Annotated in this window: 22 protein-coding genes (2 of these 22 running past the window's edge); 4 read left to right on the top strand and 18 right to left on the bottom strand. The window is 68.0% G+C overall.

The genetic code is table 11. The annotated features are described in order from the left end of the window. On the bottom strand, positions 1 to 90 hold the 5' portion of the coding sequence (locus NX1_RS37860) for a DUF4254 domain-containing protein (protein WP_245668422.1). Its footprint begins 222 nt before the window's first position; 90 of the gene's 312 nt are visible here — the first part of the coding sequence; its start codon is at positions 88 to 90; its stop codon lies off the left edge, out of view. Positions 91 to 453: 363 nt separating this feature from the next. Between NX1_RS37860 and NX1_RS10175 the strand changes: the two genes are divergently transcribed. Both NX1_RS10175 and NX1_RS10170 read left to right on the top strand, forming a co-directional pair. Next, positions 454 to 1,263, top strand: a complete 810-nt coding sequence (locus NX1_RS10175; protein WP_068057002.1) for a GntR family transcriptional regulator — start codon at positions 454 to 456, stop codon at positions 1,261 to 1,263. Beyond that, the gene (locus NX1_RS10170) at positions 1,260 to 1,889 is read left to right on the top strand and encodes a GNAT family N-acetyltransferase (RefSeq protein ID WP_084501296.1); all 630 of its coding nucleotides are present in this window, start codon (positions 1,260 to 1,262) and stop codon (positions 1,887 to 1,889) included. Before NX1_RS10175 ends, NX1_RS10170 begins: the two co-directional genes overlap by 4 nt. Positions 1,890 to 2,034: 145 nt before the next feature. Here NX1_RS10170 and eccCa read toward each other — a convergent pair whose 3' ends face one another. The 3 genes from eccCa to eccD all read right to left on the bottom strand — a co-directional run bounded on the left by eccCa (position 2,035) and on the right by eccD (position 9,269). Continuing rightward, positions 2,035 to 6,153 carry a type VII secretion protein EccCa gene (eccCa, locus tag NX1_RS10165; RefSeq protein WP_068057001.1) on the bottom strand — a complete coding sequence of 1,373 codons (4,119 nt, stop codon included), beginning with the start codon at positions 6,151 to 6,153 and terminating at the stop codon, positions 2,035 to 2,037. Positions 6,154 to 6,337: 184 nt separating this feature from the next. After that, entirely contained in the window at positions 6,338 to 7,789 is a 1,452-nt protein-coding gene (mycP, locus tag NX1_RS10160; protein ID WP_068056999.1) for a type VII secretion-associated serine protease mycosin, read from the bottom strand. Position 7,790: 1 nt separating this feature from the next. After that, positions 7,791 to 9,269 carry a type VII secretion integral membrane protein EccD gene (gene eccD / locus NX1_RS10155; RefSeq protein WP_068056998.1) on the bottom strand — a complete coding sequence of 493 codons (1,479 nt, stop codon included), beginning with the start codon at positions 9,267 to 9,269 and terminating at the stop codon, positions 7,791 to 7,793. A 224-nt stretch (positions 9,270 to 9,493) separates the two neighbouring features. On the opposite strand from eccD, the gene eccA reads away from it, so the two are divergent. Then, a complete protein-coding gene (eccA, locus tag NX1_RS10150; RefSeq protein WP_068056996.1) occupies positions 9,494 to 11,311 on the top strand; it encodes a type VII secretion AAA-ATPase EccA in 1,818 nt (605 codons plus the stop codon). A gap of 58 nt (positions 11,312 to 11,369) precedes the next feature. Here the strand turns inward: eccA and eccB are convergent, their stop codons facing one another. Next, on the bottom strand, positions 11,370 to 12,815 hold the full coding sequence (gene eccB, locus NX1_RS10145) for a type VII secretion protein EccB (protein WP_068056995.1): 1,446 nt from the start codon (positions 12,813 to 12,815) through the stop codon (positions 11,370 to 11,372). Positions 12,816 to 13,067: 252 nt separating this feature from the next. On the opposite strand from eccB, the gene eccE reads away from it, so the two are divergent. Next, a complete protein-coding gene (gene eccE, locus NX1_RS10140; protein WP_084501295.1) occupies positions 13,068 to 14,843 on the top strand; it encodes a type VII secretion protein EccE in 1,776 nt (591 codons plus the stop codon). 65 nt (positions 14,844 to 14,908) lie between these two features. Here the strand turns inward: eccE and NX1_RS10135 are convergent, their stop codons facing one another. The 13 genes from NX1_RS10135 to NX1_RS10075 all read right to left on the bottom strand — a co-directional run. Further along, on the bottom strand, positions 14,909 to 15,190 hold the full coding sequence (locus NX1_RS10135) for a hypothetical protein (protein ID WP_068056994.1): 282 nt from the start codon (positions 15,188 to 15,190) through the stop codon (positions 14,909 to 14,911). A 24-nt stretch (positions 15,191 to 15,214) separates the two neighbouring features. After that, on the bottom strand, positions 15,215 to 15,514 hold the full coding sequence (locus NX1_RS10130; RefSeq protein WP_068056992.1) for a WXG100 family type VII secretion target: 300 nt from the start codon (positions 15,512 to 15,514) through the stop codon (positions 15,215 to 15,217). A gap of 89 nt (positions 15,515 to 15,603) precedes the next feature. Continuing rightward, a complete protein-coding gene (locus NX1_RS10125; RefSeq protein ID WP_307650387.1) occupies positions 15,604 to 16,383 on the bottom strand; it encodes an ESX secretion-associated protein EspG in 780 nt (259 codons plus the stop codon). A 5-nt stretch (positions 16,384 to 16,388) separates the two neighbouring features. Next, positions 16,389 to 17,363 carry a PPE domain-containing protein gene (locus NX1_RS10120; RefSeq protein WP_068056989.1) on the bottom strand — a complete coding sequence of 325 codons (975 nt, stop codon included), beginning with the start codon at positions 17,361 to 17,363 and terminating at the stop codon, positions 16,389 to 16,391. A 17-nt stretch (positions 17,364 to 17,380) separates the two neighbouring features. Further along, a complete protein-coding gene (locus NX1_RS10115; protein ID WP_068056987.1) occupies positions 17,381 to 17,677 on the bottom strand; it encodes a PE family protein in 297 nt (98 codons plus the stop codon). 12 nt (positions 17,678 to 17,689) lie between these two features. Beyond that, positions 17,690 to 19,048 carry a hypothetical protein gene (locus NX1_RS10110; protein WP_068056984.1) on the bottom strand — a complete coding sequence of 453 codons (1,359 nt, stop codon included), beginning with the start codon at positions 19,046 to 19,048 and terminating at the stop codon, positions 17,690 to 17,692. Then, positions 19,048 to 19,389, bottom strand: a complete 342-nt coding sequence (locus NX1_RS10105; RefSeq protein WP_068057151.1) for a type VII secretion target — start codon at positions 19,387 to 19,389, stop codon at positions 19,048 to 19,050. The genes NX1_RS10110 and NX1_RS10105 overlap by 1 nt, the downstream gene beginning before the upstream one ends. 124 nt (positions 19,390 to 19,513) lie before the next feature. After that, a complete protein-coding gene (locus NX1_RS10100) occupies positions 19,514 to 19,825 on the bottom strand; it encodes a YbaB/EbfC family nucleoid-associated protein (RefSeq protein ID WP_245668421.1) in 312 nt (103 codons plus the stop codon). A gap of 155 nt (positions 19,826 to 19,980) precedes the next feature. After that, positions 19,981 to 20,295: a hypothetical protein gene (locus tag NX1_RS10095; RefSeq protein WP_068056982.1), complete on the bottom strand. Its 315-nt coding sequence runs from the start codon at positions 20,293 to 20,295 to the stop codon at positions 19,981 to 19,983. A 103-nt stretch (positions 20,296 to 20,398) separates the two neighbouring features. Continuing rightward, entirely contained in the window at positions 20,399 to 21,217 is an 819-nt protein-coding gene (locus NX1_RS10090) for an ESX secretion-associated protein EspG (protein ID WP_068056980.1), read from the bottom strand. Then, complete coding sequence (locus tag NX1_RS37205) at positions 21,214 to 23,349, bottom strand: hypothetical protein (protein WP_068056978.1); 2,136 nt, start codon at positions 23,347 to 23,349, stop codon at positions 21,214 to 21,216. The genes NX1_RS10090 and NX1_RS37205 overlap by 4 nt, the downstream gene beginning before the upstream one ends. Positions 23,350 to 23,558: 209 nt before the next feature. Next, positions 23,559 to 24,221 (bottom strand): hypothetical protein, encoded by a 663-nt coding sequence (locus NX1_RS10080; protein WP_068056976.1) that lies wholly within the window; start codon positions 24,219 to 24,221, stop codon positions 23,559 to 23,561. Continuing rightward, positions 24,221 to 57,671, bottom strand: partial view of a sigma factor-like helix-turn-helix DNA-binding protein gene (locus NX1_RS10075; RefSeq protein ID WP_068056974.1) — the 3' portion only. Its footprint extends 10,166 nt past the window's final position; 33,451 of the gene's 43,617 nt are visible here — the last part of the coding sequence; its start codon lies off the right edge, out of view; its stop codon occupies positions 24,221 to 24,223. The genes NX1_RS10080 and NX1_RS10075 overlap by 1 nt, the downstream gene beginning before the upstream one ends.

Raw genomic sequence — 57,671 nt, 5'->3', positions numbered from 1 at the left:
GACGCTGCGCGTCACCCAGTCGTCGATGGCCATGACCAATTCGCTTCGGCGCCGTTCGTTTTCGAGAATATGAGTGGGATCGGTGTTCACCGAACCACCACGACCGACGAGTCGCCGCTCGTGCAATACCGCCAGATCACGAGCGAACCAGAGCAGGGGGCCACCTACGACCCGATGCCCGCGACACGCCCGAACAAGTAGATCCGAAGTGGGCAGTAGCCCGGTAGACACGGACTGCACTGCCGAATCGACACACCGGGATGTGTCGGGAACTGCCATCACAATCGTTGATGAATCCGAACCTGCCACGTTGCCTCGCCGTTCATCGCCGCACAACACCGGATCAGGACGTTCATTACAATAAACCTCTGAAGGCACCTGTCAAGCGTTACCGGGCCGTAGGGAGTCACGAAGAGTACACTTCGTTACCTGCACGACCAACCGAGGAGCAAGATGGCGGACGGTCCGACGTATCACCGGATCGCAGACCTCCTCCGCGAGGAGATCCGCGCAGGCAAATGGCATCCGGGCGATCGACTTCCGAGTCACACCGAACTGGCCGAGCAGATGCAGGTTTCGATCACAACGGCTCGCAACGCGATTCAGGTTCTCGTTGCCGAAAATCTCGTCTATACAGCTACTTCCCGCGGGACCATCGTCCGAAACCAGGAAGTGCTCGAGTCGGTGATGACCGATCACATCCGCCCCGACCGACCCAAGTCGCCGCACGACATCTTCGAGGAGACCGCCCGCGCCGCGAATCGCGCGCCCGCCAAGGAGTTCAGCGCGCGGATGGAACCCGCGACGGCCCAGGTGGCGCAGTGGCTCGGCGTGGCGGAGGACACCTGGGTGCTCGCCCGCACCGTCGTGCAGTACCTGGACAACGAACCGTGGTCGTGGGAGGTCAGTTTCTATCCGCGCGACCTGGCCGAGGCGACCGGCATCGATTCGCCGCACGACATCCCCGAGGGCACCACCCGCCGGATGGCCGACCGCGGCTATCCCGAGACCGCCCACCGCGACACGCTGGTCGCGCGACCCGCCAGCGCCGAGGAGGCGATCGTGCTCGGCGTCGCGACCGGAACGATCCTGCTCGACCATCTGCGAATCGGGGCGGACCACAGCCGGATCACCCGGGCCACGCGGCAGCGTTCCATCGCCACGCGCAACCGCCTGGCCTACGAACTCGGCGACGCCGAGGGCACCGCCGTGATCCGGCAGATATTGGGCGAGTCGCATAGGCCAGGTATTTCTTTGCTATGACTACCGTTTTCCGCGAGGCCACCCTCGGCGATCTCGGCTTGATCTGCCGCCTGCGCGTTCAGCGCACCGCATGGCTCACCGCCCGCGGCTCCGACCAGTGGACAGTCGCAGGCCGCGGCCTGCCCATCGAGATATTCGCCCGCGCCGTCGGCCGCTCACTCGACGCGGGCGAGACCTGGATCGCCGAGGTGGACGGCGAACCGGCGGGCACCATCACCGTCAACGACCGCGCCGACCCCGGACTGTGGTCGGAGTGGGAGCTCGCCGACGCGATGGTCGTGCACTTCATGATCGTCGACCTGCGTTTCGCCGGACAGCGTCTCGGCCATCGCCTGCTCGCGCAGGCCGGGCAGCTCGCCAAGGAGCGCGACCGCGACTGGGTCCGTCTCGACGCCTGGACCACCAACGCCGACTTGCACGACTACTACCGCAGGGCGGGCTTCCGTATGGCGCGTATCGCGGGGCCGGTCGCGCGCGGACCGTCCCGCGCGCTTTTCGAACGACGCACCGACAGCTGGGATTTCGAGCAGACGCTCGCCGTCCCCACCACGGGTCTTCCGTCGGCGGCGCCCCGGCTGGACCCGCCGACGGACACCATCCTCGCTCCCCCGGCGCTGCCGAACTGACCAGGCAGCGCCGGCGACGGAACCGGACGTACTCCGCCCTCAATCCGCGCACGGCCGGAGCGAAGGCGGAGTACGCACAAAGCCACAGAGCCGGACGGAGTCCGCCCTTACTCCGCGCATGGCCGGAGCGAAGGCGGAGGTGCGCCTACAGTGGCGGCAGGTACGCCACCTGGATCATCTCGTTGCCGCCGCGAGTAACCAGCGTGCCACGACCGGGCGGCAGCTTGGCCGCGCGAATATCACCGATGATCTTGCCCTCGTCCTTGGGTGCGCTCATCAGCAGCGCGTCCACACCCATTTCCTTGAGCGTGCCGAGCACCTTGTCGAACATGGCCCGGCTTGCGCCGCCCGCGCGGCGGCTGATCACCACGTGCAGACCGAGGTCGCGTGCCTGCGGCAGGAAATCGATCAGCGGCTCCAGCGGGTTGCGCCCACCGGAGACCACCATCTCGTAATCGTCGACGACGACGTAGATCTCGGGCCCGGTCCACCAGCTGCGTTCGCGCAACTGCTGTGGCGTGATGTCATTGCCCGGGATCCGCTTCTGGAGGTAGTTCGCGACTTCCTTGATCATCCCGAAGGACGTCTGCGAGGAGGTCGAGTAGCCGGCCAGCTGCGCCCCTTCCAGCACTCCGAGCATGGTGCGCCGGTAGTCGATCAGGATGACGCGGGCTTCCTCGGAGGTGGAGTTCTCGGTGATGCCTGCGACGATATTGCGCAACAGCGTGGTCTTACCGCACTCCACATCGCAGAAGCTGTAGAAGTGCGGCTGCACCGCGAAATCCATGGCGATCGGTTGCAGGTCGGTCTCGCCGATGCCGATAACGGCCAGCGTCTTGCTCTGCTGGATGCCCCGCCGCGCCGCCTCCGCGACCACGGCCTCGCGCGAGAGCTCCATCGGAAGCATCCGGACCTCGGGCGCGTTCCGGCCGGGGTAGAGCTCGTTGAGCTGCTGCTTGGCGATGCCGATTCCCTCGGACAGAGTGCGCGGATCGGAGTCGGAGTCCAAGCGCGGCAACGCGACCAGCAGGTGCAGCTTCTGCGCGGTGAGACCACGGCCAGGGCGCCCGGTGGGCACGAGCACCGCGGTACGCCGGTCCATCTCGGAGTCGGACGGGTCACCGAGGCGGAGCTCGATGCGGGTACCGATGAGGTCCTTGATCTGCGGGCGGATCTCCGGCCACCGGGTGGTGGAGACGATCAGGTGGACACCATAGGAAAGACCCTGTGCGGCGATGGCATTGAGCTGCGGTTCCAGCGTGTCGTAATCGGCGCGGATGGTGGGCCAGCCGTCGATGACGAGAAAGACGTCGCCGTGCAGATCCTGAGCGAGCGGGTCGGCCTGCCGGTCGGCCTGCGGCTGCTCCGCCAGCAGCGCTTTGCGCCTGCGGAATTCGACGATGGAGTCGATGCCCAGCTCGCGGAACAGCTCCTCACGGTGGCGCAGGATGCCGGTCACCTCCGCGATGGTGCGGCGGATCCGATCGACTTCCATGCGACCCGCGACGGAACCGACATGCGGTATCCCCGCCAAACCGGAGAGTGTGCCGCCACCGAAGTCGAGACAGTAGAACTGCACCTGCTCGGGTGTGTGAGTGGCGGCCGCGGCCATGATGATGGTGCGCAGGGTGGTCGACTTACCCGACTGCGGACCACCGACGACCGCGACATTGCCCTGCGCCGCGGACAGATCCACGATCAGCACGTCGCGGCGCTGCTCGTAGGGCTTGTCGATGACACCCAACGGCAACCACAGCTGACCGTGCCGGTTGAGCGGCGAGCGCCAGTCCGGGTCGGGCAGCAACATGTCGACCGACGGCGACTCGTCCAGCGGCGGCAGCCATACCTCGTGCGCCGGGCGGCCGTGGCCGCGCAGGCGATCGACGACGGTGGTCAGCAGCGTCGCGGGAACGGCCTCGGCGACCGGCACCGTGGTCTGCTCGTCGTCGGCTCCCTCCGCCGCGAGTCGCCCTGGCGGCGGCGGCAATTCGGGCAGACCCATCCGTCCGGGCGGCGGCGGCAGCTCGGGCCTGCCACTCGGCACGGCCTTCCGCTCGGGCTCGACGATCTCCGGCAGCGCGACCGGCGCAGCGGTGAACACCGCAGGCGACTGCCCGCCGACGGTCTTGCCGTCCACCTTCCGTGTACTGCGCGGCGAAACATACGGCCCGGAGACGTAACTGGCGTTGAAGCGCAGCGGATCGTCGGCGTCGCTCTTGAGGTAGCCGGAGCCCGGCACGCTGGGCAGGTGGTAGGCGTCGGTGATGCCGAGCACCGCCCTGGACTCGTTGGCGGAGAAGGTACGCAGGCCGATCCGATAGGACAGATGCGAGTCCAGACCGCGCAGCTTGTTCTCCTCCAGGCGCTGCGAAGCCAGCAGCAGATGCACGCGCAGCGAGCGGCCGAGGCGGCCGATCATCACGAACAGGTCGGCGAAATCCGGCTTCTGCGAGAGCAGTTCGGAGAACTCGTCGACCACCACGAACAGTGCGGGCAGCGGATCCAGGTCGGCGCCCGCGGCGCGAGCCTTCTCGTATTCGGTGACATTGGCGAAGTTGCCCGCCGCGCGCAGCAGCTCCTGGCGCCGGGTCATCTCACCGGAGAGGGCGTCCTTCATGCGGTCGACGAGGGCGAGTTCCTCCTCGAGGTTGGTGATGACCGCGGAGACGTGCGGCAGCGAGTCGAGACCGAGGAAGGTCGCACCACCCTTGAAGTCGACCAGGACCAGGTTCAGCAGATCGGGCGAGTGCGTGGTCACCATGGAAAGCACCAGCGTGCGCAGGAACTCCGACTTACCCGAACCCGTCGCGCCGATGCACAATCCGTGCGGGCCCATGCCGTTCTCGGCGGACTCCTTGATGTCGATCTCGACCGGCGTACCGTCGGGGGTGACGCCGATCGGCACCCGCAGCCGTTCCCGGTCGCTGCGCGGGCGCCACACCACCGCGGGATCGATCTGGGCGGCGTCGGGAATCTTCAACAGGGCCATCAGGCCGGGATCGGCCCGGGTCTCAGCGCCCAGGCTCACCATCTGGGCGGCGGTCGCGATGCGGAAGCGCGCCAGATCCCGGGCCAGCGCGGTCGCCTCGGCGCTGGTCACTTGGTCGGCGGTGGCGAACTTCTCCACGCCCGCCGCGGATTTCGCGGCGACCATGCCGTCGTCGGTGACGACCAGTTGCAGGCCGCGGCGCACCGCAAGACCGCTCTGCGGTGCGGTCAGGTCGAGTACGGTCACCGAGTCCAGGCCCGCGTCGCTGACGACGCGTTCGGAACCGCTGACGTAGCCGTCGTCGATGATCACCAGCAGATGGATCCGGCCCGCTGTCGGCTGCGCGTTACGCATGAACCGACCGCGCTCGACCAGCTCGGCGGACATGGATGTCTCCAGTTCGGCCAGCGAGCGGTACATCATCCTGGCCGAGCCCATGCCGTCGCGGTCCACCGGATGTTGCAGGTGCGGTAGCCATTTCGCCCAGGACCAAGCCGGGCCGTCGGGGTCGGCGCAGATGATGGCGACCGCGGCGTGGTCGGGGCCGTGGAAGGTGGTGAACTCCATCAGCATCGAGCGCACCAGCGTGAGCGTGGCCTCACGATCGCCTTCGATATTGATGGCGGGGAACGCGCGCAGCGAGATCGCGGTGGGAAGGCCGTGCACCACCGAGTGGGTGCGCACGAACCGGCGCAAGGCGACGGTGGACACCGGTTCCAGGTCTTCCAGTGGGCCGGTCTCGGGACGGGCCAGCTTGGTGGCCAGGCGGTGGCTGCCGACGCCGACCCGCACGTGCCCGAAATCCGGGTCGTTGGGCCTGCGTTCCCACATCCGGCGGCTGCCGATCACCGATTGCAGGTCGCTGGGTTCGGGATGACTCCACCGCAGCGCCGCCAGCTGCTGGTTGCCGGTCTTGCGCACATCCTTGCGGACCTGATCGAGGTAGCGGAAGTAGTCCTTGCGTTCCTCGTTGAGCTCGGCGGCCTTCTTCGGCCCGCCGCCGCCGCGCATGCCCGCCATCATGCCGAACATCGACATCAGCATCATCATCGGGAACATCATCATGAACGGGTTGGCCAGCAGGTTGCGGCCCATCATGACCATCATCGCGATCATGCCGACCACGGCGACCACCATCACCACCGGCATCAGCTTCATCAACAGGTTGCCGACGACGGGACGATCGAGTTCCGGCGGCGCGGACAACGCGACCTCGCCGCCCGGCGGGCGCGGCGGCGCGATCCGCGGGCGGCGAACGAAACCTTCGGTTGCCATGTCCTACAACCCTTCCGGTGTTTGATCGGCGCCGCTCACGACTGCGCCTCGCTGACGCTCGGCTCCGTCGTGCGCGGAGGCGCGCTGTGTCCATGGTTCACTCGCTGACGCTCGCTCACGACTGCGCCTCGCTGACGCTCGGCTCCGTCGTGCGCGGAGGCGCACTGTGTCACGCCCTTTGTGGTCACGCTGCGCTACCTCCTCCGGGCGTTGATCTCGCGTCGCGAATTTCTTGCTCCGCGCCAGGATCCACACTCACCTGCTTACCCCGCCGAAACGGGATCGAGGCGGCGTAGCCGAGCCCGAGCAGGGCGAGCAGCGTGATCGAGCCGATCGTGGCGACCAGGCGCGGGGCCGGGTCGACGTACGGCGCCGGGGACGGCCCGGCGATCTTGCGCGGTATATCGGAGCCGACGGTGATCGGATGCTGCGGCAGTTGCGCGGTGAGCGCGGCCAGTGGATCGATCAGGCCGTGCCCGACCTTGTCGTTGCGTCCGTTGTCCGGTGCCTGCGCGGTCAGCTTGATCCGATCGATCACCTCGGCGGCGGTCAGTTCCGGGAAGCGCGACCGGACGAGCGCGGCTAATCCGGAGACGTAGGCGCTGGAGAAGCTGGTGCCGTCGATGGTGGAGTAGCCCTCGTTGGTCTGGGTGGCGTTGACCAGGCCCGCGCCGCCCGGCTTGCTGTCCAGGGAGACGATTTCGCGCCCCGGCGCGGCGACGCCGACCCACGGGCCGTGCAGCGAGAACGGTGAGACCGCGCCCTCGGGATCCACCGAGGCGACCGACAGCACGTAGGGCGTGAACCAGGCCGGGGTGACCACGGTGCCCACCGCCGACCAGCCCGAGCGGTCGTTCTGCTTCTCACAAGCAGTGCCCTGCATGATGTTTCCGGCCGCGGCGACTACGACCACATTGCGGTCGTAGGCGTATTTCACGGCGGCGCCCAAGGCGCCGTCGGCAGCGCCCGCACTCGCGGCCATGCACGCCACCTCGGAAATGTTGATCACCGTGGCGCCCATGTCGACCGCGCGGACGACACCGGCGGCCAAGGTGTTGACCGTGCCGTAGCCTTCGCGCGTGATGACACCCGGCTCCTCCCGGCGATTGCGGTCCTTGGCCTCGTAGGCCGAGCTGAGCTGGCGGATGGCCAGGATCTCGGCTTCCGGTGCGACACCGGCGAATCCGTCCTCCAGGCTGGGCTGAGCGGCGATGATCCCGGCCACGAAGGTGCCGTGGCCGTCGCAGTCGACGGTGCCGTCGGTGGTGGAGACGAAGTCGCCGCCTGCCTGGAGCGCGGGCAGGCGCCAGTGCCGGTTCACGCCGGTATCGATGACGGCGACCTTCTGACCCGCGCCGCGACTGAACTGCCACGCCTCGGGCAAATCGAGGATCCGCTGCGCCAGTGGCGGATCGCGGGGCACCCCGCCCTGGAGGGTGGGTTCGGCGCAGACCTTGGCCTGTTCGGTCTCGTCCGGCGGTCTAGCGCTCGCGGCCAGGCCGAGCACGGCGCCGAGTGCGCCGTCATCGATCTTCGGCGGCCCGACCGCCAGTGCGGGCGTGGGTGTTCCGGTGGCGAGCGCGAGCACCGCCGCCACCGTCACCGCCCGCAGCAGCCGCCGTAGGAGCGGTGCCATGTCAGATGTTCCGGGCGGCCGAGTAGATGTCCATGATCCACAGCACCAGCGGAATGATGGTGCAGATCAAGAGGTATTCGAAGATCTCACCGGCGCGGCGCATCGGCGGCGACATCTCGGTGTGCGGCCCGATCACACCGAAGGCCACCGCGGCCGTGGCCACGACGAGCAGCATGCCTGCGACTGGCAGCAGCCAGTTCTCCTCGCCGAGCGCGGCGCCGGTGCCGAGCGCGATCAACGCGATCGCGCCACCGGCGAGCAACGTGCACGCCTGCACCAGGTCGGCGAAGGCGCGCCCGCGCAGGCACAGGATGATCGAGACAACCACGCCCAGGGTGATGCCCTGCCATCGGGCCGCGCCGAGCGGATCCGCGGCCAGCACCACGCCGATCGCGGCGGCGACGGTGCAGCCGATGATCATGCCGGACTGGTATTCGTTGGCCGCGCGGGCTCGATGCTCGAGACCGGCGGCCGAGGGTAGCGCGGTGGCGCCGATGGCGCCGATGTCCTTGACGGTGGGACGGGGTTCGTGGTCGGCGGGGTCGATGGCGGCGCCTGCGGTCGGCACCGGCGGCACCGGCAGCCGCGCCGCCGCCACGGCCAGGCGCGGCACCATGGTGATCACGATGAGCGCACCGACCAGCACGCCTGCGGCGATCTTGGACAGCGCGGGATCCCAGATCATCCGAACCATCGCGGCTACGCCGCCGAACAGCGCGAGGGTGATGACCGTGGTGAACATGGTCGCCCCGACCCGGACCAGGCTGTAGAGGACCGCGGCGGCGGTCAGCGTTGCGACACAGGCGAACATCGCGTGCGGACTGCCGAAGTCGTTGGGCACGAACAGCGCGGTGCCCGCGAAGATCAGCAGCAGCGCGTACAGCGAAAGCATGATCACCGGCAAGGACGCTTCGGCCTGATACCGGCGGGCGACGAGTACGGCCGCGCCACCGGCGATCAGTCCGGCGCCGAGACCGATGAAACCCACTGCGGCACCGGCACCGTCGAGCTTGGCCACCGCGAGCAGGTAGCTCCCGGCCAGCACCGCGAGTAGGCCCATGGACAGACCGAGCCAGCGCGCCGACAGCGGCGACCAGTGCCGGAACGAGGTCGCGGTCAGCTTGGAGACGGCGTCGATCACGTCGTCGAACAGCGCCGGTGGCTCCTTGGCGGTCACCGAGCGCAATACCAGCAACTCGCCGTCGAAAACCTCTGCCTCGGTGAGCGATTGGTTTGCCGGGATGGGGTCGCGGCCGATCCGGGCCAGCGTCCAATGCTGCGTTTGCAGTGGCGCCCCGTCCTCGTGCTCGGTGAGATCGGGGTTGCGCGATTCGATCAGCTCGACCACGTCGGTGATGAACGCAGCGATCGGAACTGTGGCAGGCAAACCCAAGTCCAGCTGGGTATTGCCGCCGATCACCGAGACTCGGCACAACTCCGGATCAACGGCAGCCACAGCGCTGCTAGACGGATCGGTCACAGCTCGGATGACTCCCTACCTAGAACACACTTCAACGCCATGCAACGTACTCAACTTAACGGAGAAGTCCCCACCTCGCAGTGATCTTCCCACCCCGCCGACTCCGTCGGCTTTCCATCCCCCAAGTGCTCTTCCCACCCCGCCGACTCCGTCGGCTTTCCATCCCCCAGTAGCTATGCTTGACGAGGAACAGCACATCCGTTCGTTTTTAGGGGCAAACCCACATGACCGGCAATCGCCAGGCACAACGCGCGTTCGACGCTGGTGTCTTGTCCTTGGGCATTGTGATCGACGGACAGGAATCTGCCCGCGATCTGGAATACGCTCAGCTAGCCTTCCAGCGCGCCACCGAATGGGATCCCGGTATGTGCGACGCTTGGCTCGGACGCGCGGCCGCAGGCGAGCACACCCGTGAGGTGATCTTCAATCTCTTCAAGACCAGCACCTCGACGCTCTTCCGTGAGCAGCGCAGGCTCGGCCTGCAACCGCGGGTGCTGGCGGGCCGCTTCACCGTCGGGCAGTACATCGACTACCCGCTGGCCAGCTATGCCGAGATCTGGCTCGCGCAGGCCGCGCAGCTGATCACCGACGGCGACTACGACGAAGCCGAGAAGGTCCTCGACGAACTGGCCAAACACCGGTCCGCACAGGTCTCCTCGTCGGATCGCGAGATCGACGACCGGATCTGCGCCTACGTCCGTGGCGTGCTGCACTTCACCACGCAGCGCTGGCCCGATGTGATGACCGTGTTGGCCGGTTCGGCGGACTGGGAGGATCCTTACCTGGCCGCGGGCGCCCACGTCATGGTCGGCACCGCATGTGCCCAGCTGGGTTTGTTCGGCGAGGCCATCCGTCGCATGGAAGCCGCTGAGAAGGGCCCGATTCCGGCCGCGGCGACCACTGCCCGCTTCTGCCGCGGACTCGCCCTGCGCGAGACCGGCGAGGAAGAGAAGGCGCAGGCGCTGTTCGAGAAGGTGTTCTCCGAGGCGCCGGGTTTCGAGGCCAACACCATGGCCATGCGCGACCGCAAATACCGGATCACGGTGACCACCAAGGAACTCATCGACGCGCGCACCAACAAGTGGGATCCGGCCTCGGCGCCGACGCTGGAACAGATGGGCCAGGAGGAGCGCGACGACAAGGCCAAGCTGATCCTCGAGAAGGCGCGCGGCGAACTCGACGAGCAGATCGGTCTCGCCGGTGTGAAAATGCAGGTTGCGAAGTTGCAGGCAACCGCTCAGCTAGCGCGGATCCGGGCCGAAAAAGGAATGGCGAGCGGATCCCGCGGCCAACATCTGGCATTCACCGGCCCGCCGGGTACCGGTAAGACCACCGTTGCCCGCGTGGTGGCAAAAATTTACTGTGGCTTAGGAATTCTCAAGACCGATAAGCTGATCGAAGCCAAACGTTCCGATTTCGTCGGTCAGCATTTGGGCAGTACCGCGATCAAGACGAACAAGTTGATCGATAGCGCTATGGACGGCGTGCTGTTCATCGACGAGGCCTACACGCTGATTCAAACCGGCCTGTCCGGCGGTGACGCGTTCGGTCGCGAAGCCGTCGATACGCTGCTCGCGCGAATGGAGAACGACCGCGATCGCCTGGTGGTGATCATCGCCGGATACGACGGCGAGATCGACCGATTCCTGGCCTCCAACGACGGTCTGGCGTCCCGCTTCGCCAAGCGGGTGAAGTTCGATTCCTACTCGCCGGAGGAGCTCGGCGAAATCGGCCGTTTCATTGCGCGGAAACGGGATTCGGAACTGGCCGACGACGCGCAGGCGCTGCTGGTCGCCGCCTGCGGTGAGCTCTACCGCAAGGAGGCAACGGATCAGAGCGGTGAGATCCGGCGCGGCATCGACATGGCAGGCAACGGCCGGTTCATCCGCAACGTGATCGAGGCGGCCGAGGAGGAGCGCGAGTTCCGGCTGGCCAATGACATCAACCTGGATCTGAGCGCCGTGGACGAATCGGTGTTGATGCGGATCGAGGCGGAAGATATGCAGAACGCGCTGGACAACGTGCTGTCCACGCTGCGCTGATATCCGGACACAGCAGTACGGCCGTGAGTTCTCGGAGCGTACTGCTGTGCGGAGCAGGTCAATTGGTGGTCGGCAGGATGTCGTAGCTGACGAGCGCTTCCTCGCGCGAGAGCGTCGGCCCCGGCACCAGCTGGCTGATGATCGGCCACGGTGCGGGCCGCGGTTTGTCGGCCAGGCCGAGCAGGGTGGCCGTGTCCTGATCCGGGATGCCGTAGCGAATCCCGTTGTCGGAGATGTAGAACAGGCTGCCCATGCGGACGCTGTCCGGTGACATGCCGGTCGTCTGGAGGTACTCCCCCGAGTTCGGCGGGATGTAGGCATGGTCGATGCGGTCGCCGGTGCCGTCGCCGCTGGCCAGATCCACCACCTTGGCCGACTTCGGCAGCGGCAGTTCACGTCCGGCGAGCAGCGTGATCGTGGCGGCCGGATCGGAGGCCTTCTTGGCCCACTGTATGCAGCTGACCTTGTTCTCCTCGGGAGTGAGGATGGTCGGCACCGGGCCAGGGAACTGGTCCACCGGTAGCGGGCTCACCACGGGCACGCCCACCACCCGGTCCGGCGGCACCGAGATGATCTCGTTCATCTCCTGGGAGTTCGCGTTGCGGATCACCTCGGCGGCGAACGGCGTCAGCCGCTGCACGCCGTCGGCGAGCACCACGTACAGCTCTTCGGAGTCGACCCGCTGCACGCGGATCACGCCGCCGATCGGCACGCCCTGCAAGCGACCGGGGCCGGGTTCGCCGAGCCGATCGATCTTCGGCGGGACGATCGCGGGGACCTGGGTGGCGGAATTGAGCATGCCCGCGCTGACCGGACGCGGGTTGTACTGCCGCATGCCAAGCGAGCGCGAGATCACCGAATCGTTCGGATCCACTTCGGCGCGTTTGCCGTCCCACATCAGGAAGGTTTTGCCGCCGCGAGTCACCAGCAGCGCCTCGTTGTCGCGCAGCGGGCGGCCGGTGTTCGGCTCGCTCGAGTCGAGCGCGCCCGCGATGACCGTGGACTTGGCGCCGGCGGAGCGGGCGGCGCTGCCTGCCGCGGACAGTTCCACCGCATCGCACAGGCTCCAGACGGAGTCCGGCGAGGCCGCGCCGGGCAGGGTGGCCGGAACGCCGGGAATGCCCACCATCGGGCCGCGCGGCATCGTCAGCTTGGATTCCTTGACGGAGGTGGGTTTTTCGTTGCTGGCGACGATCAGACGGGCGGAAGCCAGGTTCAGCGCCGGATGCAGCGTGCCGTCGACGATCACGTAGAGCGCGCCGGTCTCCTTGCCCATCACGATGGTCGCGTCGCCGATCGCGCCGACCGGGCGCAGGAACGCCAGAATCGCCGCACCGGCGACCACCAGGATGCCGAGCACCGCGCCGACCACCAGCGAGCGGAACTGCGAGCGCATCGGATCGTGCAGCATCCGGACATCGCGCCGGATCAGCGCGTGCTCGTACCGTTTCAGCAGAAACCGGTAACCGTTGACTTGCGCCTTCGTAGTCAACTGTGCGGGCACGAAACGCCTCCGAACTGACGCGGGTACAACGGACCGAGTATTTCACCCGGCACGAGCTTTACAGTACCTACCCGCCCCGCCGGCTACGCAAGCTTCGCCGGCTGCCATCCCCCAGTACCTACCCGCCCCGCCCGCTACGCAAGCTTCGCCGGCTGCCATCCCCCAGTACCTACCCACCCCGCCCGCTACGCAAGCTTCGCCGGCTGCCATCCCCGGTAGCGAAGCCGAACGAGTTCGGTCCATTATGTCCGCATGGGTTCCACCACAGCCGGCGGCGAAAATCGCGACGCCGCGCCGCAGAGTTCACCTGCCCCGTCGGCCGAACCTGCGCCCACTCCCCTGCGCTCACCGTACTTCTGGCTGTTCCGAATTCTGCCGCTGCGCTGGGTGATTCCGGTGGCCCTCGTCGCGGTCGCGGCCTCGCTGGTGGCGGTGATCTTCGATGCCTCGGTGTGGATCGCGGCCGGAGTATGCGTCGGTGTGCTCCTGCTCGGCCTGACGCCACTGCCGCGCCGCAAGTCGCTGGCAGGCTGGCTGGACGAGGAAATCACCTTCCGTTGGCGAGCGTTCCGCAATCGTTCCGCAACCGTCAATCAGGCGCCGTTCGACGTACCGCTGCCCGAGGGCGGCACCTATGGAATGCGCTGGGACGGCTCCCGATTGCTCATCATGCTGCGCGTGGAGGCGCATCCGCGCACGGTGACGTTGCTGAGCCCGCGGTCGCTGATCTCCGACGACATGATGCCGCTGCCAGAGATCGCGCACTGCCTCGACCAGTTCGACATCGAACTGGCCTCCATCGATGTCATCAGCACCGGCGCGCGCACCGCAGGGCCCGGCCGGATCTCGCACCTCTACGAACAGATCCTCGGCCCGCTGCCCGCGGTGGCGCACCGCACGGTGTGGGTGGTGCTGCGACTGGACCCGCTGGCCAACGCGGCCGCGGTGGCGCGGCGCGGCGGCGGCGCGACCGGCACACTGCGCTCGGCCATCGTCGCGACCCGCCGCGTGGCGAATCGGCTTGCCGCCCAGGGTATCTCCACGGCGGTACTGTCGGCCGCCGAGATCACCGCGGCGGTCAACCAGCTCACCCGGCACACGCCGCTGGAGGAGTTCACCGAGACCGCGCACAGCGTGGAACGCGATGGCATCCACTACACCACCTACGGGATGGCGCCGGAGGCGCTGGGGCCGCGCGGCTTCGCGGCGGTGTGGTCGACGCCGACGCTGGCGACCACCGTCACCATGCGTCTTCAACGCGCCGCGGCACAGGCACCGCGCGACCAGGCCGCCACACCCGGTGCCGCGGGCATCGAAGTGACCGCGGTAGTGCGCTTCGACACCCCGGACAAGCCCGCCGTGGTAAAGGCGGAGGGCCTGGTTCCCTTGCCTGGCAAGCAGTTCCGCGCCCTGCTGTACACGCTGCCGATCGCCCAGCGCGGCCGCCCATTCTCCCCGGAAACCTATCTGGGCAAGCCGGATTCGCTGCTCACACTGCCGATGCCGATCGCAGGCTGCGGGCAGCTGATCGGCGCCGACACCTCCGGACAGGGCGTGGCCCTGCCACTGGTCGGGCACCAGGTGCGGCGCGTGGAGGTGATCGGATCGCTGCTGGTCGCCCAGCAGATGATCCTGCGCTCCATCGCGCTCGGCGCCTCGGTCGTGGTGCACACCAACCGTCACGACGCGTGGCGGCAGATGGCGGCCGACGTGGGTGTGCCCCAGTCCCTGACCATCGCGGCCTGGTCCGCGGCCGGGCAGCAGGCGAGCGCGCACCGCTCCGCCAATGTGATCGTCTACGACGGCATTCAGCCGACGGGGCACCACTCCGACGCCACCACCGTGCTGCTCCGCAATGCCCCGGCGACCATGGAGGACCACTTCGACCCCGACGTCACCCTCGCCGAGGACCCGGAGACCGCCAACCTCGTCACCGTGCGCACGGCAGGTGTGACCACCCGCGTGCACATGGTGGCGACACCGGACGAGATGCAGTACCTGCACACGGCTTTGGCCGCCGCCCGCTAGCCGGAGTACCGGAAAGCCCCGGCCACCCGCGAGGGTGACCGGGGCTTTCTCGTTGCCAACCCGGATCAGAAGGAGTTGTAGACCTTCTTGTCAGCGGCGAACGCGTTGTTGAACGCGCCGTCGATGGCGTTGCGCAGGGCCTGCATCTTGGTGTGGGTGTCGTTGAGCTCCTCGAGCAGGGAGTTGGCCTTCACGGTGAAGGACTCCAGCGCCTCGCTCTCTTCCCAACCCTTGGTGACCAGCTTGTCCTTGGCGGCGACGAAGGCGTCCTTGTAGCCGTCGAGATCCTTGTAGTACTGGTCCATTTCGCTGATCAGCTGGTCGTGGACCTGTTTGGTGTACTTCATGGCAGTCTCCTTTCGAGTGGTGTGTCAGATCAGGTTGGTCAGGGCGTCCACGTTTTCCGGATCGACGTTGCCGAGGGTCGTATTGCCCTCGGAGATGGTCTGATTCATCTCGTCGATCTTGGTGTTGATACGGGTGGTCTCCTCCTGCCAAGCGGTGGAAGCCTTCTGTCCCGCAACGGCGGCGTCACCCTCCCAGCCCGAGCGGGCCGCGTCGAAGGTTTCCTGCACGGCCGAGATGGTCTTCTTGATGCCCTCGACGGCCTGCATGTATTCGTCGACGACCGCAGCAGCTTCGGCCTCTGTATAACTGGTCTGTCCGGACATTGTTCACCTCATCATGTCGGTGGGTACTTGGTTTTCCGCTGCGCAGGGGCCGCGGTGGTTCGGTCGGTTCGTGAGTTCCGATGCGTTAACTAGGGCATCCACCTTCCTCCGGGCAAGGTTTCGATCAGCGCCGAGATCGCCTGGGCGATCCGGTGATCGGTTCCCGGGGTGAAGGTCGACCAGACCCGCAGGTCCGGCGCAGCGCCGGGGCTGGCGGCGATCCGACCACGCGAGGTGTCGTAAACCGCTACCGCTCCGGACGTTCTGGTGGTGACGCCGTCGTCGTAGGCATAGGCGACGATCTCGGCGTGCGCGTGACAGCTGGACATGGCCAGCCCGAACTCGATGGCATCGCGTTCGGCCACGCCGCGGGCGTAGAAGATATCGGAGTAATCGCTGGATCGCGTTGCCTCGTCGAGCCTTTCGCGCAGTTCGTCGACGGGGGCGCTGATGCTCGGGATTTCGGCGGCGGGTGCGCGGCCCAGCGCTTCGAGTACCGGCCGGGCCAGCGCTTGACCGCCGCCGTCGCACCAGATGGTGCCCACGTCGAAGGTGTCGCCGGTGCGGGTGGCCAGCGCGTGCTGAGCTCCCTTGCGCGCCAGACAGACCTGGCGGATCCCCGACTCCGTGTAGATCCGGGCCGCGAGCTCACGCTCCGGGTTGGCCAGAACGAACAGCGCGTCGGTCAGGTCGGCGTCGACATCGTCGTAGGTGTTGACCAGCCCGGCCGCGCGCAGGTCGGCGATCGCCTGGTCGCGTGCGGCCTGCCAGGCGTCGACCGAATCCTGCTGCGGTCCGACCCCCAGCACCAGCGGCAGGGTCTGCACGCCGATCAGGTCGGACACCGCCAGGAGCCCATCGTTGGTCATCGTCGTCATGCCGCCCCCGGTGCCGTGGCTTTCGGTGCGGGTTCGGCTGCGCCGAGTACCGCTGGGCTAGCGGCGAAACCGGCTTCGACCTCGAACGGCTTGTCCGGCTGCGCGGAGGCGGCGCCGGCCCGCACGGTGCGGTCGTCGTCCTGCATCGCCGCTGCGGGCGCCATCGCGGCCGGGGTGCCCATGCGGCTCGCCGACAACGAATCTCCGGCCACCGGAGCCGTTTCCACGGGCAACGGGGTCGGTTCGGCGGTCGCGGAGGCGGCCACGGCCTGCGTGGTGAACGCCGTCTTCGCTCGCGGCGGTGGTGTGGCCCGGGCGAACGCCGCGGCGAACGAGGTCGGCAAGGCGGTCGTGGGCATGGCCGTGGGACGCACCTCGGACGCGGCCCGCTCGGCTTCCAGAGCGGCACTATTGGCGATGACCGGTGGCCCGGTCTGCGTCCACGGCGCCTCCAGCGGCTTGGTCGCCTCTTCGTAGACGCGCATGACCCGGGCCGCGTTGACCTTGGCCAGATCCTGTTCGGCGTCGATATCGGCGGCCGCGCCAACCAGGGGCGCACCCAACCCGGCGCCGATCGCCTCCACCGCCTTCTTCGCCTCTTCCAAGGCGGCGATCTCGGCGACGTGCGGCATGGCCAGCCTGGCCACCTCGTAGGCCAGCGCCTGCGAGCCGGTCTTGGTGGCGTTCTGGGCCGCGGAACCGGCCGCCTCCAGCAGCCACTCCCGCAGTTTGGTGATCCGGTCCAGGATCTCCGGGCTCGTCTCCGAACGCCACGATTCGCCGATGGCCTTGACGATCTGGTCGTACTCGGGCACGGCCGCGCCGAAACTCACGCCGAGCCGAGTCCATGCCTGGGCCGCTTCGGCCATCGGCGCCGCGCCGCGACCGGTGGTCAGATCCTGGGCGAGTTTCTCCGTTGGCCTGGCTTCCCAGACCACGCCGGTGAAACCAGGAATCGGCGGTTCGACCATATGTCCCCCGCTTCGCGCTAGGCCGACGCCCCGAGACCAGCGGCGTTCTCGGCATCCATACCCACCAGCGACTGCGACTGCGAGCGCAGCGCGGCGGCCAGTTTGCGTAGTTCGAGAACGCCGGCGGTCGCGGCTTCGTCGTAGGAGGCGGCCACACCGCGCAGGGTCTGCGCGGCACGCTGGGAAACTTCGTCCAGCCCAGCGGCTTCCACGGCCAGGGCGGGCGTGTTGGCCTTCAGATCGGCTTCCAGCCGGTCCGCGAGGGCGTCCAGTGCGGTGGCGGACTTGATTGCCCCGGCGCGATCGAATTCCATGACGTCCTCCTATCAGAGGGTGAGTGCCTGGTCCGGCGGTTCGTTGAGTCCATCGGCGTTGGCCGCGCCGACCACCGGCAGCGAGGCGCCTTCGATGTCGCCCACCACCTCGTTACCGTGCGAGGCGGACACCAGCTCGCCGCGCAAGCCGTTCGCGGCGTCCTCCGCGCCGCGGCCCATGCCCGCGGCCATCGGTGACATCGGCATCATGCCGCCCGGTGAGCTGGCCGCCGTGGTGCTGCTGCTGCGGGCCGCCGAACTGGCGCCGGCCTGCATCGCCGAGGCCGGGTTGCCAACGCCGTTCACGCCGGCCGCGCCCAGATTGCCGACCGTGCGGCCACCGGCCCAGGGGCTGAGCTGGCGCGCCGCGGCGGCCACGGCACCGCCGCCACCACCGACACCCCCGCCACCACCACCGGACTTCGCCGCGCTCTTGCCCAGCTCCGCGTGCTCGGCCTTGTCCTTTTCCAGCGCCGGATTGGCGGAGGCCACCGGATTCAATGTCTTGTGCAGCGAGACAGCCGAGTCCATGCCGGACTTCACCGCGCTGGTCAGCGTGGGGATCATCTGCATCAGCATGCTCAGCATCTGCATCTGGTCCATGCCCTTGGGGGCATCGGTGACGGGCACCTTCTGACCCGTGGCCGTCATCTCGGCGCTGTGCACAGTCATTTCGGCGCGCGTCTTCGCCACCGTCGCCGTGGCCTCGGCCATCGTCTCGATGGTGGAGGCGACCAGGAAGGCCTGGCCGCCGGGGGTCGAGAGGAACGGCGCGGAGGCCGCGACCTGTGCCATGTACTTGGCGATGATGGCCGCCATCGTCGCGCCGCCGATGGCGACCGAGGTCGCGGCGGAGGCGACGCCGACCGACTCCTGCGCTGCCTGGGCGGCGATCTTGCCGCCGTCCTTCTGCGCCTCTTTGCCTTTTTCCTCGGCGGCGGCCGCGGCCTGACTCTGCCACAGCTGCATCGCCATCGTGAGCGCCGTGCTGCCCAGCTGCACCACCGTCGAGACGACGCTGGAGACCTGGCTCAGTACCTGGGTCGGGTCGATGACAGGAGCGGCGGCCGGGTCGGCGCCGACTGGTTGCGCAGCCGGATCGCCGGTGGCCGCGGGCGCGGCGGCCGGTGCGGGCGCGGGGAACTGGCCGGTGCCGAAGGTGGCGGCCAGATCGGTAAGCGGCTTGGCCAACAGGGACAGGTCGATCACCGGTAGCGGCGGCAGGCCGGGAATCGGTGGCATCAGCGGAATTTCGGGCAGCTGCGGCAGGCCCATGTCCGCGAGGACACTGTTCACCGGCCGGTCCAACATCGGACCCACCGCGCTCTGGCGCAGCATGTCCAATACCGACTGATCGACCAGCTCCGACATCAGGCTCGACCGACCGTATCGATATCGGAGCCCGAGAGCCCGTCCGTCACTTGGTATTCGGCGGCGGCCTGCTGGCAGGTCAGCGCCGTCATGCCGTGCACGTAGGCCAGCTCGGCGACCGAGGTGAGGTGATTGGCCTGCGCCACCGCGAAGGAGGCGAGGAAATCCTGACCGATCAAACCGAACACCGGGATGGCCGCCGCCATGGTGGCCGCCTGGTTCACCGAGCCGGCGCTCGCCACGCTGGCGGCACACGCCGCAGCGGTGTCCGCGTAGGCCCGAATCGCGTCAGGTTCGGCGACCACATGGGGCCAGGGATTGATGTCAAAACCGTGAGGCATCGGAAACACCCTCTGCGCGAATATGATTGGAACGACCAGTCCGAATATACCGGATCACAGGATGAGTCACGCAGTAAACATTCGGGTGGAAAATCTTAAGGGAGAGTAAATCTTTGGTGCCGCATCATGCCTGAGCTGCGGACTCTTCATTGAACTCGGTGATGAGTTCACCCATCCTGGCCATGGCTTTGGCCGCCGCGCGATGGGCCGTGGAAACCACCGCCTGCTCGAATTCACCGGGTGACATTCGCGACACCGCACTGGTGAATCGCAAGTCCCGCAAGGCTCCGCTGCCGTCGACCTCGACAGTGACCGCACCGTACTCCGACGACTCCTGCTCGCGCACCTTCGCCATCTCGTCGCCGAGATCGCGCAACCGATTGAGCGCCCGCTGCGCCCGCGCCTCGATCTCGTCCATCACCGGGTTGGTACTCATGCCTCCGCCTCGCTGACGCTCGGCTCCGGCATGCGTACCGCACACTGGCACATGATTCGCTCTCTGCGTTCGCTCATGCCTCCGCCTCGCTGACGCTCGGCTCCGGCATGCGTACCGCACACTGGCACACGATTCGCTCTCTGCGTTCGCTCATGTCAAGCTTCCCTCAACCAGCTCTGCGGCTCTTCGTCGTACTCTTCTTCCTCGACCCACTCCTGCGCCGCGACATCCTCCGGCTTCGGCAACCCGGTCAGCGCGAGCTGCTGGTTGGTCAACCCCGCCGCCTGCAACTCCTCCCGCCGCGCCAGCCCGGCCCGGTTCGCCGCCTGACGGCACAACCGCATGATCTGATTCGCCAGCTCGGCCGGATTCCGCCGCAGCTCATCCGTTTCAACCGAAATAGCCAGCGGCAAGCCCTGTTCGGTGGTGCGCACCGAAATCGTGCCGCTGATATTCGCCGCTGTGGACATCGCATCAACCCCTCATCGCCTGTTGCTCAGTGTATGTCCCAATCTCAGAGGTTCATCCGCTCGTCCTCGACCGCCCGGATCACCTCGGCGACCGCGACATCGATCACGCCGGTAAGTCGTATGCGCCCTGCGACATTCGCTCGTCTTTGATGGCTCGGACGACCGTCGCGATCTCGGTATTGATCATGGTGACGAACCGAGCCGCGTCGGCCGCTTGAGCGATCGGTGGCGAGGACGGTGCGATCACGTACCGTCCGTCGTCGGGCAGGTCACGCCATTCGAGCACACGCTGGATCTGTCCGCGAGGGCCGAAGATCGACCTGCCTTGGAAAACCTCGATCGTGCCCTGCATCGTCGCGACCGTGCTCTCGAACTTCGCGGCAGCGGTCGATGCCGAGCTGGACCCGCCGTAGGGGTCGTCCCACAGGCCGGAAGTCCCGGCACTGTGGTCCATCTCCTGGTCATTGGGCATCGGCAGTTTGATACTGCCGTTCTTCCCGGCGTCGACCTTCGGCAGTTCCTCGACCACCAAGCGCGCCAACGCGAGCGGATCACATTCGGTCACCGTGTAACCGCCCGCGTGCTCGAAGGTCCGGCCGGGCAACTGCTTCACCACGTATCCGCGTTCCTCCCGGCGCACCGCGAGCAGCCGGATGCGGCCGTCGATGCGCCGGTGGTCACTCGGGTCGAAGGCACGAACAATCAAGCCGAGATCCGGACTCAGCACATCTTCGGCCATCCGATCGCGGACCAGATCCTCTGTGCCACGCCAACTCTCGCGGACCCGGCGCAATTCCCGGACATAGGCTTCATGGCTGGGCAGGTCGCTGATGAAGGTAAAAGGTTGCGGCAGGTTGGCGCCCTTGATCCGCGACCACAAAGCCATGAACTCGTGATCGGTGAATTTCCAAGTGCGGCTCACTGTTCGACCACCGGCCTGACCACCTTCGGCGCCTCACCGAGCAGTTCGTCCAGGTGCTGGTCGGATTCGAGGTAGGCAGGACGCTTGTAGTTCTGCTGGCCCTGGCCCGCGCCCTGACCCGCGGCACCGGCGGGGCCGGGAGAACCGGGCGTCGCCTGCGCGGCTGCCCCGGCCCGGCCGATCCCGCCGAGACCGGTTCCGGCGGATGTCACCGTCGTGGCGGCGCCCGCGCGGGGGAACAGCTTCGCGGCTTCGGTCAGACCCAATCCCTTTGCCAGGGAGCCGGGGCCAGGCCCGGGGCCACCGAGTTTCGACGCCAAGTCGCCCACCTTCGGCATGCCGTTGGTCAACGCGTTCTGCGCGGCTTGCTGCGCGGCCGCCAGCGCCTCGCTCGCACCCTTCTGGCCGCCCTGGAGGGCTTCCTGCACAGCCTGCTGCGCGGCCTGTAGACCTTGCTGGGCGGCCTGCTGTGCCGCCGACGCGCCTTCCCTCGCAGCGGCTTGCGCCCGCTGCTGCTGCTGGTCGGCCTCTTGCCGCGCGGCCGCGTCCTTGGCGCGCTGCTCGGCCTCGGCCTGCCGACGATCGTTCTCGGCCCGCTGCGTCTTCTCGTAGGCCTCTTGTTCCTTCGCGCGCCGGGCCGCGTCCCTGCGCTGTTGCTCAGCGAACTCGGCGGCCTTCTTCTGCTCCTCCTCGGCGCGCTCCGTCGCTTTCGCCTGCGCCTTCTTCTGTTCCGCTGTCAGGCCGGGACCGGGACCAGGGCCTGCCTTGAGTTTCGCCGGACCAGGGCCAGGACCGATACCGGGACCGGGACCGGGACCACCGAGCTTCTGCTCGTTCTCGTCGACCTTGCCGTCGCGGTTGAGATCCTTGGGATCGAAGTCCTTTTCGTCGACCTTGCCGTCCTGGTTCTTGTCCCTGGGGTCGAAATCGCCTTTGTCGACCTTGCCGTCTCTATTGGTGTCCTTCGGATCGAACTGGACCGGCTCCACCCCATTGAAAGCTGTCGTCGGCGGGCTGAGCGTAGGGATCTTGTCGGCGGTGAAGTCGACACCGCGGATATAGGTCTCTTGGAAAAGACTCTGCCGGTCCGACAACCAATAGGAATCGTCCAGTTCTTCCTTCGGTTGATCAGGCGCCCAGTATTCGGTATCCACCAGGAAGCCCGCGACATATCCGAGAATCGACTGGGTTTGCTTCGCACTCTGCGCCAGCGGCTCGATGGACCGGCCGTAGGCCGAGAGCGCGGCCTGCATCGCCGTGGCGCCGGCCCCCTCCCATTTCGACTGGCCGTTGACCGCGCTCTCCACCTTGTTGCCGAAAGCGGTCTTCTGCGTGTTGAGAGTGTCGCCGATGGCGCCCCAATTCGCGGCGGCATCGACCACATCCGTCCAAGGCTTGTACCGTTCCAGGTACTTCCCGTTCTGGTAGAGCGCGTCCCAGCCCGGCGCCGGCTCGGCGTTTATCGCGGTCTTCTCGTATCCGGCAGCCTTGAGATCCGGTTGTTCTCGATCGCCTTTGACCTTGTAGGGGTTGTCTTTGGCGGGGGGTACCCAGTCGTCGTATCTCTTATTGCCGTGCTCGTCTTTTCCGTTTCTAGTCTTTTCGAACTTGCCATCCCCCCACAGGTCGGTATCCAATTGATCCGTTGGTTTCGGGATGTTGCGCTTCGAGTAGTCCCCCATCGGCGTGCTCTTGGTCGTGGAGCTGATCGTGTCCAACTGCCGACGCAGCTCTTCCTCGTTGGTGCTCTCGGCGTTAACCATGTTCTTGCCCGCAGCGACTACTGTGTCGAGCATGTCGTCGAGAACTCTGGTGTGCGCGTCCAGAATCCGATACATCTCGACACCCTGCTGAGCGAACTTGCTGGCGAGGGCATTGCCGGAATGCAGTCCGACGGCTACTTCGGCGAAGTTCGGCAGCCATTGGATGAGTTCCGTGGTACGGCGCAACGCCCGGAATTCCTCGCGCAGGTCCGAGATCGCCTGACCCAGTTGGACCGCGGATTGCGGGTCGAACTTGAGCCACTCCTTGTCACCGGACACACGGTTCTTCAGATCACCCCAGTGACCGGGCACCTTCAGCTCAGGGATCGGGGGCTTCGTGGTGCCGCCATCGTCGTCTCTGGGTGGCATACTCGTACTCCTCGACTATCTCCGAAACTCCGGGACTGTCACGTGCGCCCGTGTGCCGTCTTACGTCCATCTTGTCACGGAATCACTGTCCGAACATCTACGGACGACCCGTAAGCCTCAGCAGCGCAAGAGGTCCGAACGTTCGGACATTATCGCTCGTTCGTTGCTATCCGAACATGGTGGCCGCCAAGGAAAGTCCTAAGAAACGGTTAGGAAATATGCGGGTAGTGGATGCGGTCGTCGTCGGACAACTCGGTGATGCGGAGTTCGCCCGCTCCCCCGCAGATCGGGCACACCCGTGACCCCTGACAGGTGCGGCAACGGTGGCGGCCGGTGGCTGTGGGCGCCTTGGTCCAGCCGGTGCCGTGGCAGGTGGGGCACAGGCCCTGGCCGTCGCATTCGTAGCAGAGGACGGCGCCCTCGCTGACGGTGTCCGGGGTGACGGCCGGGGCGGGGCGGGCGGCAGGCGGATCCGGTTGGTGGAGCTGAATGTCGGGTGTTTCGCCGAGCAGGACGATGCCGCCGTAGCCGTCCTCGATGCGGGCTTGCAGACAGTAGCCCTCGCGATCGCCGCGGACGACGACAACCGTCGGCGCCTGCGGATCACGATGCACCTGGACGGCCCAGCCTGCGGTGTGCAGCACCTGAGCCGCGCGGTCGGCGCGGGACGGATCCGGCGGGCCGGACAGGTTGGCGAGGGCCTCGAATCGGTGGCGGGGCGGATCGGCCCAGTCCACCTGGCTGGGATGCTTCGGGATGACCACGTACGGCGCCGACCCGGGCACGAGCTGGGCGGCGAACCAGCGCATCTGGTCGCGGAGGAACTCGGCGGAGCGGTTCAGCCACTCGCGCACGCCCTCGATCTCCGCCATTACCGCGCACCACCTTCGAGATCAGCCGTTGCCGGACGGTAACCGGCGGGCTTATACACGATCACCATACGGTCGGTGGGCTGCGGCGGCGAGTATCTGGCCATGGCGTCCTGGTTGAGCACATTGCTGGCGCCGGTGTCGATGGTGAACAGGTATTCGTCGCTGCCGTCCCCCTCGAACTCGGTGTGCTCGATCACCTCGAAGGCGGCCGCGAGCGAGGGCGGCAGCACACGGCTGATGGCGAGCATGAGCTTGTCGCCCTGGATATGCCCGCGGTCGCCGGGTTCGCCACCCTCCACCAGTTCCGACTTCATATCCCACTGGATCTCGATGTGCGCGCCGGGCACCAGAGTGTGCGGCAATTGCCGGGCCAGGGTGTCGTAGTCGGTGTCGCCGTAGTGGGCGCTGACATTGTTGATGTAGTAGCGCGCCACGCCACCGTTGCCGCCGACATTGAGCACCGCGCCGTGCAGCAGGAAGTCGGCCCACACCATGAGCGAACCGGGGCGGGTCAGCGGACCGGCGTCGAGGATGCCGAGGTTGCGGCGGCGCTGGCCGGCGTCGGCGTAATCCATGGGCAGTTCGGTTTGCAGGATGAGGCCGCGACCGGCGGTGTCCTGCGCCGGCGTCAATTCGACCGCGAACCCTCCGCGACCGACACCCACGTCCACGGTGTGGCCGCCCTCGACCGCCGCGGGCACCGACGGACGCGGCACGAACCGCACGGGATGGCTCTGCTGAGCGGGCAGTCGATACTGCGCGCGCGGACGCGAGAGCACGTCGGCCGAGGAGCGGCCGTTGGCCTCGTCATGGATCACCACGACGTATTCGACGTCGAGGCCGGCCATTTCGGCGCCGCGGTTGGCCCGGTCCATCGCGTGGAAGAACTCGAGCATGGTCATGGTCTGCCCGCCCGGCTGGGTAGCGGTGGTTGGGAAGTACACCTGACCGGTGGACCGATCGAGCAGGCCGCCGACCCGGTCGGGCATCTGGGTATAGGCGCGGGCCGCCTGCCGCATCCGTTCGAAATCGATGAACTGGTTGATCTGCTGCATGTGGCCCGGGGTGTTCTGCACCTCGGTGATCGCGGCCTCCAGCGCGGACCGCCGCCACTCCGGGGGCATCGGATCGTTGAAGGCGCGTTTGATCGGAGCCAGGGCGGCGACCAGGTCGTCGGCGCTGAACAGTTCCGCCGCCTCGAGCTGTTTGCGGATGGCGCTGACGTCACGGTTGGCGAAGATCGGTTCGAACAGGCGGCGGCACTGCTCCTCGCGCATCCGGGCATTGAGCGAAAGACCTTCTGCCATCAGTACTTCGGACGCGTGCTCGCCGGTCAGGAAGCGGGACAGCTGGCCGAGGTGGGTGAGCGCGGCCTGCTGGAACGCCGGGTCGGTCAGTGTCTTCCCGAAGACGGGCCGATGGGCGACGGCGCCCCCGTATTCCAGCCCGATCCGGCGCGAGAGCTCCGGATCGTGGGCGGCCAGCGCTTCCGCCGCCGGACCGACCGGGTCCACGTCCATGCCCAGGTGCGCGATCAGGTCGTCGAAGTCCGCCCGGATCTCGGGGGTCAGCTTGCTACGGGCGGGGTCGAAGATCGACTGATCGAGCTGTGTGGCGAGCACTTTCAATTCCGCGAAGCGCGGACCGGGGTGCTGGAATTCGGGGTCTGTCAGCTGCCGGATCCGGGTGAGCATGTGCGCGACGGCACGGGGCACGTCCCGGGTGCGCAATCGGTCGGACAGGATGATGTCGAACGCGGCACCGTCGGGACGCAGCTGGAAGCTTCCGACCTCGTCGCCGATGGCGGTGTCGACCTGCACGTGAACGGTGCGGCCGTCGGGCAGCATGAAGTGGCCGTCGCGATGCCAGTCGGTCTCGGGGGGCGTGATCGCGCGGAGCATGTTCTGCACCGCTTGCCTGGCCACCTTGGTGGTCAGCACGCCGTCGTCGGCGGTGCGACCGTTGCCGTCGAAGCTGCCTACGCCGTCGATGATTTCGCCGAAGCCGTCTGGTAGGACGGCCGTCTGCGGTTGCGACGGCTCCAGGTACTCCGGCCTTTCGGTGTCCGGTTCGGGCTCGAGATACTCCGGTCCCTCGAGCTCCCCGCTCGGCACGACCGCTGCCGGCAACGACGGGTCCGCACCGAGGTACTCCGGTCCCTCGACCCCCCGGCCCGGCACGACCGCTGCGGGCAACGACGGGTCCGCACCGAGATATTCCGGGCCCTCGGTACTCGGCGCGTTGGGCAGGATCTGAGTCGGCGGCGCCGGATTCGAGCCGCCGAGACTCGATTCGCTCGACTCGGTGGACGGGCCGGATGCCTGCTGAGTAGAGGTTCCGGGCTCGACGGTGCCCGGCAGCCCGACACCGGGCATGGTTTGCGCCTGGTCGAACTGCTCGGCGGGGGCGACGCTGGTGTCGATCATGGTTGGCGCGTGCGGCGCCGGGGGCGTGGCCGGGGTGGGAATCGCGGTGATCGTCTCGGCGCTCGCCACCAGCTCCGCGGCCGGGTCGATGCCGAGCTTGTGTGCGATCCTGGCCACATAGGTGGCCACGGTGTGCTCGGAAATCCCCAGCTCCGCCGCGATTTCGGCGTTCGACCGACCGGCGAGGCGCCGGGTGCGCACCTCGGTTTCGCGGGGACTCAAACCGCCGTGCCCTGCACCGGACGACGGCCGGAGGGCGACATCGGCATCCATCGGCAGGATGTCCGCCCGCAACGCCGTCGCCACCATGCCCGCCCGGCTGTTGATACCCAGAATGCGGCCGATCCGGACCAGGTGGTTCTTCACCACGGACTCAGTGGCGTCCAGAGCCAGCCCGATCTCTTTGTTCGACCAGCCGTCGGCGGCCAGCGCCAGCACCTCGAGCTGGATGGCATCCAGCGCGTCCGGCCCCAGCCCGCCTTCGATCTTCGCGGCGACATCCGGCTCGGAGAACGGCACCAGGCCTCGGCGCACGCCGATGGCCGCCAGCGCGGCCCGATCGCCGGTGCCGAGCTTGTTGGCTATGCCGGTCAGGTGGGTGTGCACGGTGGCGTCGGCCATCGACAGCCGCTGCGCGATCTGCTTGTTGGTCAGGCCCTCGGCCACCAGCTCCAGCACTTCGGTTTCCCTGGCGGTGAGGTCGGTGTGGGTGATCAGCTGATCCGGGTGGGCCGCCTGGTCGGCGGCGTGCTCGGCGCTCGGCAGCAGCGCTTTTCCACCGGCGCCGTATGCGATTGCGGAGAGCTTGCGAGAGCCGGGTGTCACGGTGCCTGGCACGTACTCGTGCCACGCGCCGTTGTCGACATTGGGATCGCTGACCATGACCTTGCCGTGGTCCAGCCGCATCATGGACAGGTGCGCGACCTCCATGTCGCCGATCGAGTACTCCTCGACCAGCAGCATCGCGGTCGCCGGATCGTCGGAGTCGGTCAGCCGGGCGGCGGCCGCGTCCCTGGAATCGATCTGCCGCATCCGGCCGTGCGCGTAGTTCTCCTCCACCTCGAGCGGTGTCCGGCCGGACAGCTTCGACTCGGCGGGGACGGTGACATCGAGCCCGGCCTCGTCGGCGGTGCGCATGGTCTGGCGGACGCAATCCTCGGCCACGGCTTCCGGCCCCGGTTGTGGCGCAACCGGTTGCGGACTGGTGAACGCCGAGCCGCCGTCGACGCTGTCCGAGGCCGTACGGGGCCCGCTATCCAATGGCTGCGCCGACGGCGGCCGGCTGCCTGGGCCGCTCGACTCCCGCCCGAGAACACGATCGGTGAAACGCCGCAGCAGGCCCTTCTTCGGCGCCGCGTCCTCGGATTGCGTTGCGCGGCTGTCGGTCTGGGACCGCGGCTCTACGGCTGCCCCGGACTCGACCGTGTTGTCCACGGCCGACGCAGGCGAAGGAGTGCGCGCGGCGATCAGCGACGGCGGGACCAGCGGCGCGATCCGGGCCGACCCATCCTGGAGCAACTGGGCGAGGTACTCGGTGAGCTGTAGCGGGCTGGTCCCGGGCAAGCCCTGGAACCACAGGGACAGCACATCCGCCGGATGACCGGAATGGGTCGGCGGCGCGACCCGCCAGCCGCCCGCGCCATCGGCTTGCAGCCGGACCTCGAAGTGCGCGGCCGGGATCGGCAGCACCTTCTCGACAACCTTGCCCGCGGGACGGGCGGATTCGCTGTGATCGCGGATCGGGAGCGGAATCTGTCGAGTGACCAGCTGGTGGGCGACCGCGGCCGGATGCGGTTCGGTGATCGACGGATCCGCTTGCACCATACGGAAACCCACGTGCTCGTAGCCGTGTGCCAGCGTGCCGGTTCCGTCGTCACGGGCGACGACGTAGGCCTCGGGCCCGAGCAGCTCGAGCCACTGCTGGATGGAGAGATCGAAGGTGAACGACGGATCCAGCTCGGCCCGCAGCCGGTAACGCAGATAGCGATTCAACATCTGCGGCGCGACCTCGTCGTACCCCGGCGCGCGGAACATGCCTTCGGCCTCGTTCGGCAGCATCTCCGCCACCACGACCTCGCCGTCGGGTCCGAGGCTGACCGACAGGTATTCGAGCTCGTGCGAGCCCCGCCATAGCACGCCATCCCAGTCCGGGTGCTCCAGCTCCAGGTCGCGCAGCAGGTCGACGTGCTCCCCTGGTTCAGCGAGGACCAGCAGGCGCGCCTTGTCACTGCCCGGATGCGGCGGGAGCAGCGCGAGCCGGTCCGCGAGCGGGCCCGCGTCCACTGCCCTTTGCGCGCCGGGGTTTTCGGCCAGCACGCGAGCCATTTCCCGGCCGAAGACCGCGGCGTCGATCCCCTGCGCGGCCGTCTCCAGCTCGACGGCGATGGCCGCTTCGATCGCGGCATCCAGTGCGTCGAGCGTGAGGTGTGTGCCCGGAGTCTCCTCGGTATCCCACGGCAGCCGTCGGTTCAGGTCCTCGCTGGCGAAGCGGGCCAGGTCCAACGCGATCTGCGCATCCGCCAGACCGGTTTCGACCAAATACGCCTTCATCGCCGCGAGTCGCCGCGCGGTGGTGTCCTCGGCGGCCAGATACACCTGCTCGGCAGGACCGCGCGGTACGAACACGCCCTCGGCGCGCTGCCGCATCAGCTCTTCGACAGCCTCGACGAAGCGGGCGGCCTGCTTGTCCAGCTGGGCGTCCGTGAGCTCCGCGGCAGCTTCGCGCTCCGCGACAGCCTCGGAGGCAGCCGCGACGGACGGAATGCCGTGTGCGCGGTCCCATTCCGAGCCGAAGTATTCCGTCAGATCGATGCCGTCGATCATCGGGCCGTTCGCGGCCAGCTGCTCACGGATCGTGCGGGCCGCGAACCGGTAGGCCACCGCGCGCGTCGCCGCTCTCGGCACCTGGCTGTCGTCGCGGAGATTCGAGTAGTCCGACTCCACCGTGTAGACGTTGCGCAGCACATTCTCGGCTCGGTCGTAGGCGGCGTTGAAGGCTTGCGCCAGTGGACTACTGGTGTAGCGCCCGTACCCGCTCAACTCGCGCCGGTGCTGGAAACGGCGGGCTTCGGCTTCGGCGCGCAGATCTTGCATCGCCGCCACATAGTCGTCGCGGCTCTCGGTCAGCAGAACCAGTGGGTCACCGCCGGCCGAACGCGCCGCATCCGCCAGGTAGGCGGCGATTACCAACTGGTCACCGTTGGATATCGCCCCGCGGCCGAAGGGCAGCACGAGAGTATTGGTGGTGGCGTCATAGCCCGCTTCGCGCGCCAAGTTCTCGCGATTCATGGACGATCCGGTCGATCCGGTCGACTCGAAACCGAACCGGATCCGGACATTCAGGCGCTCCAGCGTCCGCATTGCCCACCGGCCGGTCTCCGTTGCCTGCAATTCGGCCCGGACGATGCTCATTTCGCTGTTCGCCGTCTGATCCAGCGACGGCAGCATCGACCGATGGGCGATATCCAGGTCGTCCGCCGGAACCTCGACCCGGTTGTCCGGGCGTCCGTTGATGGCGGCTATCCCGTTCTCGATCCCCGCGTAACGCGCCCGCGCCCGCTGCCACAGCTCGGTGAGTTCGACCAGAGCACCAACCTGCTGCCGGGAATGCGCGGCCCACATGTAGATCTCGGCGCCCCGGAAGTGGTCGTACATGGCGTCGAGCACGGAGCGCAGCCGCGCCACCCGGTCGGTGGTGTCGGGCATCGCGTCGACGCGGGCGGGCGTCATCGCGCTCATCTGGCTCTGGACCCGATCCAAGGCGGTCTCGAGAGCCTCGATCTCCCGCTGCACCGCCGCACCTTCGCGCATCAGACGCTGCCGGGCCCGCACCTGCTCCACCGACAGGTCGAGGCCGCGGCTCATGCCCTGCCTGCTCTGCCACTGCCCCTCGAGGGTTTCGCGCAGATCCGTTGCCCTGAACTCCGCGCTCTCCAGCAGGGCGTCGACTCCGGCCACCCGCCGCACCCGGCTCGCCAGCGCGTCGTCGGTGCCCGGGGCAACCGGAGCCTCCGCGTAGGCGGCGAGGTAACGGGCGAACAGGCCACGCCGGAACGCCAGATCGGCCGGGTCGGCGCCGGACAGATCGGTCCGGGCGAAACCGGCTTCCTGGATCTGCAAATCGAACTCGGCCTGCCAGGCGATCGCCGTGGCTTCCGCGCGCAGCCACGGCCGCACGAACGCGTCCCGATCCATATCGCGGATCAGCATCGGCTCGGTCTCCACCGCGTCGGCGGCGACAGCTTGCATCCGCGCCGCGTGCGCGAGCACCTCCTCGGCCACTGCGATCAAACCGCGTCCGGTGGTGCCGATCGTGATCGCGCGGACCCGGCCGTGGAAATGATCCCGGTCGCCGAACTGCACGTGGGCCTCGGCGTTGTGCAGGACCGCCATGGCTTCCTGGCCGATGGCGGTGCGGAACAACAACTCCCACACCGGGTGGGTGGTGCCGTCGGGTTGACCGGCGACCGGCGGTCCCAGCAACGGGTCCGGCGGTTGCGACCGGAGCTGCACCCGCGTGGTCCGCGGCTCATCCGCGAACGGGTCGTCCGGATCCGGTTGCGCAGGCCCCTGATCCGATGGGCTCTTGCCGATTCGCAGATCGCCGTCCGGCAGCGGGGCGGTGCGGTCGCCGACATTCTGGACGACCTGGCCGTCGCGCCACACGACGGCCTGCGTGCCGGCGGTCTCCGCGCGGGAGCTACCGGTCAGCTCGGCCAGCGAAACAAGGTCGCCCGCGGCGGTCCGGAACCAGGCCAGGCCATCGGCGTCCGGGCTTCCCTCGTAGGTGACGCGCTGTCCGTCGACCTCGAAAACGTTGTCGCCCAGATATTTCACCGTGTAGGCGTGCGCACCGATTCCGGTCTGCTGGTCGGCGGTGTGGCGCTGGTCGAGCACCAAGGCCATCGCCCCCGGCCCCGCCTGGTGGATCAGGCCCTCGACCAGGTTCGCGTGCGCTTCGTGCGCCCCGGCGGTATCGAACCCTTCCGGCCGAGCGCCACGAAGCAGCCCCTGCACGTCCAGCCAGCGCCGCCCGAACGGACTCCGGGTTTCCGGATCCGGCAGCCCCGCGACATCACCCTGATCCGCGACAACTCGGCCGAGCGACCGGTCGACGCAGTCGGCGACCGGCAGCGTCGCGGTGTCCACTTCGGAGGGAACCGGCTGCGTTGCAACGACATCCGGTTCACTGAACCCGTGCGCACTATCGCCGATCTGCCCGGCGGCCGCAGCCGCCGGGTTCCGGACCGGCAGCCCGGACAGACGCGGATCGTGCGCGGCGCCGTCCCAGCCGCGAAGCCCCTTGGCGGCCTGCGTGATGTCCGCACCCGCGAGATTCGGCGCGGCAGTAGCACCGATCGCACCACCAACACCGGCACTATGCGTGGCATCCCAATCAACAGCCGCAGTCGTCGCCGAACCCGCGAGCTTCGACGCAGCAGTGGCACCGATCGCACCACCGATCCCGGCCGTGTGCGCGGCATCCCAATCCACAGCGCTGTCGCCCGTGCGGTGCGGTGCGGTCGTGGCGCCGGACAGGTCCAGGCTGATCGGAGCCACCTTGCCGGTGCCCGTGGCGAGTTTCTCGTCGTAGTGGACGGTGTGGTCGGCTACCGGGGCGAGGGTGGTGGGTGCGTCGGCCGCGGCGGGGTGGTTGGTGAGCACCTCGGCGACAGCGTGCAGGACGCGGGCCGACTCGGGGTTCGGCATCAGGGCGGCGAGGGCTCGCAGGCGTTGCGGGGCAACGATTTCGGCGAGTCGGTCGGCATCGGCCGCCTGGTCGAACGGTGCGCCGTGCGCGTCCCACAGCAGGTGTTCGTGCAGGGTCAGCTCCAGGACACCCGCGTGGTCGCCCTGGTTCGGTACCCGGACGGGCATCAGGATCTGCGCGTGCTCGCCCTGGGGCAACATCAGCTGGAAGGCCCGCCACAGGGTGCGCAGTTCCGCGTCCGCCGCGAGGGCCTGAGGATGGGTCTGTCCCCAGTCGGTCAGCGTCGTGGCGACGATCTGGTTGGCGCCCAGCGGCGGCGCGAGCTCGACAATGCCGTGCGCGTTGTAACCGCGTGCCATGAGCAGCCACTTGAGTGCGTAGGCGGCCTCGGCATAGGCGGCGCGGGCGCGGCTCGGATCGACCGCGGGCTCGGCGGTCACGGGTTCGAGCGTGGCTTCGGCGGTGTTGGGCACCAGCGCCGCGGTGAGAATCGCGTTGCCGCGCACCACGAATCGACCGTGCATCTCGGTCAGCGGCAGGCCGTCTCTACCGGTGGCCTCCACCATCAGCTGCACGTGGAACGTACCGGCCTCGATGTCGAAAGTGACCAGTGAGCCCTGGAAGACGTGGTTCAGGCGCAGACTCCGGTCACCGGTCGCGGTGTACCAGGCCTTGAAGATGCTCTCCTTGACCGAGAACAGCACCTTGTCCCAGGCCACACCGCTGTCCGGCAGACAGTCCAATTGCTCCTGCACCCAGAGCAATTCCTCGACCCGGCCCGTGCCGTACATCATGTGCCGGACGGACCGGTTGTCTTCGGCGTCGATGCCGACTGCCCGGAACTGTTCGGCGTCGGCCACCACCGCGGCGTAGTAGTTGAGCTGGGTGGCCCGGTCGATCATCTTGTTGGTGAGGCTGCCCACGAGCCCCTCCGGGAACACCGGTTCGCCCAACGGGCCCCGCGGAATCTCGACCTCCCCGTGGCCGCGCTCCGCCAGCGCACGCCGGGCGGCGGTGCGCGTATTCGCCTTCTCCCGCACCCAGGACGGCCGCGACGTCTCCTTCAGGAGGACGGCGGCTTCCCCCGGCAGCAGGGTCGCGGTCGGATCGTCGCCGACGATCTCGTAGGTGGACAGCTCGGGCAGCAGCTGACCGACGAGCGAGCCCACGGATTCCCCGTCGACGAGCACACCCGCGACGGGTGCCGGATCCACCGGGCCGGTCTCGTAGGCGTCGGTGACCGCGTCCCGCCCGACCCGCTCGTACAGCGCCTCGGCCACCGCCTCCGGCGAGGAGAGGTCCGTCTCGCGGACCTTCTGTTCGAATTCGTCGCGGTGCATGCCGTCCGGGGTCGCCGAGCCGGAGCCGCCGCCAGTGCCAGGTTCGGGAGTGGCATCGCCCGTTTCCGGTGGCGCGGACGTATCACCCCGCGGCGCAGTGGGATCGGTCGGTCCGGCCGGGTCGGTTCCGGGATCGGGGTCGGTGCCGGGATCCGGGTCGCTGTCGGCCATCGAGCGGATGAACCAGATCGACTTGCCGCGGCCGTTCGCGAGCGGCGCGTAGTCCCAGGCGTCGGTCTGCGTGTGCAGGATCTGGATTCCGCGACCGCGCTCGTCGTATGCCGCGGCGTCCTGCTTCTCGGCTTCGGTCCGCTCGGGCGCCGCCGGTGCTTCGTTGTCGCCGGCTTCGGCGGCGGCCAGCGCGTCCAGATCCAGATTCGCGATGGCGTCCTCATCGAAACCATCCAAGAACGCGTCGAGATCATCACCCTGCAACAGCTCCGGCTTCACATCGCCATCGGCATCCGGGGCCGCCAGCGCCGCCAAATCCAGATTCGCAATGGCGTCCTCGTCCACACCATCCAAGAACGCGTCAAGGTCATCACCCTGCAACAGCTCCGGCTTCACATCGCCATCGGCATCCGCGGCCGCCAGCGCCGCCAAATCCAGATTCGCAATGGCGTCCTCGTCCACACCATCCAAGAACGCGTCAAGGTCATCACCCTGCAACAGCTCCGGTTCGGCGGCCTGCTTCGCGGCGGCCTCCTCCGCCAGGCGGCGCTCCTCCGCCGCCGCCACCCGCTCCTCCATCAGGTTGGCGTTCTCGCGGATCGGGCCGCTCGGCGGGTGGCTCGCGACATTGTCGATGCTGTGCACCACGAGCTGACCGGTACCGGGCAGCACGCGCAGTGTGACCTGGACCGGGCCGGTGCTGTGCTCCAGGGAGTTCGCGACCGCCTCGCTGGTCGCCAGCCATACCATTTGGAGGTGCACGGGTGCGTCAGCGCTCCAGCCGATGGACGCGAGCTGATCCCGCAGCCAGCGACGCGCGATTCCGGCAGGACGGACGCGCTCGCTCTTGGCGTGGTCGTGCTCGTAGAGGTCATCGGGGCGTTCGGTATCCGTAACCTCTTCGCCCACGGTCGTTTCCGCATAGTGACCGGGATGCCCCTCGAACACCGCACCGGACTGGGCGAGCCACGGCAGGATCACCGATTCGTGCATTTCGACGAACGCGTCGGCGAGCCGGATCGGGTCCGAACCCGGCTGGAAGGCCGGATCCTTGGTGTCGACGCCTGCGTAACCCAGATCGAGGTCCCGGTACCGCATCGTGGTGCCGTTCGCGTCACGGGTGAATTCCAGCGTGACCCGGCCCGAGCCACCGCGTGCGAGGTCGAGCGCCATCGTCACCGACAGCGTGTCGACCGGCCCATCGGCGGTCTCCAAGTGCTGCATGTCCACGCTCTCGACCCGCACCGCGAAATGGGTTCCGGCGCCGGCCAACTGGAATGGCTGCGCGCCGTTGCTGTCGAGCAGATCGCCGACCGAGATGGTCGGGGTGCCGTCGACCCTTAGGCTGGGGGCAGTGAGGTCCCCGGCGAACGGGGCGGCGCCGAGATTCACATTGTGGCGAGCCAATTCGAACTTCAGGTTCGCGGCGAACCTCGGATCCGCGCTCGCCTGCTGGAAGGTCGTGCTGAACGACTGGACGTGGACGACCCTGCCCTCCACGATCTTCCAGCTGCCGAACGCGGCCGGTCCCTCGTCGATATCGCTGTAGGTGCTGTACAGCGCGGCGTGGTCGGCGCCGGCTGAAGTCCGGAACTCGCCGTCGGCACCCATGATGAAGAAGTCGCCGTCCGGGTCGATCGTGTTGTACAGCGCGTTGTCCGGACCCCAGCGGAACAGCCCGTCGGCACCCAAGCGAATGATGCGGTAGTCCGTTTCGCTCGCCGTCTGCGGCCGGTAGGCGTCGTCATCGTCCGGCCGCGCGACCTCGTATTCGTCGCGGCTCGGTACCGGTCCAGCCAGCGGTTCCGGCGCGCGTTCGGGCTCGGCCACTGGATCGGGATCCACTGGCATGGGCGGGTTCTCGTCGAACTCGAACCATACGGTTTTGACGTTCCCCGGGTCGGGCGTGGTGTCGGCGTCCTCGACCAGATGCCACCCGGCCCGGTGCGCCAGCGATTTCAGCAGCGCCACACCGGTGATCTCGTCGCCCATCGGTTCGACCGGGAGTTGTGCACTGTCGTCGGTCATCTCGACACTGATCAGACGGTTACCTGCGGCACCGGACACCCGTACCTCGAGGGTGCCGTCACCATCGGTGTGCACCCGCACGTTGCGGGCCAGTTCCTCGGCCAGCCTGCCCGAGGAGACCACGTCGTCGGACACCCGCCAGCCGTGCATCAGCAGCGGCGTCAACCGGCCGGCAAGCTCGACGTCCGCCGGATTCTCCTGTCGCACTGGCATTTCCAGCCCGATCGCAGGGCTGCTGCCCACACCGGTGACCGTGACTACCACGACAGCGGCGCCACTCGCGGGGGTGATCTCCACCCGCAGGCGTGTAGGCACTGGATCACCCGAGACCTGAACCCGCACTCGACCCTCGCCGTTGCCGAGCACTCCGCGCAGCAGCGCGCCCACCGTCTCCATCTGCGCTTCACCCAGCCCAGCGGCCGATCCGGTCAGATCGGCGAGCACGAGCGCAAGGTCATCAGCGGTGTGGACTCGAGTGGGTGGCGCGCGGTCCCCGTTCGAGTCCGGATCGGTGGCGCCGATCGCGAACTCCGGATGCGCGGCCGGGTCGGCGGGGAATTCGCTGGTGGGGCGCAACGGATTGCCTTCCCGGTCGAAGGCGATGCCCGACATCGCCACCGCGTCGGCACCGGCCTCGTCCCGTGCGAACGGCCGCCACGCGCCGTTGTTGTCGTTCAGGTCCCGCACCATGATCCGGCCGCCACGGTTGGCCATGACGTAGGCGTGCGCCCCGATACCGTTCGCGTCCGCGGCGGCATAGTGATCGACCAGGATCGCGATCGACAGCGGATCGCCCGGATCCGCAAGGCGCGCGGCCACCTCGTTCCGGCTGCCGAACGGCTGCAACCGCCCCTTCGTCCGCTCCTCCAGCTGTGTGCCGGTCCGCCCGCCGAGGCCAGGCTGATCGGTGAACGACTGCGCGACCGTGCTGTTCGTTTCCGAGATCACCGTGTCGACGGCGTCATCCGCACACCGTTGCTGGGTTTCCGGCTCGGCGCGCTGGTCCGAAACGATCGGTGGGGCTGTGCTTTCCGGCTCTGCGAAGCCGTGCTCGCCGTCGGCGATCGTCGGGTCGGCCGCACCGCGCGGCACGCCCATGGCCGCAGGGCGAGGCGGCTCCGAAACCCGGCTTTCGGTCGCCGCACGCGGCGTACTGCGGGCCGAGTCAGGCGCGAACTCGCTGTCCGCGAACGCTTCCCGCAGCAGAGCACCAGATTGTGCCGCATTGTCCTCGATGATCTCGCGGGAGACACCGAGCTGGGCACTCACCTCGTCGATATCGAGCCCGCCCAGGAAATGCAGGCGCACAACATTCAGTGCCAGTTCCGGATCCGGGAGATCCGCGACCGCCCGGCGCACCGTCTGTTCGAACTCCACGTCGGTGAACGCCGCCTCGTTCTCCGCGATCTCGAGCCGACGCTCACCCGGAGGGGTGTCATCGAGCGAAATCGTCGACCGCTGCGCCAGCAGAACTCGGGCTTCGGCGACCTTGGCCGGATCGAGATTCAGCGCTTCCGCGACAGCGGCGTCATCCGGTTCGCGCCCGTCCGCCTGAAGCCGCCGTGCGATGTGTGTGTCGACCGCGATGAGCAACTTGCGAGTGGATTGGTCGACGTTCGGGAACTTCTGCTCGAAGTAGGCGTCGAGCATAGCGCCGCGAGCGCTGGCCCAGGCGTGGGTGGAGAAGCGACCTCCGCCCGGCGCAAAGTTCACGATTGCTCGATAGACCGCGATGCTGGCTCGTTGTGTCAGGTCCCCGACCTCGCCGATGTGCCGCCAGCGTCCTGCCATCGTATGCGCGATCCACGCGTACTTTTCGAATATCCGCTCGCGGATGGCCATTTCCTCCGCCGATCCCGGTTTGGTCGCGACGAGGCTCCAGAACAGGTCGTGTTCGGCCTGATCGACCACGGGGATATCCGTGCGCGTGTAATACTTCAGGACCGCCCGCTCCAGGAAGTCGGCTGGAACACCCATGCCGTCACGAACCTGGCGCAGCGAACGCAGGCGTAGCCGTTTGTGCGCCTCGTTCGTGCTCGTGTAGGCGGTGTCGATGCGGGCGGCGAATTCCTCCAGTGTCAATCGGTTGTAAAACCGCAGCGCTTTCAGCCAGCCACCCACCGAATCGAAATCCGCCGGGTCGGGGACCGATTCTCCCCGCGGATCCATCCGATAGCTGTAGCCATTGGGAAGGGCATGTCCCCACGCATCGGCGAAGGCATTCCAGGGACCGGCGCGATGCAGCGCGCGATCATAGATCTCGAGCAGGTCCAACTCACGGAGTGCGTGGGAGCTTCCGGATTCGTAGAGCGCGATGCTGCGCACACTCATGCCGACGATGCGTGCTTTGGCTGTCAGGCTGAGGTTGTTCAGACGACCGAGTTCGGCCAGGTACTCGCCGAACGAGGAGTGTGCCTCCGGATTCGGATAGGTCAGACCCTCACCCCGAAGTCGCTCGGCGACCACATGCGCCGCCCGACCCAGCCGGATGTTCACCGCAGCCGGAGAAACGGTAGGCCCGAGTGACTCCGCCACCTCGGTCGGGGACAGTCCCTGCACGACACGTAGCTGAACGACCTCGATATCTGCTGCGTTGAGCTTCAGCTCTCGCCCCAGATCGGCGAGTGCCTGCTGCAGGTCCATCGGATGCGTGCGCTGAACCTGTCGGACCAGCGTCAGGTCCGGACCTGACGCTCTGTTGCCTGCTCCGGTGAGCCAGGCGGCGAGTGTTCCAACAGCCCGCTCGTAGGACCGGCGCACCTGCGCGACCTCGATTCCGAGCTCCGCGGCGATCTCGATGTGCGACATGCCCTGGACCGCGCGCAACCGGAAGACGTTCTTCTGCCTCGGACTGGGCAGCTCACGGGCCAGACGCCGAAGTTGGGTCCGACCAACGTGCGTCTGCTGCGCATCTCGGACGATCTGCCCGGGAGTGCGCTGCGCCGGTGCGCTCGGTTCGCTTCGCGCGCTCGTGCCATCGATGACGTCTCGCAAGAAGTCCGATGCCTGGCCCGGATCGCGTTGGCGCCCGCCTTGATACAGCGCTGCCTTCGGGTCGTCCGACTGCAACCAAGCCAGGCGCGCCTTGCCGCGGCGCTCGATGCCCTGCACCTGTGTCGCGGACATCTCCAGCGCGGCCGCTACCTCGGCCTGGGACAGACCCGCGTCACGAAGTCGCAGAACCCACTGCTCTTGGTCTGGCAGCCGCGCCAGGTCGGCCGCGTACTTCTCAGGCTGCTCGGCACGAGCGGTCGCGAGCGCTGCGCGCACCTCATCCGGGCTCAGCGTGTGATCTCCGGTGACCTGCGCGAGCGCCCGCTGTAGTGCGCGACTTTGCGTGGTGCGCTGGCCTGATGTATTGCCCAGGGCAGCAGCGACTTCCGCGGCGGATTTCCGTTCGAGCACCCGCATGTGAACAACCATCTGATCCGTCTGCGACAACTCGGCCATGGCAGCGCGCACATCATCAGGTCGGGCTCGGAGCAACTGTCCCAACACATCGGTGGAGCGACCATCGATGGCATTGCGCGACTCTCCGGACAACAGCTTCAACAGGCGCGGGAGGTTCCGACGCTGCATTGCGTTGAGGGTGTTCTTGTTCCCCCCGCTTTCCGCGGCGATCTGCGCGACCGACATGCCGTCGACAAAGCGCTTCTGAACAAAATCCGCGAAGGCGGGCGACATTTGTCGCGCGACCTCGAGCACTCTGTCCTGGTCGGCGTCGACAGCCGCCTGCACCTGGACCATTTCCTGGCCCAGAGTGCGTTTGGTCTCCCGGCCTGGAGCCTGGAACGCCTGTACCTCGTGCGGGCCCTCGGGGTCGTAGGCGAAGAAGATCCCCGGGTCGCGGCCCTTCCGCGGCTTGCGTACCGGACGGTCCAGTGCGTCGGCGTCGGTGACCGGCTGGGCCGCCGATGCCGGATGCTGTGGTGGCGCGGACGAGTCCGGAGCCGAGGATTCCACCTCGGCCGGCGCCAGCCGCGACACCGGCTGCCGCCGCGTTGCCCCAGACTGGCCGTCTTCGACATTCGACTGCCGTATTGCGCCATGGATCGAGGTGCTCCATTCGGTGCCGAGATCGCCGACGAGCAGCGTCGCCATTCGCGCATAGGCGCGACGTTGCAGATTTTGGATCGCGGTCTGGGGCTTACCGAGCGCAGCGGCGATGGCCACGTGTTTGCGACCCTCGAAGATACGCAGTGTAATGAACCGCTGCTCCAGCTCGGTGAGCCCGGATAGGTTGCGCCGCAGCGCCTCCCGCGGAGCGGCTGAAACCAGTGCGGCGGATTCCGGGTCGGTCAGCACAGGACGCCCGGTCAACTCGCCGGCCAATTTCCGCACGGCTTCACCGAAGATGCTGTCGACGCGCTTCACGGAGAGCGGGTGCATGACCTCAGCCGCTTCGGCACGCGTCATGCCCTGAACTATCCGCAGCCGAACAATGCGCTTTTCGTTGGCATTGAGCACCTGCATCGCCCGGGACAGTGCTTTCTTGTTCGTCCGCTGGGTCTCCTGTACCAGCTTCAAAGCGTTGCCTGGTTTTCCGGACGGTATCGGGTCGGGGCCGCCGGACAGCATTCTGGCCAGCTTCGGAACGACCCGGTACTGCGTAGTCCACAACGCGCCCTGTTTGCGCCCGGTCAGCGCGGCGATCTCAGGGATGCTCAGGCCCTGTCCGAACCGCAGTTCGACGAATTCCTTCGTCGCGGGCGACAGCTTCGCAGCGGCTGCCAGCACGGCATCTCGGTTGGCCGGGTCTCTGACCAACGCCATCGCGGGGCTGCTGTCGGCAGAGTCCGGCTCCGCGGGCGTCGCACTCTCGGGTCGTTCGCCGGCCACGTCGACGGCCGAATCGGCCGCGGTGATGCTTTCCGGTGCGCCGTTGACAAGCCAGTCCGCCAGTTGCCGCGCGGCGTGGTTGCGCTGCTGGCGTACGCCGTTCTCGGTGCTGTCGATCCGAGCGGCGATCTCCGCGAGCGTGTCACCGTGCAGTACACCCTCGATGACGTGCCGTCGATTCGCGGTGAGATAGCTGAGCAACGGCTCCAGTGCGGCGTGATCTGCCTCTCGCACCGCCGCCAAAGCCTCGTCCACGGTCAGCGGTACCGAGCTCTCCGACAGTAGGTCCGCCAGCTGGTCGGCAGCTCGTTTGCGTGCTTTGCGCACCGCGTTCTCGCTGCGATGCAGGTCGGCGGCAATCTCTTCCGTCGTTTTGCCCCGCAGAGCCAATTCGATCACCGCACGACGAGCGACCGGAATTCTGGCCAGGTGCCGAGCGAGCTGGTCGTTGCGCTCGTGGTACGCGTCCTCGACGGCCTCCCAGTTCGGGTCGGCGTCCGGACGCGGGACGCCGGTGAGCGCATCCGACAACCGCTCCACGGCCCGCTTCCTGATGTGCGAGAGCTGTGCCGGTTCCCGGCCCATCTCGGCTGCTACCGCGCGCCATTCGCGGGATTGGAGGATCCGCAGGTCGGCGAACTGCCGTTGCGCCGGGGATAGTTTCGCGATCGCTCGTTCCAACGTCCGCCGATTACGCGGCTCCTGCGCGACGCGCATCAAGCGCGATTCCGGATCGTTCCGCTCCTCGAGCGCGGCGGCAATGGACTGGGCAAGATCCCGGATCGCCCGTTTCTCCGTGACCTGGGCGTCCGCCCTTGCCTGCTCGGAATTCAGGTTCAAGGCGGCGCATGCGTCCTCGAAGGACATCGCGTCGCGTACTCGCAGGATCAACCACCGGCGCTGGTCCCGTCGCAGCCCCTCGAGCCCTGCCTGTACGTCGGAACGGCTCGCCGTAGCCAACGCCTGACTCTCCGGACCGTTCTCCGACAGGTGCGGCGCGACCGCGTGCAATTGGTCGCGCAGCCGCTTGCGGAAGCTGTCGAACCAGCGTTCCTCGGCCACCTTTGCGCGGTCCGTGGTGGCCGAAGATTGCTTCGGCGCCTCGTGCCCCGAGCTGTTCCCGTCCGGATCGTTGCCCGGATCGAATCGGCTTGATGGGTTCGCGACACCCATAGCCGCGGTATCGGGCGTGTCCACATCCATCGCGCGGCCCCCACCCCGCGGACGCGGATCGGGCCCGGCCGGGCCGGGGGTCGGATCGACCGGCGATCCGCCCTCCGGACCGTCGTCGGGGTCAGCCCGCGGACGGTCGTCACCAACCATGTTGTCGACCAGGCCCGGCAGTCCGCCGCGGTACGGCCAGTTGTCGCCGGTGATCTTGCCGTTGTTCTTGATCTCGTTGAACCTGTCCACCGCGCCCTGAATGGCTTCGGGTTCGAGGCCGTCCAGGATCGCGCGCACGTCCGCCTCGGTGGCCGCGGTGACCAGCGCCATCGCGTCGGGGTGGAGGTCTCGACCCAGCGCGTCGGCCACGAAGATCGACTGGGTCTCGAACTGGGCGAAGGAGTTCTCGTCCACCGGGAAGGTGGCTTCGTCGTCGGTCGATGCGACTCGACCGGACGGGGTGGTGATGATGTCGCCCACGTGGCGGTCGCGGTTGCCCGCGATGTAGTCGACGATCGCGATCATGTCGCGGATCAGCCGGTCGTGGCCACGTACCGCACGTCCGCTCTCCGCGCCCGGCACGTACTCCTGGAGGATGCCCGTGCCCTTGCTGCCTTCCCACAGATAGGTGGGCGGCTTGAGGTGGAACTTCAGCAGCCGGTCGAGCAGGTGGGTCTTGACCTCGCGCAGCGCGCGGCCCGAAGGCGGGATGCCCGCGGCGTCCGCGTCGCCGTGGAACGGCTTGTACACCCAGACGGTGTCGCTGCCCTCGAACGTGACCCGGATGAGTCCGTGCGTGCTGAGTGCGGTATCGGTGAAGGCGGATTCGTGAGCCGGTCCGAGGGTGCGCGGGTCGACAGGCTCGAAACTGGCCTGATCGGAATCGGTTTCGTCCTCCGCGTCCGTTTCGGAGTCGGCGTCGCCGACGTGATCGCCGTGGATGCGTCCGTTGGTGCGAATCTCGTCGAGCCGGTTCAGCACTCCTTCGATCTGGGTCGCGCCGAGCCCACCCTGTTCGAGCAGCTGACGCAGCCGCTGTGACTCGATCGCCGCGACCTGATCCAACACCGCCGCGTCGATGGGCCGGAAGAGCGAGGACGCGACGAAATCCGAGCTCTCCCAGAAGCCCGCGAGGTAGTCCACCACGCCGTGCGCGGCACGTTGGGTTCGGGTAGCGGCGTCGAAGTCGCGGCCCGGTTCGAAATCCGGGACGAACGCGCGCAGCACGTCGCGCACGACATTGCCTGCGCCCTTCGGCTTTCCGCCGCCCGGCGCGCGGTGCGCATGCGTCTCCGGGCCGATTTCGGGATCGAAGGCGAAGAACGTCCCAGGGTCGCGGCCCTTTCGCGGCTTGCGTACCGGACGGTCCAGTGCATCGGCGTCGGTGACCGGCTGCGCCGCCGATGCCGGATGCTGTGGTGGCGCGGGCGATTCCGGAGCCGACGATTCCAGCTCGGCCAGCGCCACGATGCGGCGGTTGGTGTCGTCGGCGGCGTCGACCAACGCGTCGAGTTCCAGGAAGCGCTCGGCGGCTTCGTCGCTGTCGGGGTTGGACCGGCCCATCAACAACCGCTCGACACGTGTCGAATCCACTCGCGCGATGTCGATTTCGAGTACCGAGGCCAAGACCGCGGCGGCTTCGTCGCGTTCGGTGCGCAGCCCCCTGAGCACGGGCGAGTCCGGGCCGAGATCGCCGGGATCCACTTCTATTGCCTCGGCCAGGTCGTCGCGGTTCGCGCGGACCCGGTCCAGTTGGGCGCGGGCCAGGGCCGGGTCACTCGGCAGCGATCGCGCGGTATCGGTGACAGCCGACGGGGTCGACCGAGCGAGCTCCGCGGCGGCGAGTTCCGCGCCGGGAATCCCGGCAAGTTGCGTCGCGGTATCGGCGGACCAGGCCACGCTCGACGCGGCGAGCCAACCGGATACCTGGTGGTGCAGGCGGTGCAGCGCGATACCGGTCCGCACTGGCTCCGGACCGAGATCGATGTTGGTCAGCCGAGCACCGTTCGGAGTGATCGACAGGGTGACCTGTCCGGGTTCGCCGCGCACCGGAGACAGGCGCACTGTCACGTTCACGCCCTCGGCGGTCCGCGTGACCTCGGTGACGTTCGTCCAGAAACTGTCCCCATATCCGGCGAACAGTGCTGTCGCCGTTGATATGTCGCCGCCGATCAGGGCGTCGACGGTTGGACCGTCCGTGCCGATCCAGACCGCGCCCTGGTTCTCCGCGTTGAAATCGACGCCGGACAGGTCGACACCGAGCCTGGTCAGTTCGTAGCGCAATTGCGCGGTGAACTTCGGGTCCGTGTTGGAGTTGGAGAATGCCTGGGTGTAGGGCTCGATCTTGGTGATCCGGCCGTCGACGATGTGCCAGACGCCGAAGCCCGCGGGTCCGGCGGCGGGATCGCCGAGCGTGCGGAACAGTTCGTAATGCGTGGCAGCGCTCGCGGTCCGGATCTCGCCCGGCGTGGCGCCGATGATGAACCGGTCACCGGTCGCGTGGCTGTTGTACCGCTGACCGGTCTCCGGATCGATCAATCGCCCATCCGCGTCGAATGCGAGTCCGGTGTACACAACGCTCGCAACCGACGGCAGGCTGGCCGTGAAATCGGCGTTCAGTTCGGCGATCTCGTAGGTCGGCCTGCTGGGCGGGGTCGCGGCGTCGAGCAGCGCGTTGTCATGCTCGGCGGAGTCCACCTGCGCCGGGGTCGGCGCGGCATCAGGCGGCGTGGTCTCGGCGTTGCCGAGCAGGCTGTTGTAGAGGTCGGCGGCTTCCAGGACCCCGGCGTGGGTCAGCCAGTCGGTGTACAGGGCGAGCGTCTCGGGGGCGGTATCCGGGTCGCCGGACAGGTCCCGTTGTTCCAGTACGGTTTCCAGCTCGGCGACCGGGGAGTCCAGCGCCTGCGCCAGCGCGTCGGCGAGGCGAGCGCATTCGGCGCGCAACTCGGCCAGGCGTGGCGAATCCGCGATCGGTCCGGCCGGTCGGGGCGAATTCGCGGTCAGTTCGGCTGGATCGACCGACAGCAGCCCGGCCATCTCGGCCAGGTTCTCCCGGGCCGCTGCCAGCTGGGTATCAGGGTCCAGTTCGGCCGGCGGGCTCGGCGGCAAGACCTCAGCACATAGGTCGACGAACGCGGCGAACTCCGGTGAGCCGATCGCCGTCGCGACGCGGCGCAACTCGGCCACGGGATCGGCGTCGGCCTGCGCGGAGGAGCCGCTCAGCTCATCCACCGCGAGTAGCTCGGCCAGCTCCTGCTCCAACACCGCATGGATGTCCCGTTGGCGCTGCCTGGCCACCGCGTCGACCGACCCGGTCCGCAGTTCCCCGGCCTGAAGCAACTGGGTGGCGTCGTCCCAGGTCATGCGCCGACCGATCCACTGCTGCAATTCCGGCAACCGACCTGCGTCCACCGCCCGCTGCCATGCCGCGGCATCCAGCGCACGCAACTGCCCCTGCACGACATCGACGGCTTGGCGCAGCAGGCCGGGTCGCTGCATCAGCTCCGGTTCAACGCCCAGGGCGCGGGCCAGATCCTGCTGTGCGAGCGGCAGATAAACGTCGGCCTCAGCGCCGACGACGCCGGCCAAGGTGCGCGCGGCGGCAGCCAGGTCCGCCGCCGCGGGGTGGGTGTCGACAAGTTCTTGCGCCAGCGCAGCCAGAGCGGCGGCATCCGCGGGCACCGGTCCTGGGCGTCCCATCGTCTTTAGTACCCGCGAGAGTCCTTCTCGCACAGTGGCTTCCAGCTCGCGTCGCGGCCCGATCGAGTCGGCGGCAGGCGAGGCCGGATCGGCGAGCAGCGCGGCCACGGCCTCGTGCTGCTGCGCCAGGAAGTACCGAAGTTGGGGATCGTCGTAGGAACTTGCCCACGCTTGGAGCGCGGCCATATCTGCCGTGGCCGGGTCCGGTGGGTCGATGAGAACAGGGGCCGATGGCGCCGATGCCTCCGGCGAGGTGACCGCTTCCAGCAACTGCTCATACTTCGCGCGATTGCGCGGCTGGCCGGGAGCGAAAGGTGCCTTTTCCCCGCCGACTTCACGATAGCGCTGTTGCTCCGCCTGGAGCCCGAACAGATCCACGGGGTCGATACCGGGTCCGTGCTCGGCGAGATTCGCCAGCCATTCGGCATACCGGGCGCTGCCCTCCCGGACCGCTGCCACCCAATCCGCCGCAGGGAGGTGCAGTGCATCGAATTCGCGGACCGCGCTGGGGAATTGACCATTCTGCTCCAACGACCAGTTCATCAGGATGCGCGACGCGCGGCCGTTGAAGTCGAGTGGGTGCAGCGACACGAACCTGCGCTGCAGCTCCGCGGCGAGCTCGAAGGGGTCGTACTCGGATCCACGCCGGGCCGCGTTGTACCAGTCACACAATTCCTGTAGGGCCTGGTCGACCTCCGCCTGCGACGCGTAGTTCGGGTAAACGATCACGCCGTGTTCGCCGGGCCCGGCGGGCGGCGGCATGTAGGACAGCAGCGGGTTCGCCTCGATGGTGGCGATCTGGTCCGCGGTCAGTGGCGTCGACAGCACACCCATCCGCGGTGTCGGGGCACCGAACTCCATTTCCGGCGGTGCCGACATCGTCAACTGGTCGTGCATCGCGCGAATGAAGTCGACGGTCAGCTCCTGGTCCCCGTGCTGCCGGGCGACCAGCCTGGCAGCCAGGTGCCCGGCCCACCTGCGCTCGCCGAGCGCGATTTCCGGCTGTGGCTGCTCGGCGATCACGGCAATGGTGAGATACCGCTCCTCGAGCAGTAGCCCCGCCTCGAGCAGCCGCCCTGCCTCGGTGTCGATACCGAGCGCGGCCAAGTTGGCCGCGATCAAGGCGTCGACAGAGGAACTCGTCCCGAAGGAGACATCGTCGGCGGGCGGTGCCGCGTTCGGGTCGGCGAACTCAGGGGGCAGCAGGATGGCCTGCCCGTCCTTGTACACCGTGGCCCACAGGGCGGTGGTTTGGTCGGTGCTGCTGCCGGTTAGGTGGGCCAGCGACACTTCAGTTGTGGTGGTGGGGGTTCCGGTGGTGAGTTGGGGGGTACCGGTGGGGGCCGGGCGTTGGAACCATTCGCGGCCGTTCGGGTCGACCCGGTTCAGGACGACCGGCTGCCCGTTCAGTTCGAAAGTGTGTGTCCCGTCGGCCTTTTCGCCGATGTAGGTGAGGGCGACTGCGTGGCCCATGGCGCCGTGGCGGTCGGCGGTGGCGCGCTGTTCGAAGAGGTAGGCGGTGGTACCGGGGCCCGAGTCGAGCAGACCGCGGACGAGGCGGGCGTGGGCGGTGGAGTCGGCGTCGCTGACGAAGCCCTGAACCGGTGCGCCGTTGAGCTCGGGGACGATATCGCTCCACAGCACACCCGCCAGCGAGGGCTCGAGCAGGTCGGCGTCGGTGACAGTGGCGCCCTGCGCCTCGTTGACGAACCGCGCGGCGACCGGCACGCAGTCGTTGTCGTGCTGATCGAGGTAGTACCGGGTGCGCGGGAAGGCGCCGTCACCGTCCACCTCGACGGTGACCGCCAGCACCTGCTCGCCGGGACTGCCGGTGATACGCGCCGAGACGTGCACGCCGCCGCGGGCCAGATCGTGGTCGTTGGTCGTGAAGGACCGGGTGGCCCGGTGGACGATGTCCTTCACCTCGGCGAGCGCCTGGTCGACCTTGGCCGCGGGCCAGCCGCCCATGACCGCGCGCAGCCTGCTGTCCACCCCGTCCAGGCCTTGCACGCCGTAGTACAGCGGGAGCGCGAACTGGCGGGTGCGCGCCGGATCGTTGACGTTCGGGTCCAGCCCGGAGGTGAAGTCGAGCGGGTCGGCGCGGCGGCCCGTGAGCCGCTGCCACAGCGTGCGCTTGCCGGGCAGATGTGGGCGGTTGGCGTCCCAGTCGTAGCCTGCGGCCTTGGCGGCCGCATGCGCCTGATGCCCGGTCGCCTTCGGATTGCGCGCCTGGAACTCCGCTTCGAACAGCGCGCCCTCGAGCGCGATGATGTCCTCGCGCACCGGGTGTCCTGCGATCAGCCGGTTCCACATCGCGACGACGTCGGCGATCTGGTTGACCTCGGAATTGCGCAGCAGGTAGTCGCGCGCCCGGTTCAGGTTCCGCACCACCTCGTCGGGGGTGCGGGTGTTGCCCGCGTGATCACGCAGCCAGGTCGAGCCGTCGGACCGCTTGGGCATGTGCGCGCCCTTGGGATCGCGCACCCAGGCCTTGCCCGGGCCGCGCACCCAGCGCTTGGGGTCGCCGCCGGAGTAGGTGTCAGGGTCTGCGAGCGCGTTGTCGACGATCTTGGCTAGCAGGCTGTCGTGCTCGTGCACGCGATTGTGTTCGAACTCCGCGTAGGCGGCGTCGGTCTCCTGCTGAATCCGCTGGCGCGCGAGGTCATTGGCGCGCCACTCGGCGGCGAGCGACTCCGGGATGTCGACGCTCTCGCCGGTGTACGGGTATGCGGTCGTGCCGTCCAGACGCGCCTGCTCGGAGTTCAGCGCGAGCGGCGCCAGCTCCTCGCGGTGCAGCGCCTGCGGGTCGGGCTGACCGTCGTTGAACCAGGCGTAGGTGCGGGTGCCGCGCAGCACCGGGATCAAATGGATCCACTTGCCGTCGCGCACGGCCGGAATCCATTGCGTCACATCGGCCATGGCCTGGGCCACATGCGGATGCCGGTTCACGAAGTCCACCGACAGCGGCAGTGGGATCGACTGCCCGTGCGCGGTATTCGCGGGCAGCCACTGGGTGGTGCGCAGGATCGTCCGGCCGATCCAGGGACGGTTCTGGATCAGGTTCTTCGCCCACGGATGGGTCGGTATCCGCTGGAGGATGCCGATGACCAGGATGCGGGCGTGGAACATGTCGAGGCCGACGTCCGAACTCCAGGCGTTCACGCCATCGGGCACGTTGTAGATCGTCTTCGAGAACGGCAAGTTCTGCGGGAACAGGAACGCCGGAACCTCACCCGGCTCGAACTCGTGCAACCCCGCCATGATCTTGTCGAAAGTCGGAATCATCGACACCTTGAACAAGAACGGCGGCTGCGGGTCGGTCCACTTCTCCTTCTCCCACTTACGCGGATGCTTGCCCGGATCCCATGAACCGGCCCGCGCGGTGAGTTCGGCGTCGGTGGACGGCAACGCCACCGACCGCTGGTACCCACCGTCGGCGTCGACCTCGACCTGACGGAACTGTACGTTCACCGGAATTACCGACGATTTCGCCATGTCGAGCAGCAGACTCACGTCGGTCTGCGGCGGCAGCGCCGCGGACAGGGCCTGGCGGTAGTCGTTGACATCGGTGTCGGTGCCGACAACCACCGTCTGCGAGTTCGGAGCCGTGGGGCTGAGCGACGGCCGCACACCCACCCGATCGGAAATCGGCAGCATGCCCAGCTCGTCCAGCGCGGCCAGCGCGGACCGCCGCTCGGCGATCTGCTTGTCGAGATACTCGGTGAGCTGATTCTGTTCGGCTTCCAGCTCCTGCATCTGGTTGATCAGCGCGCGCAGCTGCTGGATCTGCTGGGTACCCGGCTCCAGCGGACCCTGGTATTCCGGATTCAGCTGGTTGTCGTCGACGATCTGGAAGACGTCGGCCAGGGCGTTGCGTGACCTGGTGCCCGCCAGGATCTCCTGGGTCAGCGCGGCGCGCATCTCGATCAGCGGGCCGGGCGGGGTCTTTTCGTGCAGCATCGTCTGCGCGGCTTCCAGCTGTGCCAGCGCGTGCAGCGCGTCGCGCAACTTCAGCCGCAGCACGGCCAGATCGGCCTGCTTGGCGCGCGAGGAAGCCCGCGTGTCAACGGGTTCCGCTTCGAGATCGCGGATGGCCTCGCGCAGCGTCTGCGCCGTGCCCTGGCCGCGGGTGATCTGCTCGTCGAGGGCGCGGTCGAGCTGCTGGGCCAGATCCACCCGATCGCGGAGCTCGAACGCCGCGGTGAGGTTGTCGACCAGCTCCAGATCCTCGCGGAACTGCGCACTTTCGGTCTCGCCGCCCAGCTCGCCGTCCAGCTGCGCCTGCAAGGCGGCGGCCTGCGTCCCCAGTTCCGTCAGCCGCGCCCGCGTCTGCGCCTCTGTCCGGTTCAGCGCGTCCTCGTGCGCCTGCACCGCGGCGGTGCGGGCCGCTTCGGCCTCCGTCTTCGCGAGTTCCGCTGTCTCGGTGAGCTGTTCGGCCTGCGTCGACAGGGCCTGCGCGTCCCCAGGACGACCAGCCTCGATCGCCTCCCGCGACTGCGCCGCCAAACGCATCGATTCCGCGCGGGCCTCGGTCTCGCGAGCCAGGGCGTCGGACATCTCGGCACGCAACGCGGCGATCTGCGCGGGCGGCGGCGCGTGCGCGGGCGGCTGCCGATGCGCGGGGACAGGCGAGTTCTGTTCCGGCGTCTGACCGATTCGCAGATCGGCGTCGGGCTGCGCGGCAGTGCGATCGCCGACGTTCTCGACGACTTCGCCATCACGCCAGACCACCGCCCAGGTGCTCCCGGTTTCCTCGGGGGTGGCATGGGTCAGGTCGAGCAGCGTGACGCTGTCACCGGCCGGAGTGGTGAACCAGGCCACTCCGTGATCGTCGGTGTGCTGGTAGGTGACCGGAACGCCGTCGACCTCGAAGTTGTTCTCGCCCAGGTACTTCACCGCGTAGGAGTGAGCGCCCACGCCATGGCGATCCTCGGTCGTGCGCTGATCTAGCACCCAGGCGATCGACCCGGGCCCGGCGCGATGCATCAAACCGTCGATCAGGTTGGCGTGCGCCGACATGCCGGGGTGGTCGAAACCTTCGGCCACGGCGCCGTGCAGGCTCGGCTGCGCATCGGACCACGAGATGCCCGACAGGTTACGGGTATCCAGCGCGGGCACGGTGACGACGTTCGGCCGCCCCGGCGTGTTCTGGTCGTCGGCCACCCGCGTCATCGAATCCACGAAGCAGGTGTTGATGCCGGTGTTGTACTCGCTGAGCGCCGGATTCACGAGCACCCGCAGCGCGGGGTAGTCCCGGCCGAGCAGCGGCAGCAGGAAACCGCCGAGTCGCATGGCGATATTGGAGCCCGAGCTGTGGCCCTTCGTCGGAATCTCGCGCTCGTCGAAGGACTGCTGGAGCTGTTCGATCGGTTCGACGGCCTGGCCGTCCGGCTTGATCCCGACGAAGCCCGGGCACACGCCGTTGCGGGTGTCACGGCGAGTCGTCATGGTTTCGCCGGTAATCCGCACCTTGGTGATCTTCTGGTTCGGGATATCGAACTCGATGGCGAACTGCGGTGGGTTCCGCGGCGCGGTGAACATGCCCAGAGTGCTGAAGGTGACACCGGCCATCACGCTGAACTGGCTGGTGAACTGGAACAAAGCATGCTGAATGCTCGCCCACGACCAACCCGCGATCACATCCGCGTGCTCGGACAGACTCGTCAGGAACCCGCGCAGCACCAGCGCGATGCTCTCCATATTGGTCGCCGCGCTGAGCACCGTCTTGTCGCCCTGCGCGTTGTACACACCGACCGAATGCGCGGGCAGATCCAGCTCTTGGCGCCGATTCGCCGGGATCGCCTCCAGCAGCGGTTTGCGGTCGGCGGACCGTTCTTCCTTGATCGCGGCGAGCTCAGTCCACACCGGATCTGACATCAGCGGCCACGTCGCGGTCAGATGCTCGACCGCGGCCTGCATGAACGCGTGCATTCCGGAATCGCGCGGGTAGCCGTCCTGGCCGACCATCACGTAGTCCTCGCGCAGGGTGGAGGCGTAGTAGTCCGGCTCGGTGGTCGTGTAGTCGCTACGCACCGCGACGGCGATTCGCTCCGGATGCGCCATCATCTGCTGCAACGCGGTCTGGGTCAGCTTGTATTGCAGCACCCCGGAGGCGATCGACCGCTCCAGCGAATACCGAAGATACGCAAGCTCTTGCGGTGGGAAGATGTCCCGGATGAGTCGCTCCGGCCCGTTCACCTTCACCGGCGCGTTCGACACCAGGAACCGCTCGCCGATCTCGGCGATGATTTCCCGCGCCCGGCTCGGATCCGCCAGCACCGCGGACTGGCCCTCGATCATGAGCTCACGCGTCACCGTTATCGCGGTACGGGGCATCTCCGAGGACAGAATCCACCCCTCCGGTGGCGCCTGCTGCGCGGGTTCGGCCGTAGCCTCGTCGCTGTCCTGCTCGGTGTCGGACTGCTGCGCGTCCTGCGAATCACCTGATCGGTCGGCCGGATCCGAGCCGATGTAGACCTCGTCGCCGGGCCGCGGCGCGTTGACGTCGCCGGTGTCGAGGACGATGGCCTGCTGGCTCTGGTAGGCGGTGGCCCACAGGGCGACCGTGCCCTCGCGGGTGCCGCCAGCGAGATCGGCCAGGGAGACCTGCTGGGGTCGGCCGCTCGGCAGGGCCGCCACTGGGGCGTCGAAGTATTCGCGGCCGTTCTCGACCCGGTTCAGCGTGACCCGCTCGCCGTTGAGTTCGAAGACGTGGCTGCCGTTTTCCTCGCCGACGTAGTGCAGCGACATGGCGTGACCGATGGCACCGTGCCGGTCCGGGGTGCCGCGCTGTTCGATGACGTAGGCGGTGGTTCCGGGGCCCGCGTTGATCAGGCCCTGGACCAAGCGGGCGTGGCCGCTGGTCTGGGCGGTGGTGGTGAAACCCTGGAGCGGCGCGCCGTCGAGCGCCGGGACCAGGTCACCGAATCGCACACCGGCCAGCGTCGACGGCGCCAGCAGATCCGCATCTGTGACGACACCGCCCTGGGCGGCGTTGACGTGCTCGCCCGCCAGCTGGACGCAGTTGTTGTCGTGCTCGTCGAGCAGGTAGCGCTGCGGGCCGAGGGTGCCGTCGCCGTCGGAGACGATCTTCACCTCGAGCACGCCGAGACCGGGTTCTCCGGTCACCCGCGCCGAGACATGCACACCGCCGCGGGCGATGCCGTGATCACCCTCGTGGGATTGCGTCGCCAAGGCGACGAGATCGGTCACCTCGTCCAGTGCCGTCTCGACTTTCGCGGCCGGCCAGCCGGACATGATGGCGGACACCTGATCTCGGATATGGCCGAGCCCCTGCACACCGTAGTACAGCGTGCTGCCGAACCGGCGGGTGCGCGCCGGATCGTTGGCCATCGGGTCGATCTCGGAGGTGAACCCGAGCGGTGTCGGGCGCGCGCCGGTCAGGCGCTGCCACAGGGTGCGCTCGCGCGGGTGGTGCGGGCGCTGATCCCAGTCGTAACCAGCGGCTTTCGCCGCCGCCGTCGCCTGTTGCACGGAAGCGCCCGGATGCTGCGCGATGAACTCGATCGAGGCGAGCGCGGCCTCGATCCCGACGATGTCCTCGCGCACCGCCTGGTTGGACAGCAGCCGCTGCCACATGGCGGCGATGTCGGCGTTCTGCGGGATCTCGGTGTTGCGCAGCAGGTAGTCGCGCACCTGGCGCAGTGTCTCGATGACGTCGTCGCGGGAACGCAGGTTGCCCGCGTGGTCTTTGAGCCAGGTCGAGCCGTCGCCGTGCTTGGCCATGGTCGAACCGCCGGGGTCGCGCACCCAGGCATTGCCCTTGCCGCGCACCCAGCGCTTCGGGTCGCCGCCGGAGTAGCGGTCCGGATCGGCGAGGGCGTGGTCGGCGATCCGCGCCAGGTTGCTGTCCGCCTCGAAGATCCGGTTGTGCTCGAAACCCTCGTAGGCGGCCTCGGTCCGCTCCCGCAGCTCGGCTCGTTCGGCTTCGTTGCCGGCCCAGCGCTGCCGCAGCGTCTCCGGAATCTCGACGCTCTCGCCGGTGTAGGGCAGCGTGTGCGCACCGTCCAGCCGAGCCTGTTCCGAATTCAGCTGCGGCGGCGCCAGTTCCGTGTTGTGCAGCGGCTGCGGATCGGGCTGGCTGGTGTCGAGCCAGGCGTAGGTGCGGGTGCCGCGCACCACCGGGATCAGGTGGATCCAGCGCCCGTTGCGCACCGCCGGAATCCATTGCGTCACATCGGCCATGGCCTGGGCCACATGCGGATACCGGTTCACGAAGTCCACCGACAGCGGCAGTGGGACCGACTGCCCGTGCGCGGTGTTCGCGGGCAGCCACCGGGTGGCCGAGAGGACGAATTTGCCGATCCAGGGCCGGTTCTGGATCAGATTCTTCGTCCACGTATGGCCCGGGATCCGGTCCAGGACGCCCAGCGCGAGGATGCGCAGGTGGAACAGGTTGAGGCCGACGTCCGAGCTCCAGGCGTTCACGCCATCGGGCACGTTGTAGATCGTCTTCGAGAACGGCAAGTTCTGCGGGAACAGGAACGCCGGAACCTCACCCGGCTCGAACTCGTGCAACCCCGCCATGATCTTGTCGAAGCTCGGAATCATCGACACCTTGAACAAGAACGGCGGCTGCGGGTCGGTCCACTTCTCCTTCTCCCACTTACGCGGATGCTTGGCCGGATCCCAGGCGCCCGCGCGCTGGGTGGGTTCCGCATCGGTGGACGGCAGATCGACGGTGCTCTGGTAGTGGCCCTGCGCGTCGAGCTGTACCTGAGTGAACCGCACGGTGAGCGGCGTGGTGTCCGACTTCGCCATGCCCAGCAACAGATTCAGGTCGGTTCGCGCCGATAGCGTGGCTCGCAGCGCCTGCCGGTAGTCGTTGACGTCGGTGTCGGTACCGACGACCACGATCTCGCTGTCCCCGAACAGCCCAGTGGGCTGCGCGGCCGGCCGCACGCCGACCCGGTCCGAGATCGGCAGCAGGCCGAGGTCGTTCATCGCGTCCAGCGCGGCCTGCCGCTCGGCGAGCTCGCTTCGTCGCGTTTGCGCGTCGGCGAGCTGCTTGGCGACCTCGCGCAACTGCTGCACCAGCTCCGCGCCGGGTTCCCGCTGTCCCGGGTACCGCGGGTTCAGGTGGTCCATATCGCTGATCTGGAATACCTGGGCGAGCGCGGCCCGCGCGTTGGTGGCGGAGATGATCTCCGTCGTCAGCGCGGATTTCAGCATGGTCAGATCGCCCGGCGGCAGCTTCTGCCGCAGCAGTTCCAGCGAGCGCTCCATCTCGCTGAGTGCGTGCGTGGCCTGCCGGAGTTCGGCGCGAGCGGCGGCCAGATCCTGGTTCCGGGCCTGCTCCGCTTCCGGAGTGTCGACCGTGTCGGCCTCGAGCAGCGCGATGCCCGCACGCAGCTTGTCCTGCAACGCCTTGCCACGTTCGATCTGCGCTTCCAGCGTCTGCTGAACCTGCTCGGCGGTCTCGATACGGTCCCGCAGCTGGAACGCGGCCTCGAGGTTGTCCACGAGGTCGATATCGGAGCGGAACTGCGCGATCTCGGTGTCGCCGCCCAAGTGGGCGGCGAGCTGGGCCTCGAGCGCCTCGATGCGGGCTTGCAGATCGTTGTCCGACTGCGTGATCGAGGTTTGCCACACCTCGACCGCCGCGGCCCGCGCTACCTCTGCCGCCCCGGCGTCCGTCACGAGCTGCTCGATGTCGGCCGCCAAGCTACTGGCCAGCTCGCGATCCCCGGCGTTCTGCGCGGCCATGGCCTGCTGCCGCAGATCCGCGATCTCGGCGCGCAGGTCGGCTTCGCCCGCCACCGCGGCGGCCATCTCGGCGCGCAACCGGGCCACCTCGGCCGCCGGGCTGGGTGGCGCGTTGGCCGGTGGCTGCCGATGCGCGGGAATCGGGGCGTTCGGGTCCGGCGTCTGGCCGATGGCGAGATCGGCGGCGGGCAGCGCGGCGGCGAGGTCGCCGAAGTTCGCCACCTGCTGTCCGCCCTTCCAGGCCACCGCCCAGGTGGTGGCGGTCTCGTACCGGCTGCCGCCGGTCAGCTCGGCCAGCGAGACCCGGGTCCCGTCTGGGGCGACGAACCATTCCAGATTGCTGCGCTTGGAGCCGATCTCGTCGTAGGTCACCCGTCGGCCATCGATCTCGAACTGGTTGCCGCCCAGGAACTTCACGGTGTAGGAGTGCGCGCCGACACCGTGCTGATCGACGGTCCAGCGCTGGTCGAGCACCCAGGCGATCGCACCGGGGCCACCCTGCTCACGCAGCGCCTGGATCAGCCGCACGTGGCCGCGAGCGTCACCGTTGTCGAACGCGCCCGGCTCGGCGCCGCGCAGCATCGGCCGCACGTCCTGCCACTCGAGGCCGGAAAGGTTGCTCGCCACCGGAATCGGGACACCGACGATATCGCCTTGATCAGCCAAGACGCGGCTGAGTGAGTCGGAGACACAGGTGTTGATCGCCGCCGGGCCTGCGGGATCGATCTCGCTGGTGTAGTAGGTCGCCAACGCCGAAAGGGCCTCGATCTCGGCGGCGGTCTGGCGAACCTCGGCGCGCAGCGCCTGGTGCAGCGCGGTCAATGTGGCGGGGTCGCGGACGAACAGGTCAGCGAACTTCTCGGTCTTGAACTTGCCGAAGGCCGCCTTGTACTGCGCGTCGGTGGTGTTGTAGATGTCGGCGCCGTGCAGGCGCACCCAATCCTGATCCGGTACCGGCACTCCCGGCACGGCGGTGGGACCGGCCAGTTGCAGTTGGACGAGCAGCAGATCGACGTCGGCGATCACGGCGGCCAGGTGTGCGGGGGCGTCGGCCAGGTTGATCGGGGCGATGTCGTCGGCCACGCGCGGGTCCCGGGTGAACAGTTCCGGGTCGGCTTCCAGCTTCGTCAGGAGCGCGTCGATCTGTTTGGCCAGCTTGGGTTTCGCGGTCTTCAGCGCCTCCAGCGTTGCCTTGGGGTCGGTCGCCAGGTCGGCCCGCGACAGCTCCAGTTTGTTCAGCGCGGTGTCGAGCTGGTGGTAGGCGTCGAGGGCGTGCAGTGTGCGCGCGTACTCGACCAGCGCCTCGATCTGGGCGGCGCGCACCTCGCTGTCGAAACGCAGCCGCTCCAGGGTGGCGTCGATCTGGCTCGGGGTCAGATCGACCCGTCCGATCGGCAGGCGGCCCACCAATTCCGTGATCGCCGACTCTATTTCGCCGCGCGACATCCGGGACAGGTCCAGGGCCGGGCCGCTCGGCTCCGCCTGCGCCGGATCGGTGACCGTCTGCCAGGGGCCACCCTCGTAGCGCACCATGGTGACGGTCAGGTTCCGGCCGCCGAAGTCTTCGGAGATATGGCGCACCGCAGGGGAATCCACCGCCGCCGTTGCCACCCGCCACGTACCGCCGACCTCGCGCGGCCACGCCACGCGGTACTCGACCTCGAGGCTGCCGTTGTCGATCAGCTCCACCAGCTCGGAATTCGCCGGATCGGCCAGCGCCTTCGCCAGTGCCGCGTCATGATTCATGGCGTTGTCGATGACGACCAGCTTCATCGGCGACCCGGCCAGCCCGATGCCAGGATGGTTGACCGGATCGATCAGGAACCCGCCGCTGACCCGGATCCATTCGCTGCCCGCGATATTCGCCATCACCTCGGCGTGCTGGCCGAAATTGTCGTCGGCGTCGAGGAACTGCTGCGCCTGCCGCTGGAAAGCCGTGACGGCGTCTTGCAGGTCGGTGAGCCGCGTCTGCAACTGCGCAAGAACATTCGGGTTCTCGGGGTCGACACCTAGGAGGTGCGCGCGCTGATCCAGCTCGGTGCGGATGTGGTGGCGGCGCAGCGCCTCCTCGAAGAACCTGCGGCCCTCCGGCGTATCGCGGTGCGACAGATCCCACCACATGCGCCCGCCCTGCATGTTGTTGTTGACGCCCGTCCAGCGCAGGGTGCCGGTGCGTCCACTCGTCGCCGCGGCGACCTCCGCCGCGTACCGCTCCAGCGGGCTCGGGCGGTTGATGACCGCGGCGGGCAGCAGATGCGACAGATCGATATCGGTCCGGAACGGGATATCCGCGTTCTCGGCGTCGTATCGGGCGAGCGCGGCCTCGAACGCCTTTGCCGAAACCCCC

This window comes from Nocardia xishanensis NBRC 101358 (assembly GCF_001613365.1).
Classification (GTDB): domain Bacteria; phylum Actinomycetota; class Actinomycetes; order Mycobacteriales; family Mycobacteriaceae; genus Nocardia; species Nocardia xishanensis.
Note: the sequence above shows the minus strand (reverse complement) of the source record. Positions and strands in the feature narration are given on the sequence as shown.

Excerpts from the sequence above, each read along its gene's own strand:
- NX1_RS10175 (WP_068057002.1), top strand. The coding sequence starts at position 454 with ATGGCGGACGGTCCGACGTATCACCGGATCGCAGACCTCCTCCGCGAG.
- NX1_RS10170 (WP_084501296.1), top strand. The coding sequence starts at position 1,260 with ATGACTACCGTTTTCCGCGAGGCCACCCTCGGCGATCTCGGCTTGATC.
- eccCa (WP_068057001.1), bottom strand. The coding sequence starts at position 6,153 with ATGGCAACCGAAGGTTTCGTTCGCCGCCCGCGGATCGCGCCGCCGCGC.
- mycP (WP_068056999.1), bottom strand. The coding sequence starts at position 7,789 with ATGGCACCGCTCCTACGGCGGCTGCTGCGGGCGGTGACGGTGGCGGCG.
- eccA (WP_068056996.1), top strand. The coding sequence starts at position 9,494 with ATGACCGGCAATCGCCAGGCACAACGCGCGTTCGACGCTGGTGTCTTG.
- eccE (WP_084501295.1), top strand. The coding sequence starts at position 13,068 with ATGGGTTCCACCACAGCCGGCGGCGAAAATCGCGACGCCGCGCCGCAG.
- NX1_RS10135 (WP_068056994.1), bottom strand. The coding sequence starts at position 15,190 with ATGAAGTACACCAAACAGGTCCACGACCAGCTGATCAGCGAAATGGAC.
- NX1_RS10130 (WP_068056992.1), bottom strand. The coding sequence starts at position 15,514 with ATGTCCGGACAGACCAGTTATACAGAGGCCGAAGCTGCTGCGGTCGTC.
- NX1_RS10125 (WP_307650387.1), bottom strand. The coding sequence starts at position 16,383 with ATGACCAACGATGGGCTCCTGGCGGTGTCCGACCTGATCGGCGTGCAG.
- NX1_RS10120 (WP_068056989.1), bottom strand. The coding sequence starts at position 17,363 with ATGGTCGAACCGCCGATTCCTGGTTTCACCGGCGTGGTCTGGGAAGCC.
- NX1_RS10115 (WP_068056987.1), bottom strand. The coding sequence starts at position 17,677 with ATGGAATTCGATCGCGCCGGGGCAATCAAGTCCGCCACCGCACTGGAC.
- NX1_RS10110 (WP_068056984.1), bottom strand. The coding sequence starts at position 19,048 with ATGTCGGAGCTGGTCGATCAGTCGGTATTGGACATGCTGCGCCAGAGC.
- NX1_RS10105 (WP_068057151.1), bottom strand. The coding sequence starts at position 19,389 with ATGCCTCACGGTTTTGACATCAATCCCTGGCCCCATGTGGTCGCCGAA.
- NX1_RS10100 (WP_245668421.1), bottom strand. The coding sequence starts at position 19,825 with ATGAGTACCAACCCGGTGATGGACGAGATCGAGGCGCGGGCGCAGCGG.
- NX1_RS10095 (WP_068056982.1), bottom strand. The coding sequence starts at position 20,295 with ATGTCCACAGCGGCGAATATCAGCGGCACGATTTCGGTGCGCACCACC.
- NX1_RS37205 (WP_068056978.1), bottom strand. The coding sequence starts at position 23,349 with ATGCCACCCAGAGACGACGATGGCGGCACCACGAAGCCCCCGATCCCT.
- NX1_RS10080 (WP_068056976.1), bottom strand. The coding sequence starts at position 24,221 with ATGGCGGAGATCGAGGGCGTGCGCGAGTGGCTGAACCGCTCCGCCGAG.